Raw genomic sequence first — 57671 nt, forward strand, 5'->3', positions numbered from 1 at the left:
GGACGGATTCGAACCATCGAAGGCAGTGCCGGCAGATTTACAGTCTGCTCCCTTTGGCCACTCGGGAACCCCTCCAGAGGATTTTTATACTTAGTAAGATGTTTTCCCAACTCATCTCCCAAGTGCGGAGCGAATCATAGCAAACTCGCTCAGGCTGTAAAGCGTTTTTCTTACGTTTTTACGTTGAATGCTGTCTTTTTGGGCAAAGATGGTAGAAAGTCAGCGTTTTGTTTGTCCTTTGAACAGAAGAGAAGCGCGCTTTTTACTTGAATTTACACTACTTGACGTTAAACACCGTATCTACTGATAAACTGTAAGCAGTTTAATGACATAAGTTTATTCGTTTAGAAGTCAATATCATGAGCATGAAAGCCACGTTATCGTTATCTGTTTTAACGCTTTCTATATTACTGAGTTCTCCATCGGTTTGCGCTGCGATGCGAGGAGGCTCAGCGGTTACCGTTGTGACTGAACAAGTAGAAACGCACGAGATCAATCAATCCTTAACTCTTATCGGCAAATTAAAGGCAGCGGAGTCTGTGGTTGTCGCATCGGAAGTCGCCGGCAAAGTGAATCAAATCGCTGTTAAAGCGAATCAAAATGTTCAGCAAGACCAGTTATTAATTAAGTTAGATGACGATAAGGCTCAAGCCGCTTTGATTGAGGCAAAGGCGTATCTAAAAGATGAACAGCGTAAGTTAAAAGAGTTCCAACGTTTGGTTAAGCGGAATGCGATTACTCAAACTGAAATCGATGCACAAAAAGCCAGTGTTGAAATAGCACAAGCGAGGCTAGATGCTGCTCAAGCCAATTTAGCTGATCTCCATATTACTGCTCCATTTTCTGGCACTGTTGGTTTTATCGATTTTAGCCGCGGCAAAATGGTCAGTGCGGGTACTGAACTTTTGACGTTGGATGATCTTTCCGTCATGGAACTGGATTTACAAGTACCGGAGCGCTATTTATCGATGCTTTCTATTGGTATGGAAGTCATCGCTAAAACCAGTGCATGGGGTAGCCAGATCTTTACTGGTCAAGTCACAGGTATTGATACGCGTATCAGCGCCGAAACACTGAATCTTCGCGTGCGTATTGAGTTTGATAACCCAGAAAATCAATTGAAGCCGGGCATGTTGATGAACGCTTCACTAGCATTTCCTGCTATTAAGGCGCCAATCATTCCTGTTCAAGCGCTTGAATACTCCGGAACTAAACGTTTTGTATATGTAATTGATGAAAACAACAAAGCTACTCGTCAAGAAGTGTCGCTAGGTGCTCGTGTTGGTAACGAGGTGGTGATCGAATCTGGTGTTGATATTGGTGACAAGATTGTGGTTCAAGGCATTGTTAACATGCGTGATGGTGTCGAAGTGAAAGAAATTGTCGCGCCACTAAAAGCGAACACCACGGATGTGACACGCAATGACAGTGAATCGGATGAGGAAGAAAACTAATGTTACTGTCCGACGTTTCAGTTAAACGCCCTGTCGCGGCGTTGGTTCTGAGCATGCTGTTGTGTGTGTTTGGCTTTGTGTCATTCACCAAATTAGCCGTTCGTGAAATGCCTGATATAGAAAGCCCAGTCGTTTCTATCAGTACGCGTTATGAGGGTGCATCGGCGACTATTATTGAAAGCCAAATTACCTCCGTTTTGGAAGACCAGCTTTCTGGGATCAGTGGAGTTGATGAAATTAGCTCCACTACTCGTAACAGCATGTCGCGTATCACGATCACGTTTGAATTAGGTTACGATCTCAACACAGGTGTGAGCGACGTGCGTGATGCTGTGGCTCGTGCTCAGCGCTCGCTACCTGATGAAGCGGATGACCCTATTGTTTATAAGAACAATGGCTCGGGAGAGGCGTCGCTCTATATCAATCTCAGTTCTGCAGAGATGGACCGTACTCAATTAACCGATTATGCCGAACGTGTATTGATGGACCGCTTTAGCCTGATCTCTGGGGTTAGCTCCATTGATCTCTCCGGTGGTTTGTACAAGGTAATGTACGTGAAGCTTAAGCCAGAACTAATGGCTGGACGTTCAGTTACAGCTTCGGACATTACATCAGCTTTGCGAAGTGAGAACCTAGAAAGCCCAGGTGGTGAAGTTCGCAACGACTCAACGGTAATGTCCGTGCGTACGGCTCGTACTTATAACACGCCTGAAGATTTTCAATATCTTGTCATTAAACGCGCAAGCGACAATACACCTATCTATTTAAAAGATGTAGCAGATGTCTTCATTGGTGCAGAAAACGAAAACTCAACCTTCAAAAGTGATGGTGTAGTAAACATCAGTCTTGGTGTGGTACCGCAGTCAGACGCAAACCCGTTAGAGGTTGCGAAGCTGGTTAGGTCTGAAGTCGATAACATCCAGAAGTTCTTACCAGAAGGTACACGTCTTGCGATAGATTACGACGCGACAGTATTTATCGAGCGTTCAATCGAAGAGGTGTACAGCACGCTATTTATCACGGGCGGCTTGGTGATTTTGGTGTTGTACATTTTCATCGGCCAAGCTCGTGCAACCTTAATTCCTGCGGTTACGGTACCTGTTTCTCTGATTTCTTCGTTCATTGCCGCGTACTACTTTGGGTTTTCTATCAACTTGATCACCTTGATGGCGTTGATATTATCGATTGGTTTGGTGGTGGATGACGCAATTGTGGTTGTAGAGAATATCTTCCACCATATTGAACGCGGTGAATCGCCATTACTCGCCGCATATAAAGGCACAAGAGAGGTTGGTTTTGCTGTTATAGCAACAACATTAGTGCTGGTGATGGTGTTCTTACCGATCTCCTTTATGGATGGCATGGTAGGTCTACTATTTACAGAGTTTTCTGTATTGCTGGCTATGTCGGTCATATTCTCCTCTTTGATTGCCCTGACGCTGACTCCTGTATTAGGTAGTCAGATTTTGAAAGCGAATGTAAAACCAAATCGATTCAATGAAGCGGTTGATCGCTTGTTTAGCAAGCTTGAGAGTGGCTATCGCGCATTATTGAAAGGTGCATTGAAAGTACGTTGGGCTGCTCCGCTGGTGATTCTAGCTTGTTTGGGCGGTAGCTATTTCTTGATGAATCAGGTACCGGCTCAGCTGACCCCACAAGAAGATCGCGGTGTGATATTCGCGTTTGTGCGCGGTGCAGATGCTACGTCGTACAATCGTATGTCAGCCAATATGGATATTGTCGAAGACCGATTGATGCCATTACTAGGGCAAGGTTATCTGAAGTCATTCAGTATCCAAACGCCAGCGTTTGGTGGCCAGGCAGGAGACCAGACAGGCTTTGTGATCATGATTCTAGAAGATTGGAACGAACGTGATATCACGGCTCAGCAAGCCCTTAACAAAGTACGGAAAGAATTGGCGGGTATCCCAGATGTTCGAGTGTTCCCATTTATGCCAGGTTTCCAAGGTGGTTCGAGTGAGCCAGTTCAGTTCGTATTAGGCGGCTCTGATTACGATGAGCTCGTTGTTTGGGCTGAAATGCTAAAGAACAAAGCAGAAGAATCACCAATGATGGAAGGAGCAGAGATAGATTACTCGGAAAAAACGCCTGAGTTATTGGTTACAGTTGACCGACAGCGTGCCGCAGAGCTAGGAGTCAGTGTTAAAGACATTTCTGACACCCTAGAAATCATGCTCGGTGGTAAAAGCGAAACGACTTATGTTGAGCGTGGCGAAGAGTACGATGTGTATCTTCGCGGTGATGAAAATAGCTTTAATAATGCTGCAGATTTAAGTCAGATTTATCTGCGCACGAATAGCGGTCAGCTAGTGACGTTAGATGCGGTCACAAAAATTGAAGAAGTGGCGGCCTCTATTCGTCTTTCTCACTACAACAAACAGAAGTCCATCACTATTACTGCCAACCTGTCGGAAGGTTATACATTAGGAGATGCGCTGAGTTACCTAGACCAGGAAGCCATCGACAACTTACCGGGTGACATTTCGGTGAGTTATTCGGGGGAGTCGAAAGACTTTAAAGAGAACCAAGCGAGTGTTGCTGTTGTGTTTGCATTGGCACTACTAGTGGCGTATCTCGTGTTGGCGGCTCAGTTTGAAAGCTTCGTAAACCCGTTAGTGGTCATGTTTACGGTGCCGATGGGTGTATTTGGTGGCTTCCTTGGTTTGGTTATTATGGGCCAAGGTATGAACATTTATAGCCAGATTGGCATGATCATGTTGATTGGTATGGTGACGAAAAACGGTATTTTGATCGTAGAATTTGCCAATCAGCTACGTGATCGTGGCGTTGGGTTTGAAAAAGCGATCATTGATGCAGCTGCGCGACGTCTACGTCCAATCTTGATGACTGCGTTTACCACACTTGCTGGCGCAATTCCGTTGATAGTATCGACAGGGGCGGGTTATGAGAGCCGTATTGCCGTGGGTACGGTAATCTTTTTCGGGATGGGGTTTGCGACATTGGTGACCTTGTTTGTTATCCCGGCAATGTACCGATTGATTTCGGCGAAAACACAAGCACCAGGTCATGTAGAAGCAGAGTTAAACAAAGCAATTAGCCATGATACGAAGGGCCGTATAGCGCACCCTTAAATCAAACGTTAAAACATAAAAGCCGAGGTAATAACCTCGGCTTCTCTTTATCGGTTTAAAGTTAGCTCGGAAGCGTTCGATTAGAAGCGTTTCCCTAGGCTGATTTGTACACCTTCGTAGCTGTCGTAAAAATCTTCAAAACCCATATCCGCGACATTATAAATGTACTCTGCGCGTAACCAGATATCTTTGCTCATATCCCAATGGACACCAGCACCGATGTTGAATAGCACGCCTGAATCATCTGTGACTTTTTGTTCGTTTGGAACATACATTTCAGCTTGAGTGCCAAGCGCAGTTACGCGACCAAACAGTGACAGCGGCGTATCGCCTAAGTTATCACTTGTTACAACAGCAGACATACCTGCTTGGTAATAGTGAAGATCTAAGTCAGTTTTTAGAGCATCGTTCTTAAGTTCATTTTGTGAATAGCGCAGAACCCCTTCAAACGCGAGGTATTGGTTTACATGGTAACCCCAGCCCACTGTGATATGTGGTGTTGACCACTCATTGTCTCTATCCGAGCCGAAGTACGGTGTATCAAAACCAACGTTACCAGTACCCAGATAAAAATAAGATTGATGAGCTTGTTCTTGAGCAGCTAAAGTTGGCACGCTAATGGTCAAGGCAGACAATAATAGAATGGCGTTTTTCATAACTAGACGATAACCTTGGTAAAAGACCGTTGTAATGATTTGTTTAAATGTTAATTTAATCAATAGGATGGATGGTAATTATCATATCAGCTTTTATCAAAGGTAGTGATTTTAGAATGGGAATTGTTGCGCTAAAGCATACTTCTTACTCATGACTACCGACTAACTAGATATGGTGACGAAAGCTAGTTAAATAAGAGAGAAGGAAAGGAAAGTGGCTGAATTCAAATACAAAAACTTGACTCAAGAAGAACAAGATAAGTTAGACGCGGCGACATTTCGCCGTTTATTGGCGCATTTAGATGCCAACAAAGACGTACAAAACATCGACCTGATGATCCTTGCGGGCTTCTGTCGCAACTGCTTTAGCAAATGGTATAAATCTGAGGCTGAAAATCTCGGTTTGGATTTAGATATTGATGACGCTCGCGAACGTGTTTACGGCATGACTTACGATGAATGGAAACAAAATCATCAACCAGCGGCAACGCCAGAACAATTGGCTGCGTTTGAAGCGCGCCAGAAAAAGTAAAACCCAGCGATAAAAACAGCCCGCATGAAGTTGGGCTGTTTTTTAAAGTCCAGTTTGCACGTTAAGCGTTAGTTGAGCCGCAACAAGCTGGCTCAACGCAACCTTTTGCTTGAATGACTTCGAGTTGAGCTAAGTAAGGTTGAATATCGCCGATGTTCTCTTTTACCCATGTTAAGTCATAATACGTATCTAGGTAACGCTCTCCAGAATCACATAGAAGCGTCACGATAGAACCCTTCTCACCGCGTTGTTTCATCTCACAAGCCAATTGCAGCACACCGTAAAGATTGGTGCCTGTTGATGCGCCGACTTTACGCCCAATCAGCTGAGATACCCAATGGGCGGTTGCCACACTGGCTGCGTCTGGAATTTTGCGCATTTCATCAATGACACCAGCAATAAAGCTTGGTTCGACACGTGGTCGCCCGATACCTTCAATTTTGCTGCCAGTATCGCCTTTCAATGAGTGATTTCCTGACTGGAAAGCATCGTAAAACACTGAGTTTTCAGGGTCTACCACGCAAAGCTTAGTGTCGTATTTTTGGTAACGAATAAAACGGCCAATGGTTGCTGATGTGCCACCTGTTCCAGGACTCATCACTACCCAGCTAGGAATCGGGTGATCTTCTAACTCCATTTGGCTAAAGATAGAGTTCGCGATGTTGTTGTTACCGCGCCAGTCAGTCGCACGTTCAGCATAAGTAAACTGATCCATGTAGTGACCATTTAACTCTTGAGCCAAGCGTCGAGACTCGTCATAAATCTGATCTGATCGTTCAACAAGGTGCGCTTTACCACCGTAAAATTCAATTTGTTCGATCTTTTTACGTGCAGTGGTTTTCGGCATGACGGCAATGAACGGTAAGCCAAGTAAACGCGCAAAATACGCTTCCGAAACGGCAGTGCTGCCTGAGGACGCCTCGATTACAGTGGTTTCAGGACCAATCCATCCATTACAAATAGCGTAAAGAAATAATGAGCGCGCCAATCGGTGTTTCAGAGAGCCTGTTGGATGCGTGCTCTCATCTTTTAGGTAGATATCGATACCATCAAGAGAAGGCAGTTCAAGTTTAAATAAATGAGTATCAGCAGAACGTTGGAAGTCTGCTTCAATTTTACGCACTGCATTGTTGATCCAATTGTGGTCAGTACACATGGCGTCTCTCCTTGGGGAAATCGATAGATAAGTATTAGATAGGGATAATTTATCTATAATTTTCGAGAAAAACTTTGCTATTGTTACTCTTAATAAAGGTTTTTGTAGAAAAATTTTCTACATTTTATGGGTTTTATAGAAATGAGTTTAGATCGAATAGATAAGCAGCTGCTTGCTTTACTACAAACCGACAGCACCTTGTCATTAAATGACGTGGCTGAGCGAGTCAATCTTACTACAACACCATGCTGGAAGCGCTTGAAAAGGTTGGAAGAAGAGGGCTACATCGAAAAACGCGTGGCGTTGTTAAGTGCAGAAAAGCTCGAGCTATCTTTCATTGCATTTGTTCAGTTAAAAACGATTGATCATTCCGAAGGTTGGTATCACCATTTTGTTACAACTGTGAGTGACTTTCCTGAGGTAATGGAGTTTTATCGTATGGCTGGCGAGTATGACTACATGATGAAAGTACTAGTCAAAGATATGAAGTGTTTTGACGAATTCTATAAGCGGTTAGTTAATAGCGTAAAAGGGCTATCTAATGTGACTTCAACATTTGCTATGGAGTCCATTAAATACACAACAGAGTTACCAATCCTAAAATAACTCGCCCTATAAGAATTCTATCTAATGTTAATTCTACCTTTTAGTATTTTAAATGTTAAAAGGTAGTTTTATTATGCTTTTAAAACTATTTCCTACCAGATTTTTATAAATATAAACGATATTTATTCTCTCTTCTATTTTTCATTAACCATTTGTTTTTACAGTCCATTAATCCTATACATCATAATGAAAGAAAAAATAACGCAATTTTTTCTCTTTCTTTTTCATGTTTTATTTTATTGAATATTAATTTTTACTAAATTAATGGAAGAGTTTGATTTAAACGTTTGCTTTTTGTGTTTTCATGTAATTTGGTCGCTATTTTTGAGTATTTGTTTTTAGGATTAATACAGTAGCAATTACTTAAGTAATAAAGTACTCAAAAATGGGGATAGTGATTAATAAAACATCGTATTATTATCGCCCCATCTTGTATGTAACAAAGTATTACTAAAAATGAACAGAAATTACTATTTGCTTTTTCTCGCAGCTTTACTCGCTGGCTGTGGCGGTGGGGGAGACTCTAAGCCGAACAATACGAAGACACCAACTACGGTAACAAAGCAGAACCGTCCGCAATTAAAAGTGGAAGACACGGTGTTGAAGTTTGAAGGAGTGGGAACGGTTACTGAAGCAAAACTGAGCAATGTACATGGGTCGGTATCTTACCAAGTCATTGACTCTAATCCGCCAAATGTCGTGAAAATTAATGACTCAGGAATACTACAAATTCTGCGCCCAGGAACGGCGACGATTCTTGCTACAGATAGTAGCTCTGCTTATGAATCTTCTGAAGCAAGATTTTCTGTCACTGTAGAGCGAGGCATCAATACTGAACTTTCAGTGAGTGATCTGAATTTCAATGCGATTGAGTCAGAAGGAAAAGCGTTGATCGTCCGTGGCCAAAAAGGCGAACTGAGTTATGAGGTAGAAAGTGGTCATAACTTGATTCGTGTTGATGAGAACGGTTCGGTATATTCATTAGGTTCAGTTGGTCAGGCATCGGTGCTGATTACTGATTCAGGTAACGACTTTTACTTGCCGAAACAAGTTCGCGCTACGGTTAAACTGCATGCAGTAGCTCCGGGGCAATTACAGTTCGCTTTGCTTGAAGACGAGTATCGAGAAGGGTTGACGTTAGAACCAGTGCGTTTAGATAAAGCTCAAACGCAACGTATTTCTTACAAAATTATAAATAGCGTACCAGACAGCAAGGTGGCCGAGTTGCTAGACCCTGAAACGGGTTTGCTTCTTGTTCATAATGTTGGGCAATTAACGGTTGAAGCGACAGCAACTTACAGCGACGCGTTTCTGGATAAACAGCAAACAGCGCAATTTTTTGTGGATGTAAAACAAGGCAAGCGTCAAGAAATCAGCGCAGCGGATATCGTCACAACTTATGAGGAAGGTGGACGAATTTTCCCTAAGGTGACGAACGCCTACGGTGACTATGAGCTGAGAATCATTCGTGGTGAAGACGTTGTTGCTAAAACAGAAAATGGTGAAGCATTACTGATCAAAGGTGTTGGTGCTGCTGAAGTGGAAATTTACGAGCATGATATGCGTAATTATCCTGCAAGCAAAACTCGTTTTGATCTTGAAGTTAATCGCGCGCCTCATCCCGTTATAAAAGACATTGAAATGCCGCTTACCTATCAACCAAATCTTTCAATCCCTCTGGCGTTTAAAGGGCAAAAAGGTAACGTAAATCTAGTTAGCAGCTTACCTAATGGCTTACGAATGACTGACGGCAAGTTGGAGGTAGTGACTGCGGGTGAGTACGGCCTTAAGTTTGAAGACGATGGTGGGGAGTTCTACCAACCTATTCAATTTAATGTCGTCATTAAAGTTGCAAAGGCTGAAGGCCAACCGATGGCAACGCACGATTATGACGTTGTGTACAGCAACAAATACAGTTTTGATCTTCACCGTGATTTTGGTTTGAGTGCTGACGAGCAAATTGAGATTGTAGATAACACCGCACCAGATGTTGTCGGTGGTTTTAGTGAAGGACGTCTCCATGTGTATAAAGCGGGTAAAGCGACGCTAACTGTGCGCAGAAAAGAGAGCGCGAATTATACTGTTGGTCCTGATCAAAAAGTCTATGTGACAATTTTGAGTGCGCCGAGCCGAATTGAAGTTCAATCCGATGTGGAAGAGATTTGGAAGGTTGGCCAAACATTTGTTGCGCCGAAAATCTCTGGTACGGTTGGAGAAGTTACGTACCGATTTGCAGACAACGCTGCAACAGATGTGGTTTCCTTAAACAGCCAAACGGGTGCCATGCAAATTCTTAACGCGGGTAGCACAAAAATTATTGTTTCGGATGCGGGGGACGACAAAGTGGATCCGGGTGAAAGTAGTTTCTCGGTCACGATTAAACAAGGCACAAACCCTGTATCGGTTACTTACCCAACGGTAGAATTCTCCGCTGGTAGTGTTATCTCACCAGTGATGAGTGGTGGGACTGCGAAGGCAAGTTACCGTCTTATTAACCAAAAAGACCCTGTGGTCGAGCTAGTTTCTCCTGATACAGGGCGTTTGAAAATCCTGCATGCAGGCACGTACCAATTAGAGGTTACTCTTACTGGGCGCAACTACAAAGCTAAAACAATCGTCGTAAATGGCACTATTAACAAAGCGAATCACCCTGGTTTAAGTGCTTCTACAATGAAGGTGGAATTTGAACCATTTAAAAAGGTTAAGCTAGACTTTGGTACACCAATAGGAAACCGCAGCTATCAAATATCCAGCTCAACAATTAAAGGAGTCGCTTCATTAGATGTTGATAAGGAAGAGCTGACGTTACTTGACCTCCCACCAGTAAAAAGACGTTGGATTTCTCTCGACGTTTCGGAAGGAGAATCTCGAGATTACAAAGCGTTGGAAAGTAAGAAAGTCCAGCTGTATCTAAGCTTTGCAGATGAAGGTGTTGCGGATCAATATACATTGCTTGAAACTGAACAAACAGTATTGTTTAGCACGCTAAATGCACGTGAGTTTTCTAACTTAGAAGAAAGTGAGTTTGGTTTGATGAACGTTCGTTCAGTGCGAGAGCCAACGGACGAAGAATTGAAATTATACGGCAAAGGTAAGATTGCACTACTTGCATTCAAGCCGGTGGGTAACGATGACCAAACTCTAATAAAAGGAGCGTGGGTACACTTAGCTCGATTTGATGGATGTACATCAGAGCTGTTCGAAGATGATCTCAAGCCTTTTGAAGCAATTGACTATGATGACCCAGGGTACTGCACCAACGGCAGCACGATTCGTATGACTCGGTTCTTAATAATTGATGACTCGAAGATGGAAAAGGTAGAGTATGAGTTAGTAGCACCTGTGATTACTTACCGTCGTGGGGTTCGTGAATTTTTAGCAACGAATAAAGGTGGATTCTATGCCGACCCAAATGTCATTTACGGGAAAGGCGAATATGGTTACCCGAAATCACTTTACGAATGGTCGGTTATTAACATGAAGTATCAACCAAATTAATCATCGTTTGATACCCCTTAAAAAAGGAGTGCGGAACAGCACTCCTTTTTTCGTCTGGCGAACACGAGCTATTTCGTGTAGCGCATCACCCCTTCTTGCACGGCGGTCGCCACTAAGTGACCTTGCTGGTTGTATATTTCGCCACGGACCAACCCACGAGTATTGCTCGCCGTTGGGCTCTCTATCGCATATAGAAGCCATTCATCCATCTTAAACGGACGATGGAACCAGATAGAGTGGTCAATGGTGGCCACTTGAAAGTTAGGCGTCATTAATGAGACTTCATGTGGATGCATTGCTGTCACAAGGAATCCCCAATCGGATGCGTAGGCCAGAAGGTACTGGTGAATTAGCTGATTCTCTGGCATTTCACCATTAGCACGAATCCAAAGGTACTGTTTGGGTTCTGCTTTTTTGGGCTTCAAAGGGTTGATAACCGTAACGGGGCGAGTTTCGATTGGCTTTTCCCCGCAAAATGTTTTGCGTAAGCGTTTGGGTAGAAATTCTGCAATATGGCTTGCGAGCTCACTCTCTGAGGCAAAGTTTTCTGGACCAGGGATATCTGGCATTTCTTTTTGATGATCAAACCCAGGTTGATCGCCATGGTAGGATGCGGTTAGGTAAAAAATAGGGCGTCCATTTTGAATTGCTTTTACGCGTCTAGTGCTAAAGCTACGGCCATCTCTCAGATTTTCTACATCATAAATAATAGGTTTTTCTGGATCGCCAGGGTACAAAAAATAGCTATGGAAGGAGTGTACCGTGCGTGTTTCTTCAACGGTGTAGCGCGCAGCAGAAAGCGCTTGCCCAATTACTTGACCGCCATAAACTTGAGGCAAACCTAGGTTTTCACTTTGGCCACGAAACAAGCCTTCTTCTAATTTTTCGAGTTGTAGTAGGCTGAGCAATTCTCGTAGTGGTTTACTCATTGTGTCTCCTCACCGTTGTCTTTCATTCCAAGTTACCTCAACAGCCTCACTCTTGTGAAGTGGCATAGTTAAGAACTATTGAGTAACTTAGAAATAGTATTGTTCCAATTATGAAACAAAATCAATTGTTTGATAAATTCTAACTCAGTCAAACTATTGTCAAATAAAGTGACAGGAAGCAGACAGTTTTATATTCCACACCTATAATTGCCTCGGTTTAATGCTCTTTTCGAGGAATATATGAAAAAAACACTACTACTTGTTACTTCTCTACTCTTTGGGGCTGCGTTAGTGGGTTGCCAAACTTCTCAAAATACAGAAATGGAATCTACAGAAGCGTCAATGAAGACGATTACAGGTACAGTGGCTTATCGCGAGCGGATTGCCTTGCCACCAAACGCAGTGGTTACTATTGCGTTAGAAGATGTGTCCTTGGCGGATGCGCCAGCAAAAGTGTTGGCGAAACAGACATTCGAAACAGAAGGTAAGCAAGTTCCTCTTTCTTTTGAGTTGAGTTACGACAGCAATGAAATCAAACCAAACCATCGTTACAGCGTTCGTGCTCGCATTGAGGTAGATGGAAAGCTGCGTTTTATCAGCGACACACATAACGGTGTTATTACAGATGAAGCACAAACTCACCAATTAGATATTCGTCTAGTTGGAACACGTTAATACGACGTACTGAGAACAAAAAATGGCAGCTTAAGGCTGCCATTTGTATTTTTTAAGTGAAGTTTTGCCAACTTCCGATACTTCAATCCCTTCTGCTTCTAATTTCTTTTTTTGTCGCTCTAAGTCTCTGCCTTTTAAAGATATTTTTCCTTGGCTATTTACCACTCTAAACCAGGGGAGTTTACTGCCTTCTGGTAAGTTGCCCAGTGCTTTACCAACATGTCTCGCATAGCCCGGATAACCGGCCATTTTGGCAATTTCCCCATAGGTGGAGACTTTTCCTTTTGGAATTTGGTGAATTACAGCAAAGATTTGCGCTAAAAATTGGTCCATACTCAAAAGTGTCTATTTTGGGTTACTAAGGAATGGTAAACCATTGGACTTGTATATTGCTAACGGTTCTTAACCCTTGTGTTGCCAGCGACTCACTTTGAAGAATTACATTTTCTGTTCTTTAGTGTCGTTGGTTGATGAGCCTTAAACAGCATGAAGCAAACGCAAGCTAAGCTTGAATCTAGACCCTCTCAACGACTTTCAATCCCAGTTTTTGCCGTTGAGTTACCAAGTAGGTGGGGAAGCCAGGAGGCGCTATGATTTTATCGACACTTCAATTTTTCGTTACGACCTTACTCGCTGTTGTCTGTGTTCGGGCGATGAGTTTGAGCGAGGGTGACATTCCCGTTCTTGCACTTATGATCCCCGCGCTGTGGGTTCTGCCACAAGGTGGGTTCGCTGGCTTAGTATTGCTGGGCGCGATGATGGCTTTTGGTGCGACACTCTCAATGCAGCCAATTGCTTTGTCGGTTGGTGTTTTGATCCTTTTCCCACTTTTAATGGTGGTATTTTCTCGTAGAAGCTCTTTAGGTGTGTTGCTCACCGCTGGTCTTATTGTACTTACACTGCAAGTTGGTCTTATGGTCACACAGCAAGGCGGTAAGCTGGATGGTTCTGCTTGGGTTACAGTGGTTCAAACCATTGCGGTTATGGCGATGTGGTGGTCGGCTGCGCATTGGACGCCATCCAATAAACACAGCTGGTGGCCGTTGTTTTTGTTGCTCCCATTGTGGATTGCAGGCCTACCGTACGCCGTTCTTATGGCGTTAAGTTTGACGGGAATGTTAGCGTCAATGGAAGCACTTGCGAAGCTTCAACATACCATTCGTTGGAGCAAATTATTATGTTGGACATTGCCGACTGTGGGTTTTGCCGCTTTAGTCGTCAGCCCGACCACGGATGTGCCAAACCCTGTTTTCGTGGTTTGGATCTGTTTGTTAGGGACGGCTTGGATGACTGACTATATTTTACGTAGTAGCGATGAACAGGCTGAATTATGAGTTTTTAGTCAGGTAAAAAGTGACATGTGCGGCAGAGTATCGAATTGGTTGTGGAACAAAATGGAGATTAGTATATGTTCTTCATTTCATATTTACTACACTTCCAATAATAATAACCACAATATAAGTGGTTGATTTAAGATAAGTTTGTCATGACAACTTTTGCTCGAACACTGTTGCTTTTTGCATGTTGCCTCTTGAGTTTGAATGTAAAAGCCGAAGCCCCTTTAATTGCTCATTATAAAGTCGCGACTGAAGCGGATGATGTCGTCACTCGTGTTCTTTTCAATGCTGCTTCAAAGGAGTTTGGCTTTACCGTTCAATACGTGAACTACTCCAGCTTTGATGCCATTCTAAATTCAGTAGCGAATGGGGAAGCGGACTTTGCTGCGAATATCACTTACACACAAGAACGTGCTCAACGTTTTAGTTATTCCCGCCCAACAAATATCGAATATACCTACCTCTTTGGTTTAAAAGATTCGACGTTGAGTGACATTTCGCGTGTTGGCGTCCCCAAAGATACAGTTTATGCCCAATTACTTAAACAACACTACCCTGAGCTAGAACAGATCTCTTATCAAGGTCACGAACAAGCAGTAACACTGCTACGTTCAGGTGCTGTGGATGGCGTTGTCGATGCCATTAACCAGCTCAAGCCGATGCTGATGGAGGGGTTTGACGCCAAGATGCTCAATGATCAGATTTCGATAAAGCCCGTATCCATCATCAGTAAAAAAGATCATCATCTTGAAGAGTTGGACACGTTCGCTACGTTTATTCACGGGGAAGCGGTGCAAAAGCAGCTTCGCGAAGAAATTTCCCAGTATCAATTTGAATTAAGGCGAGCAGCGTTGCGTGATTCTATTCGTTTATTACCCCTTGATTTTAATGAACCAATACGGATTAAGCTCGAATCTATCTTTCCATATGTTGTATACAACGCAGATGGTAGTGTCGAAGGGATGACGGCTGATGTAGTCCTGAGAAGCTGTGAGATCTTGGCTTTAAACTGCTTGATCATTAGTGAGCCTGGTGAAAGCTGGGGTTCTATGTACCATGAGTTTATCCAAGGTAATTTCGAAATTTTGGCGCCGTTAACGGTCAGCCGTGAGCGGCGCGCATTTAGCTACTTTCCAAAGCCCCATTACGCGCCAGCATCGGTGATGGTCAAGCGTTTAGGTTACAAACCGAGCACATACTCTCATGTTTCACAGTTGATATCTGAGCGGATTGGCGTAGTTAAGGATGACTTTTTCGATCAAATGATGACGCAACTGTTACCGCTAAAAGAACTCAAACGTTATCGTACCCAACAAGAGCTCATTCAGGGGCTACTAAATGAAGAAGTCGATTACATTCCGATGGATACGGCGATGCTCAATCATTTTTTACGTCTCAGTGAATTGGTTCCGATAGAGCAGGATACCGCTATTGGCGAGTTTTATGAGTCACAACTCTCTGTTGGATTGGTCGCGAATGAAAAAGGAGCCATGCTTGCGCCTTTCTTCAGTCGAGCGATAGCGATGTTAGAAGTTGATAAGATCATTGCTCAGTACGATGTACGCCCAGATTGGCGTACCGCACTTGAATATGAGATTCGATTAGCGACGCAAACACAAGCTGTGTTTATCTTTGTATTATTGTTTGCTATTTGTGTTTCGCTTTATCTTTACCGTCAATCGAACACTGACAACTTAACAGGGTTAAGGAATCGTCGTGCGTTGCAAGTAAAGTATCGAAAAGGAGTAAACAAAGATCTATCCATACTTTACTTAGACATTAATCATTTCAAACGAATCAATGACACTTATGGTCATCGCGCTGGGGACGAAGTTTTACAACTACTGGCGCTAAAAATTCATTATGTCTGGTCGGGAAGATGTTATCGAATTGGAGGGGATGAGTTCATATTACTGGGTTATCCTACGCAAGCCGAGTTAACTAGAGCAATGAGAGAGCTCAGTAGAATCGATGTGAAAGGCAAATTATGTAGTGATTTGGAGTCTATAAGTATCTCTATTGGTTTCTCTGCAAAAAGGGAACGGCACATGAGCTTAGAGCAAGCGATGCATTTGGCTGATGAAGACATGTACATGAGTAAGCAGTCCTCACGGCACGACTCCTCTTATCGTGACTGCACGGTTTCATCATAAAGGAATGAATTGATCGAGTTTTGTTCAAACGGTAATGAAATGATGAAATTCAAGGTTTTTGCTCTTGCATTATGAGAGCTGATACTGAATAATCGCCCCATCGATTGAGGCAAGACCTCTCGAAAAGAATTATGGGGCTCTGGTCCTCTCGCAACAATAGCTCGTGAACTCGGTCAGGTCCGGAAGGAAGCAGCCGCAGCGTGTGACTTGTGTGCCGGGATGTGGCTGGGGTCCCACCCTTTGAAAGCCCTGCGTTATCGCAGGGCTTTTTTCGTTTTTGAGCCTCCTTTTATTTTGGCTACGCTTGGTGTTCAACGTCTTCTGATGATCAAGCTTCTTGAGGTTATTTAGGTATAATTTATAATCTCATCCGCTTGATACCGAACTGTCGTGAAGATTGTTTAGGGTACGCTCGCCGAATAACCATTTTCACCTGGGATACTTTAATGATTTCAAAAAACCAATTAAAACTGCTTCGTGCTTTAGGTCAAAAGAAACAGCGTAAAGCGCATGGCTTATTCCTAGTTCAGGGTGAAAAGAACGTACTAGAGCTAGCAAGTAGTTCATTGAAGGTGAAGCAGGTTTTTGCAACAGCGGCATTTCTCGAACAAAATGCTGGTACGCTAAATCGTTTTGATTGTGTTGAAGCATCGCTTGATGAATTGACCAAAGCGAGCACGCTTGTGAGCAATAATGCGGCCATTGCTGTGGTTGAAATTCCGAGTGTAAAAGAGCCTCAAGCGAAAGGCTTGATGATTGCGCTAGATGGTGTATCCGACCCTGGTAATCTAGGTACGATTATTCGTGTTGCAGACTGGTATGGCATCAAGCACATTATTGCGAGTACAGATTGTGCTGATCCTTATAATCCTAAAACGATCAGTGCGACCATGGGCAGCTTTGGCCGCGTACAAGTGAGTTTGGTGGATTTGCCAAGTTACTTGGAACACGCCAAATTGCCAGTATATGGCGCGTTTTTGGAAGGAGAGAGCGTTCATAAAACGGATTTCGCTGCTGAAGGTATTTTGTTGATGGGCAGCGAATCTCATGGTGTGCGCGAAGCCGCAGCAAAATTCGTGACAGATAAAATCACGATTCCGGCGTTTGGCGGTGCCGAATCACTGAATGTCGCGATGGCGACTGGCATTATTTTAGACAACATGCGCCGCCAACATAGCTAACGCAACAATTACTTAATAACAAAGCCAGTCAATTTGACTGGCTTTGTTGTATTTATTGCCTAGAAAAATCAGCCTGGCTGAATCTTGCGTTTAACGAAATACAGTGAATGTTGTTCGGTGAGTTAATTTTGTTTTAGTTCAATAGGCTGTGCCTATAAATAAAATTACTCCTTTCCATTTAGTAAAATCAGGAAATTAGGCGACACTTATCTAAAGGCCGCAATAAAATGCCCTTAAGGAGATAAGAATGCATTCATTAAAAGTAAAAGATTACATGACGTTGCAAGCGGTGACTTTCACGAAAGATATGTCACTTTCGGCAGCTTTAAACAAAGTAATGCAAAGTGTCACACTAGGTGGCCCTGTCATTGATGAAAATGAAAAAGTGGTTGGGTTTTTATCGGAGCAAGACTTATTAGATAAGTTGGTGAAAGCAAGTTATCACTGCCAAGATACACATACGGTACAAGAGTGTATGCATGATGATGTCTTATCTGTTTCTCCAGAAATGTCAGTAATTGAACTGGCTGACATGATGAAAGTTGGAAAGCCGAAAATGTATCCAGTGGTGGATGGCAAAGGTAAGTTGGTTGGTGTTATCACAAGAAGAGACGTGCTGCGTGCCATAGGAATGACATTAAATGAGTGCTTTAAGCATCCCGTTTAACCTCTCTGTTTAAACTTTACGGAATATTGCTTTTAAACTGGTTTGGAAAGACGCTTCGGCGTCTTTTTTATTTTCTATCGCCGAACTGTACAAATTTATCTTGACCTTGGAGCTTACTCTAAGGTTTATCCTTAGCAATAGGTAAATCACCGATACCAATAAGGAAAAAATTATGTGTACAAAACATCAAGGTTGCCAATCTAGCAAAATCAAAACTGCGGTGCCGCTTGGTGCAAGCGAGTCATGCTGTGCGCCAGTAAAATCTTCGCTCAATATCTCTCAGGCCAGTGTTGATGTTTCTGAAAGCTCTTGCTGTAGTGGAGGAGGCTGCAGCGTTGACACAGGCGAGGAAGACGATCCCACAAGGGAGAGTAATTCCTCCGTTCGGAACGCTTGGCTTGTGTCAGGTATGGATTGCCCATCTTGTGCGCAAAAGCTTGAGAAAGCCATTACGTCTTTACAAGGCGTCAGCCAAGCCAAGGTTTTGTTTGCAACAGAAAAACTGGTCGTCGATTTTGATGGTCTAGAGCTGATAGCTACGATAGAGCAGACAGCCCAAAAAACGGGTTTCCCGCTCTCTTCACTTGATGCTCCAAAACCAAGCACTACAAAGAAAGGCTGGCTTGGCGTCATAAGAGACAACATCCAAATTCTCTCGATTGCTGGTGCAATGGCTACTGCGGCAGTAATTTCTAAGATCGACCCTCAAATAAGCGCTTGGTTATTCACTTTGACGTGTTTACTTGGTTTATACCCAATCGCGCTCAAAGCATTTAAGTTGGCGCGTAGCGGTACGCCTTTTGCGATTGAAACGTTAATGAGTGTAGCGGCGCTCGGCGCTTTATATTTAGGTGAAACCGCCGAAGCCGCAATGGTGTTATTGCTTTTCCTTATTGGTGAAAAGTTAGAAGCATATGCATCATCTCGCGCGCGAAGCGGTGTCCAGGCGTTAATGGACTTAGTCCCAGAAAATTCAATTTTAATTATTGATGGAGAGCGTAAAGAAGTACCAGCTGCTCAGCTTAAACCAGGGGATATCATAGAAGTCGCACCTGGAGGTCGTTTGCCTGCCGACGGTGTTTTGCAAGATGCGCTTGCGAGTTTTGACGAAAGTGCGTTAACGGGAGAATCTGTTCCCGTTGAACATCAAACCGGTGGCAAAGTGATGGCCGGGGCTGTGGTTGTCGATAAAGTGGTTCGCTTACAGGTGACTTCCCGTCAGGGCGAGAATGCGATAGACCGAATTCTTCATTTGATTGAAGAAGCCGAATCTCGTAAGGCACCATTAGAACGCTTTCTTGATAAATTTAGCCGTTGGTATACGCCGCTAATGATGCTGGTGTCTCTGATGGTTATCGTTACGCCGCCATTACTATTTGCCCAACCGTGGGAAACGTGGATCTATCGAGGACTCGCCCTGCTGTTGATTGCTTGTCCATGTGCATTAGTCATTTCAACGCCTGCGGCGATCACTTCTGGCTTGGCGGCAGCTGCTAAGCGGGGCGCATTGATCAAAGGTGGTGCGGCGCTTGAGTTGCTTGGCAAGGTTGAGTCTGTCGCATTTGATAAAACTGGGACACTGACGCAAGGTAAACCAGAAGTGACTGATGTCTTTGCTTTTGATATGGATGAAGACAAGTTACTTAGCCTAACTGCGTCAATCGAGGTTGGTTCAAGTCATCCTCTAGCGGTTTCTTTAGTTACCAAAGTGCAAGAGCAGGGGCTTACTATTCCTGAAGCGTTGGATAAAACCGCGCAAGTAGGCTCTGGTGTCACAGGTTACGTCGATGGAAAAATGGTCCAAGTGGTCACGCCTTCAAAGGCAGACTTTCCACTTTCTCAAGAAGCCAAAGAGCAAGTGGTTACGTTGGAACAACAAGGTAAAACGGTTGTCATTGTGCGTTTCGATGACGAGGTCATTGGCGTGATCGCATGGCAAGATACATTGCGCTCAGATGCCCAGCAAGCCATCGCAATGTTGAAGGAACTTGGGGTCACGTCGGTGATGCTAACGGGTGACAACCCGAGAAGTGCAGAAGCAATGGCAAATAGAATAGGCTTGGATTATAAAGCGAGTTTGTTACCTGCAGACAAGGTGCATTACGTCGAGAAGCTATCACAACAACATACCGTTGCTATGGTGGGAGACGGTATCAATGATGCTCCAGCCATGAAAGCTTCGAGTATCGGCATTGCGATGGGAGGCGGTACGGATGTTGCGCTCGAGACTGCTGATGCGGCGTTAACACACAACCGTTTGATTGAGCTACCTGCCATGATAGAACTGTCGCGTGCGACGCTAAGTAACATTCGTCAGAATGTCGCGTTAGCGCTAGGTTTGAAAGGTGTATTCTTAGTGACAAGTTTACTTGGTGTTACTGGGTTGTGGGTTGCTGTATTAGCCGACAGTGGTGCAACAGCACTGGTGACATTGAATGCGTTGAGATTACTTCGTTTTGAGTCCAAGCAGATCAAATAACTGACCTAACCATTAATCCCACTCATTAATAGCCCGAGGCATTCGTGTACCGGGCTTTTTTTAACCGTATTCACCTGATGCGATCAGACGTTTTTCTCGTCCTTGAAATCACGCATTGCTATGCAACAAAATGATCTAACGCCCCTTAAAGTGTGATCAATACCAGTTTTGTTTGAAATTTCATTTTCATTACATTTTGTCATTGTGATTGTGATCACTCTATGTTGGTGAAAGGTTCGCTACAGTGCATCTGTACCCAATAACTGATTAATGAGCTTATTGTTCATAAAATAAGCCACAATAAGGAGCGACTTATGTCTCAAGCTGTATTCCATTTAGGTGTTACTGAAGCTGATCTTAATGGTGCGACTCTAGCGATCATTCCTGGTGACCCAGCGCGTGTTCAAAAAATCGCAGAACAAATGGAAAATCCAGTATTTCTAGCAAGCCATCGTGAATACACGCTATACCGTGCAGAGCTAGACGGTAAACCTGTTGTGGTTTGTTCTACAGGTATTGGTGGTCCTTCTACCTCTATCGCAGTTGAGGAATTGGCACAGCTTGGTGTTCGTACTTTCCTACGTGTTGGTACAACGGGTGCAATTCAACCACATGTAAACGTGGGTGACATGATCGTAACGACGGGGTCAGTTCGTCTTGACGGTGCGAGCCTACACTTTGCTCCTATGGAATTCCCAGCAGTTGCTGACTTTGAAGTAGCAACCGCAATGAAAGCAGCGGTAGAAGAGTCTGGCGCTACAGTTCACATGGGTGTGACTGCATCAAGCGACACGTTCTACCCTGGTCAAGAACGTTACGATACGTTCTCTGGTCGTGTTGTTAAGCGTTTCCAAGGCTCTATGCAAGAATGGCAAGACATGGGCGTACTTAACTTCGAGATGGAGTCTGCAACACTGCTAACAATGTGTGCGAGCTCTGGTTTAAAAGCGGGTTGTGTGGCTGGTGTTATCATCAACCGTACACAAAAAGAGATTCCAGATCATTCAACTCTGAAAGAAACGGAAGCGCGTTCAATTAAAGTGGTTGTAGAAGCAGCGCGTAAAATGCTTTAAGCCTCTATAGTTGGCATTTAAACAAACAGAAAAAACCAGAGGCTAACCTCTGGTTTTTTTCTACTTATAGAAATGCGTACAGCTAAAATTTAGGTATAAAAAAAGCAGCATTAATGCTGCTTTTTATCGTTGTGAATTTTAGCTTTTCTTAATGGCACTATATCTCGTCTGAACCGCCCGCGTCTTTAAACCAAGCCGTTAAGTGCGTTCTTAAATCTTTAAGCTCATCAGGGCCAATCAGGGCTAGCCCTAAGTCTTCAGCACGAGTAATGTCATTGTGACGAAGAGGACGGAAGCTCACCAACATTGCGCGCGCTTGCAAGCCACCTAATAGATCGCGAAGCGATTCTAACTTATATAAAGTATCGTCGCCGTCATCTCTCATGCCTTTGGTTTTGCACTCGATGATGTGCAGCTTGTTGTTTACAACTGTTGCGACATCTAACTCATTGCGTACTTCACTTTCACCAAGTTTACGATAAACCTGAACATTTAACGATCGATCTTGGATCGTCGGCATGGTGTCTTGGATTTGCTTCACGGTGCTGTGAACCAAAGTTTCTAACCACTCACCGTTTGAAAAGCGTCGAGCATCTTCATCTGCAAACGTTAAAACGCCATTCTCATAGGTGGCGATTTCTGCTTCTACTAAATCTGAAAGCAACATGTTGAGCTCACGGTAGCCCTGCTGTTTTTCGGAGAGCTCGACATCAAGCTTTTGTTCTTTGCGGCATGTGGTTGCAAGGTAGTTAAGTGTTGCTAGACCTGGCCCAAGCTCAAGCGCATTTGAGGCCCATCGTTCACCAAGTTCATACAATTTTTTATCAAGAAGAGGTGGTAAATCAACGTGGTGAAACTCGCCGCGTGCACCAAAGATAGTGAGGTAATCTGCAATCGTAATGTGATCTTCGACTTGGGTATCTTCTTTGCCATCAGGGTATAACCAACAAAGCTTATCGCTACTAGGCTCAACCACAAAAATTGGCCAGCGATAGGTACGGAAAACTTCGTACACCGACAACAAGCGATGACGAAGACCACAGCTCGCGTTCAATTTTACATCTTCGCCGCGTTCATGAAGGTCTTTTGCCAGTTTTTGAATTGCTTGTTTGATCAGAGATGTATTAACAGCGGATGGAATTTCAAAAAATTCAGAAGTAATTTCTCGTTGAGCTAAAACGGCACTCAGTCGGTCAAATATATCTAACTGGCTCTTGTCTCCGATGAAGACGATATGTGTGCTTAGCGTACGATTATCTAATAGAGGAGTGACCAATCTCACTGGGTCTTGGTCGATAATACCAACATGAACAGCCATAGATTTTCCTTTTTATGAGGCCGCTCGAAAAGAGTTGTGCAAGGGGATGAGCTGGCCTTATTAATCATATGTAGACATGGCCGACAAAAAACAAGGGCGACTTAACAAAAAGTCGCCCTTATACAGTTGATTGCACTAATTAATGCTCTTAATTATAAAGTATTTATAACTTAAAGCGGTGGACCAATTCATTTTGCTGATGAGCCAAGTGGGTCAGTGATTCACTGGTTTGTGCGATACTCGACATGGCTTGGAAACTTTCATCGGCGATGCTGTTGATATCTTCGATGCTGCGAGCAATGTCTGTTGATGTTTCACTTTGCTCTGCTGCTGCTTGTGAAATGTGCGTACTCATTTGGCTGATCTCAATGATTAGCGCCTGGATCTCTTCCATTGAGCTGTTCGCTTTTGACGCTTGCTCAACCGACATCTCCATATCGCTCATACAGCTTTGTATGACTTGGTTTGCCGATTGTGAGCTAGATTGCAGATTACTGATCATGGATTCAATTTCAGTGGTTGATTGAGTCGTTCTTGATGCGAGTACTCGTACTTCATCTGCCACTACCGCGAAGCCGCGACCTTGTTCACCAGCGCGAGCCGCTTCAATTGCCGCGTTCAATGCCAGTAGGTTGGTTTGCTCCGCAATGTTGCGGATCACATCAAGGATAGACCCAATTTGACCACTCATCTTTTGTAGCTCAGAAACTGCGGAGACCGATTCGTTCAAACGTGTTTCTAGTTGATTAATGGTTGAGATGTTACTGCTCATAACATTTCTGCCTTCTTCAGAGGCAGATTCGACGCGTTGCACCATTTCTAGCGAGCCTTGCGCACTTTGCGCGACTTCCTGCACTGAATGAGACATTTCTGTCATCGCGGTAGCGACGTTTGCCGTTTGTTCGCGTTGAGAGCTCAATTTAATTTGTGCTTGCGAAGAGGTGCGTTCGTTGGTTGTCGCGGTTGACGATAGGTTTTCTGACGCTTCGTTGAGTTTCACCAAGATCTCGTGAAGGTTGTCGGCGAGTGAGTTAATGTGTCCACTCACACGGCTGAATTCGTTGTTATAGCGAATATCGATACGCTGTGTCATATCACCTTCAGTCAGGCCTTCTAACACTTTTAGAATACGAGTCAACGGCTCGCGAACGCTTTGTGCGATGTGGTAGCCAATCGCTGTCGCGAGTAAAACGACAATGACGCCAATGATGATGGCTTTCGTTACACCGGCCGAATATATGTCACCTGCATCTGCCAATGATTCATTGAGCTTATCTGTTGCGGTTGTCGTAAATTGCTCAAGAATCGCCATGGTTGAATCCACTTTATTTGCTAGGTTGGCGATATTGTTATACAAAGCGGCGCGAGCATTGAGGTAATTATTATGTTGGTCTAGCACACCGCCACGCATACCGACGTCACGAGTAAATTGCTCTACAGATTCGCCAAATGCTTTTTCTAGCTCAGGAAGCTGAGTCACCAACCCGCGGAATGCGTAATTCAAGTGCGTTACTGCTTTGCGGTTTTTAGCTACGGCTTGCGTAACAAACTCAGGGTTGGAACTGGCGAGGGCATCAGAGGTAATTACTTCGGCATCTTTTAACTTGATAAAGTAGCTCTTTGCCATGACTTTGACAGAAATGCTGGTTTGATCTGCCACATATTCTTTAAGACCAACCGAAAGTTCGGTATTCAGTTTTTGGAAGCGGCGTGAGGATTTTTGCACTTCTTCTTGAGCCGCGAACATTGCTTCGTAGTTGTCCATGGCCTCTAGAGCTTCTGTAAAATAGCTCTGCTCTAACGTTTTTAACTGTGAAAACGGTTCGGCAAGAGAAGGGTAGATTTGGCTTGCGGTTTTCAGTTGAGCCAATGTGGATTCGAAGCGCTGTTGAGATCTAGCAAATTCCTGACGCATTTCATCCATGCGTTGTTTATTCTCTGTTGTCAGGAAGTCTTTAAATGATTTGTCGGCAGAAAGCAGCTCAACACTGGTTTGATTAGATAACGATACCAACGGTAGGGATGATTTAGATACCGTGCCAAATTTTCCGTGAATATCACTCATTCCTCCCATCATAATGGCAATTGTGACGGCAAATAGGATGATGATCAGTGCAAAGCCGGCATACATCCTTTTAATAACTGAACCTCGCATAAGTGAGTTTCCTCTCCCAAAAATAGACAAGCTACCCAAGCATTTTTGAGTTTACTTGGGTATAAAAATAATAATTGTCTTAAAAAAGTAACAAAATTCATTGGATTGTATTCAGTTTGTGACGCGCATTTTATGACGCACACGACAAAAAAAGCCTCGTTAATTAGCATTTGATTAATAATGTTAAGTGAACACTGTTTTTATTGAGCTCCGCTTTTGGTTGGCGCATACTAATTGGGGTCTAATTACGTTTATAAAATGGAGTCCTCATGGCGGAAGAAACGATCTTTAGTAAAATTATTCGCAAGGAAATCCCTGCCGATATCCTTTATCAAGATGATTTGGTGACTGCGTTTCGCGACATTAACCCTCGCACACCAAGCCATATTCTCATTATTCCGAATAAACTGATCCCAACAACGAATGATGTAGAAGCTGAAGATGAAGCAATGATGGGGCGTTTGTTCACTGTTGCTAGAAAGTTAGCGAAAGAAGAAGGTATTGCTGAAGACGGCTATCGCCTAATCGTTAATTGTAATCCACATGGTGGCCAAGAGGTTTACCATATTCACATGCACCTACTAGGCGGCCGCCCTCTAGGTCCAATGGTATTGAGCTAAGCTTTTAAAAGTGGGTGGCGATTCACCCACTTCTTTTTCCTGTCGAATGACACATTTGTGGAGATAAATGTGAAACTAGGTGTAAAGCTGTTAGGGCTGATGAGCTGGGCTTTAATGGCCTCTGGCTGCGCGAATTTATCTGCGGGCAATCTGTTTAGCCATTACAGCAACCAGAATCAAGAAGTTTATCAAGCCGTTGTTGCAGGGGAATATGCCAAAGCAAAACAACTTCAATCAAGTGAAGTGGGTGGCGAGATACTTGGCAATTTTGAAAAAGGTCGTATCTCTTTTCTTGCTGAAGATTACCCAACAAGTTTAAATGCGCTAGAAAGCAGCGATCGTGCTGTACGTGTTCAACAAGATCGTGCGACGATATCTGTGTCAGACACGGCAACGAGCGTCGGCTCTCTCGCAGTGAACGACAATCTCCAAGACTATCATCCCGCCGATTACGAACTTGGCTTTTTGCACCTGTATCTAGGACTAAATTACTTACAGAAAAACGATTTAGAAGGGGCACTAGTTGAAGTGCGTCGAGCTAATCAAGTTCAGGAAGCAGCAAGAAAGGCGCGTGAAAAAGAGCTAAAAGCAGCAGAGAAAGACCTTAACAAGCAAGGCATGTCTGCCAATTTAGGCAGTGTGTTAGCGAACTACCCTGATGCTGGTAAAAAACTAAGCGCGGTACAAAATGGTTATCTGTTCTATCTTTCTGGCTTGTTATATGAAGCGTCGCGAGACTTAAACAGTGCTTATGTTGATTACCGACGAGCACTCGCTGTAATGCCAGACAACAAGCAAGTTGTGGAAAGTACCTTATACGCTGCTAAGAAGCTGGGCATGCGTGAAGACTTGCGCATGCTAGAGAAGCGGTATGGCAAAGCACCTTCTGGATTAACTCAGTCACAAGGGCGAGTCATCGTTATTGATGAGCAGGGTGTTGTTGAGGCGATGAAAGGGTGGCGTATTGATTTACCGATTTACGACAGTCGCGATAATGGCGCGATTTATTCGTTGGCGCTTCCTTATTATCAGAACCGAGGTGCTCAACGTTTTAGCGATGTTGTTTTAAATGGTCAGGTATTGCCTTCCAGTACGCTGACTGATGTTAATGCGATGGCGCAAAACGATCTTAATGAACGTCTTACTACAATAGTGATCCGTCAAGCTCTTCGTGTTTGGGCAAAAGATCGAATCCGAAAAGAGGCGGCGAAAAAAGGCGATGATGTGGGCAACATACTTTTCAATGTATGGAACACATTGACCGAACAGCCAGATACAAGAAGTTGGCAAACATTGCCAGCGCAAGTGAAAACGGCTTCAAAAATCGTGAAACCGGGAACACAAAGTTTAAACTTGGGTGATCAAACCTATCAGTTTGAAGTGCCTGCACAGCAGACTACATTGGTATGGGTATCTCGTCAGGGAGCACACTCAACCGTGTGGCATAAACAGCTAGGGAGACTGTAATGAAAGCATGGCTTGTTTGTTTAGCAATGGCTATTGGTTTAGTTGGATGCGCCGAAAACACGGCTGGTATTCGAATTGATGGCCAAACGCAAAAAGTATTTTTTAATGATAACGTTTTAGGTAGTCGCTTATTAGTTGACAACATCACCACCACTTACGTTGATGATCGCCCACGAGGAGTCGTGCTGCTGAGTAGCAATTACAAAGGTGATCAGCACATTCTTTACCGATTTTATTGGTATGACAACAATGGTTTAGAAGTGAATACCAAACCTGGTCCGTGGCGAAAAATGATTGTGCGAGGATTTGAGCAAGTCACGTTATCTGAAGTTACTGTGAATCCAAATGGCACAAAATTCCGTGTGCAAATTAGAGAAGCACAAGACGATTAATCTTAACGGCTCTGCCGAAGCTGCCGCGCTAACGATGCGCTGGTATTGAAAAACTAAGGAACTCTCATGAAAAAAAGTATTATTGCTCTTTTAGGTCTTGCCGTCATTTTAGGTGGCTGTTCTAACAAAGTCTCTTACGGCGATGCGCAAGCAACAGAAACCACGACTATCGATTTTGGCTCAACAGATTTACAAAAAATCGCGGCTGAAATGGTGGATAGCATGATGATGTCGGGCTCTGTAGCAGCAATTACTCGTGACCAACGTCCTATCGTTTTTGTTGAGCGAATTAAGAACAAAACCAGTGAACATATTGACACTGAATCCATTACTGACACGATCTCTACTAAGATGTTGAACTCAGGTAAGTTCCGTTTTGTTGATATGGATCGTGTTGAGTCTGTGCGTGAACAACTTAACTTCCAAAACACGGATGAGCTTGTTAACCAAAGCACAGCTATCCAATTTGGTAAAATGGTTGGTGCTCAATACATGCTTTACGGCAACCTATCTAGCATTGTGAAAAATGCAGGTAGCGATAAAGATGTATACTACAAGATGACCATGCGCCTAATGGACCTAGAAACAGGTTTGATTGAGTGGGCGGATGAAACTGAAATTCGTAAAGCGCAATCTAAGAGCCTATTCGGTCTTTAATCGAACAGGGTGGAGAAGTCATCAATGGCATGGTTTTCTTGGCAACAAGCAAAACAGTTAGATCCGAGTCTTAATGCTCTCGATGGCTTCTTTACGGAGCCTCCGGTAAAAGTACAAACTGTTACCGGGGGGCTAACCAACCGCTGTTGGCGGTTGGAATCTTCTCAAGGCCTTGCATACATCTGGCGACCGACCAGTCATGTCTGCAAGGCTTTTTCAATTTCTCGTCACAGTGAATATCAAGTGCTGAATGCAGTCTCTTCATTGGAAATTGGCCCCAAGCCAGTTTTTATTCATGAGCAAGGGTTGCTGGTGGAATGGATAGAAGGAGAGGCTCTGACGGAGTCAGGCTTAGCACTAAGCAATTTATTATCCATTGCGGCGAAGATTCATCAATATCCGATAAGCGCAATTCCTTTGGTTCCATTTTCATATATTTCTCGCATCGATCATTATTGGCTTGAGCTTGATGGTCAGTATGTGGGTACGGAGTTTGAGGCTTTGTACATGAAGTGGCGTACGGAACCGAACGTTGCACCTGTTCCGCTTGCCCTATGTCACTTCGATCTGGGGTGTTACAACCTAGTGCGAGGGGAGAGTGGGGTGAAAGTCATTGATTGGGAGTATGCCGGGATTGCTGACCCTAGGCTAGATTTGACCTTAACTATTCAGGTCGCGAATGCGCCTGTGGAAGAAGCGGTAAAGCAGTATTGCCAAATTCGAGGTATCGAAGATGTGTCTCTTTGGCTGAGAGGTGTACACGCTTGGCAACCAAGAACCTTGGTGATGGCGATGCTCTGGTATCTACTTGCCTATAAATTGTGGGGAACTGAACAATACTTAAACAGTGCGTATGAGTTGAAAGGCTCATTGTGTATGGAAGATCACTGTTTTGAGAACTCGTGATATTTTCCCCTTTAACAGTAAGGAAATAGTGGTAGTTTTAATAAAAGTACCAGATACACACAGGGAGAGGTACACATGATTATTTACTTACACGGCTTTGACAGTACAAGCCCGGGTAACCACGAAAAAGTTCTTCAACTGCAATTTATCGACGACGACGTTCGTTTTATCAATTACAGCACCCTTCACCCAAAGCACGACATGCAACACTTGTTAAAAGAAGTGTCTAAAGTTATCGATCAATCTGATGACCCAAACCCGTTAATCTGTGGGGTTGGTTTAGGTGGTTACTGGTCTGAGCGAATTGGTTTTCTATGCGGTATCAAGCAAGTGATGTTCAACCCGAACTTGCACCCAGAAAAAACGATGGCTGGTCGAATCGATCGCCCAGAAGAGTACGAAGATATCGCAACAAAATGTGTTGATCAGTTCCGAGCGAAAAATCAAGCTCACTGCTTAGTGATTCTCTCTAAAGATGATGAAGTGCATGACAACTCGAAAACGGCAGCTGAGCTAGAAAAACACTATCAAATCATTTGGGATGAAACTCAGTCTCATAAGTTCAAAAAAATCTCTCATCATTTACAAGCGATAAAGGCATTTAAAAATACTTATTAATGTTGAGTGTAGACAGTAAAGCGGCGTTTTTATCGGCTGCTTTGCTGCGATTCCTTCTCTTGAGTATGCCGAGCCACTGTCTCTTTGAAAGGCACATTTTCTTGGTTTAACGCTTTGAATATTGTGTTCTCCTTACCGTTTTCTTACTTCCCTCCTATGTAGCACGAACACCTTGTTGTAGAGTAGTCGAAAAGTAGTCAATCCGTACTCGTTACACGGATTTTGGTTGCCTTCAAAGTTGGTCTCTATATAATGAACCGGACTAAAATAATTTGATAAATATCAAAAAAAATTGAGAGCGAGTAATAAACTTGCCCAAAAATTCTGGCGTCGTATGCGTACCAGATAAACGTGCCAAACCCTGACAAGTCATTGATAGATAAAGAATCAAAGTGAGTGGCAGTTTTTTAATCCAAGTAATTGAGACACCTCTAAGAACCAAGAATTCATCGGTTGGATGGATGCCGCAAATGTTTGTGAGTCATGCATCGAGCTGAACCCCATATATTCATTTTTGTAGAGGAAAATCATTGTGACACGCATTATCGTTGTAGGCGGCGGTGCAGGTGGTCTTGAGTTGGCAACTAAGCTTGGTCGAACTCTAGGTCGCAAAAACCGTGCGCAAATTACGCTAGTCGATCGAAAAGCGAGCCACTTGTGGAAGCCATTATTGCATGAGGTTGCTACAGGTTCTTTGGACGAAGGAGTAGATGCACTGAGCTACCGAGCTCATGCAAAAAACCACAGCTTCGACTTCCAAATGGGTAGCCTTCAAGACATCGACCGTGAACGTAAAGTTATCATCTTAAGTGAGCTTAAAGACGAACACGGTGAACTTCTTATGCCAAGCCGTGAGCTAGAATACGACATTCTAGTGATGGCGATTGGCTCGACATCAAACGACTTCAACACGCCTGGCGTTCGTGAAAACTGTATTTTCCTAGACAGCCCTGAGCAAGCACACCGTTTCCGTACAGAAATGAACAACGAGTTCCTAAAGCTGCACGCGAAAAACGGTAACGGTACGGTCGATATTGCGATTGTTGGTGCTGGTGCAACTGGCGTTGAACTATCAGCTGAGTTACATAATGCTGTTAAAGAGCTGCGCACTTATGGCTTCGGTGATCTTGATTCTAGCAAGTTGAACGTCAATCTGATTGAAGCAGGTGAGCGTATTTTACCAGCGTTACCTCCACGTATTTCTTCTGCTGCTCATCAAGAGTTGGTGAAGTTGGGCGTAAACGTGCGCACCGCCACTATGGTGACTAAAGCTGAAAAAGATGGCCTTACTACAAAAGATGGTGAGAAAATCCCAGCTCAAATCATGGTTTGGGCTGCAGGTATCAAAGCTCCAGACTTTATTAAAGATATCGCTGGCTTAGAAACGAACCGTATCAATCAGCTTGTAGTGAAAAACACACTACAGACAACACGAGATGATGACATCTTTGTTATTGGTGACTTAGCACAATGCACCCAGTCTGACGGTTCGTTCGTGCCGCCACGCGCTCAAGCTGCACACCAAATGGCAAGCCAGGCATTTAGTAACATCGTCGCGAAGATCAACGGGCGCGAGTTGAAAGACTATGTATATAAAGATCACGGTTCATTAGTGTCTCTAAGTCGCTTCTCAACCGTTGGTAGTCTGATGGGGAACCTAACTAAAGGGTCGATGATGGTAGAAGGCCGTATTGCTCGTGTCGTTTACATCTCATTGTATCGCATGCACCTAATGGCGTTGCATGGTGTATTCAAAACCGGTCTGATGATGCTCGTCGGCCGCATTAATCGCGTGCTGCGTCCAAACCTTAAGCTGCACTAAGGTTTTAAATCCACTCTGTGTGGATGTGTTGTATCTTAAAAAATGCAGAAGCCACCGCAAGTCGGTGGCTTTTTGTTTATGTTAGATCTGTCGGTAAAAGTGAGAACACAACGCCATCTTTAGGCTTACCCTGAAAAATAAACCGGTTTCTGGCGATGGCTTCTTTTTGTGCACCGACGGACTCAATTAAGGCTTGGCTAGCTTCGTTGTCGGGGTCACAAACAATCTCTAGTCGAGTTAAACTTAGCTTTGCGAAGCAGAATTCTGCTAAGGCTTTAACGGCTTCTTGGGCATAGCCTTGCCGTTGATAGCGGTCGGCAACCCAGTAACCAATACTCGCCATATTAAACGTATGATATAACTCATTAACCGCTGCCATTCCAACCAAAGTGTTACTTTGCCGCTCATAGATACCGAAACCAAAAGCCTCAGTTTTGACCCAGTTAAGACGGGTTGCCAACAGAAAGTCCTGCGCGGTTTTCAATGTGACGTTTTTATCACACCAGTCAAGCCATTGGTGCAGCGAAGGGGATTCTGCAAGTAATCGTTGTAGTGAATGTGCTTCTTCAGCAGGGATGAGCTTGAGCGCTAAGCGGGGCGCAATGATTTCAAAGTCTGGACTCATGAACTAATACGACTTCCATGTTGAGTGTAAGTAAATTGAAAGCTGTCTATTTATACTTGAACGCAGCTATTTTCCTTGCTCTGCGTTGGTTAGGAATAACTGAGGTATAGCAGATAAAAACAAAGCGCAGCTTTGCTGCGCTTTGTCGAACCGCTCGTGCTTATCGAACCCGACGAACTTGAATGATCATACCCATCAACGGGTTATCTAGGTAATGAGTCTCGCTGCTACGCATACGACGTTTTTGATCCATTCGATAACTCTTCAGGAATTTCTCTTCGGTTACTGTCGGCGATATTTCTGCCAAGTTACCGACTTGGACGTTACCATCTACTTCACCTAAGTCATCCGCCAATTGCTCAGTTGAGGTTGGTTCAAAACGCACCTCTCTAACACTTGGTTCGCGCAGATCTAGTGTTGTTTCGGCGAAGAGGTAATGCTGTACGTATATTTGGAATCGACCATCTAGTTCATATAAAGGACCATTGACCGTCTCTTCACTGTAACCGTCGCTGGAAAATGTTTGATTACTATTGCCATTGATTGGGCGGCCATCTGCTTGATAAGAATCAGAGAAATCTCGCCCGCCAACGATGCGGAAAATTGGGGCGCTAGATTTACCTCGGTCACCTTGACGCCAGGCTACGTGTTTAAGCACTTTAAAGCCGGCATGATTATTTAGTGCCGCTTCTTGCGCGTTGAGACGGAAAGAAGAACTTGGCAAAAGTGTCACGCCTTTAGAGCGGCGGTAGGATTCACTCTCTAGGCTACCGACATTTTCCATATCGATTTTTGGCAGTTGATTCGGCCAAGATTCTGTTGTGCTTTCAGCGTCGACTGCTCGCTTGAAAATGATCACTTCAATATCAAATTGGCGCTGTGCCCAAGAGGGCATTGAGACACATAGAAGCAATAACGGGATCAGTATTCTCATTCGACTATTAGCTCGTTGGTAATAAATTCTGTTTAAAATCATTCAGTAAGTCTTGAACAAACTGAATGCGTTTACGTCGGTCCACCAATGGTACGCTAAACTTGAACTTAGTTGGACCTTCCATTGCAAATTTTTGCGGCTGTGATTGCAGCAGTTTAACTAAATACGCTGGATTTATGTCAGCATCAGGGTAAAACTCGATAAATCCACCTTTATCATGGGCTTCTATCTTTTTCGCTTTTAAACTACCAGCCGAAATTTTCAATTCTGAGACGGCAAGTAAGTTCTTTGTTGCGTCTGGAAGCAGACCAAAGCGATCAATCAGTTCCACTTTTAGCTCTGATAGTTCATCACTGCTTGTGACACTCGCAATGCGTTTGTACATCGACAGTCGTGTGTTTACATCTGGAATGTAATCATCTGGTAAGAGCGCTGGGATTCGCATTTCCACTTCAGTTTGCTCACGAAGCAGCTCATCCAAAGATGGCTCCTTGCCTTCTTTTAATGCTTGCACTGCTTGTTCCAGCATTTCCATATAAAGTGTAAAACCAACGGATTGAATTTGCCCACTTTGCTCATCACCAAGCAGCTCACCAGCACCACGGATTTCTAAATCGTGGGTTGCTAACGTAAAGCCAGCACCTAAGTCTTCCAGTGAAGCAATCGCATCAAGACGCTTGATGGCATCTTTGGTCATGGCTTTTGGATGTGGCGTTAATAAGTAAGCATAGGCCTGATGGTGCGAACGTCCAACACGGCCACGCAATTGATGCAACTGCGCCAAGCCAAGATTGTCCGCACGATCCATGATTATGGTATTTGCCGTTGGTACGTCGATACCGGTTTCGATGATGGTTGTACACACCAACACATTAAAGCGCTGATGGTAGAAGTCATTCATGATTTGCTCAAGTTCGCGCTCGCGCATTTGACCATGAGCCACGGTAATGCGTGCCTCTGGGATGAGCTTCTGTAAGTCTTCTGCCGTTTTTTCAATGGTTTCAACCTGATTGTGCAGGAAGTAAACCTGACCACCACGCATAATTTCACGCAGTACCGCTTCACGGACCACTGGCTCTTCTTTTTGTCGAACAAAGGTTTTAATGGCTAAACGGCGTGCAGGAGGTGTCGCGATGATCGACAGGTCTCGCATGCCACTCATTGCCATATTCAGTGTGCGTGGAATTGGTGTTGCGGTGAGGGTAAGAATGTCCACATCCGCACGCATTGCTTTGACCTTTTCTTTTTGACGAACCCCGAAGCGGTGTTCCTCATCAACGATCAACAAACCTAAATCTTTGAATTTAATGTCGCTCGAAAGCAGCTTATGCGTACCAACGACAATATCTACTTTACCATCGGCAACGTCTTGCAGAATGACTTTTTGTTCTTTGGCAGATTTAAAACGAGACAGTACTTCAACTCGGATTGGTAAGTTGGCAAAACGGTCACGGAAGTTTTCGAAATGCTGCTGAGCAAGCAAGGTTGTTGGTACGAGTACAGCGACCTGTTTACTGTTATCCGTTGCGACAAATGCTGCGCGCATAGCGACTTCCGTTTTACCAAAGCCCACGTCACCACACACTAGGCGATCCATCGCTTTTGCTTGGCACATGTCTGACAAGACGGCATTGATGGCCATCGCTTGGTCATCTGTTTCTTCAAACGGGAATGTTGCTTTAAATGTTGCGTATTGCCCACGATCTAGCTCAAATTTAAAGCCAGGTTTTAATTCTCGTTTAGCATACACATCCAGCAATTCTGCCGCGACATCACGCACTTTTTCTGCCGCTTTACGACGTGCTTTTGCCCACGCTTCACCACCTAATTTATGCAGTGGCGCACTCTCTTCAGCGCCGCCAGAATAACGGCTGATAAGATTCAGTGATGAAACTGGCACGTAGAGCTTGGCATCGTTTTGATACTCAAGGGTGACGTATTCCGTTTTCATGCCACCGGCTTCAAGTGTTTGTAAACCGATGTAGCGGCCAATACCGTGATCAATATGAACCACAGGTTGACCGGGTTTTAGTTCCGCAAGATGGCGAATAACGGTGTCACTGTTGACGGCTTTTTTATCTTTGCGGCGTCGCTGGATAACACGGTCACCGAGTAGATCACTTTCACAGATCAGAGCGAAGTTCAGCTCTTCGTGAATGAAACCATGCTCTGCTGCGCCTAAGATCAAGCTGAATCGATCACCCGAGTCTAGAGCTTGGTAAAGTGAGCCATGTACGACTGGCCGAACTTTGATGCCTTGCAACAGCTCCGTTAGTGCTTCACGACGACCTTCTGACTCTACCGAGAAAACGATTTTGCCGCTGAATTGCTCACTAAACTGACGAAGGCGCGAGAGCGGCTCTTTATTTTGTTGTTGAACGCCAAGCTCGGCTAACGATTGTACTGGTAGGTTTTGACGACCGGCACGCTTAACCACTTTATCTAGGCTCAATTGAGCGATAGGGAGCTGTTTTAGTTGACTGAAAAGTTCGTCTTTTTTCAACCAAAGCTGTTCAGGAGTCAAAAGAGGACGCAACGGATCAACTTTTTTCTGGTCGTATCGATATTCGACATCGGTTAAGAAAGTATCGACCGCAGATTCGATATCACCATATGTGATGACTTGAGAGTCTTCTGGCAAATATTCAAATAAAGTCTCGGTATGGTCAAAAAACAGCGGCTGCCAATACTCAATACCAGCGGGCCACGTGCCTTTGGTCACTTGCATGTAGATTGATTCAGGCTCGCGGCGTGCGTCGAACTGGGTGCGCCAACGTGTACGGAAATCTTCAATCGCTTCTTTAGTGGTTGGGAACTCATGTGCAGGCAGCAATTGGATTTGCTGAATATCGTCGATAGAGCGTTGGTTCTCTGGATCAAACGTGCGAATGGTATCTATTTCATCATCAAAGAAGTCGATGCGGTACGGGTCATTGCTGCCCATAGGAAAGAGATCCAGAATAGACCCACGACTTGCATATTCACCTGGTCCAAATACTTGATCTACATGGCGGTAGCCAGAATTTTCAAGTTGTACACGTAACTTCTCTAGCGAGAGCCGATCACCAGTTTTCACCATTAAAGTGTGTTGCAACAGAAAATCACGTGGCGATTGGCGTTGCAATACTGTACTGACCGGGACGATGGTTATGCCATCACGTTGACTTGGCAGTTGGTATAGGCGTGCGATACGTTCAGAGATGATTTCTTGATGCGGAGAAAAGTTATCGTAAGGCAGCGTTTCCCAGTCGGGGAACAGGCTTACCGTTTGGTCGGTGAATTGCTCAATCTCTGCCTGAAGCTTTAAAGCGATTTGCGGGTCAGGCACAACGAGTAGCGAGTGACTCGAATGCTGCTTGGCTAGCTCTGCAATGGCTAGAGGTAGAGCTGCGCCCGGCAAATTACCTAGCTGTTTTTTGTCGCCACGCTCTGAAGGGTTGGTGACGGAAAGAATCGTTGCTTTTGTCATAGGAATTATTTTTTATCTCGCTCCATCGAGCGCTGACGTAAAAGTTTTTGTTGTTGATACAGTGCCGCCTTTATCAGTAAATCTTGATCAGATTCTCGGAGCATCTTGTATCTAAGCGTGATAATGAAATCTTGCTCTGAAGCATCACATTCTTCTACTTGAGCGTAACAGTAAATCGCCGCAGCAGGGTGATCGAGGAACAGTTTAACACGAACGAGTTGTTGAGTAGTTAACGCTGTATCTGAGCGGAAACTGAGTTGACTAGCACCAAACTGCGTCGTTTGATATCGAATGGAGGCGTCATCTTGTTGTGAAAGCATAAAGCTCAACAAGAGGTTAAGTTTCGCGTTTTGCGTATCAAGCAAGTTGATCACATGCTTTAACTCTTTGTTTTTCAGCTCTAGACGCGCGTTGTCTGCCAACATATCTAAGTGACTAAATTCACTGGCGACAATAAATGGTGCTGGAATTTCGGAGGCAAATGTTTCTTCATCTGGCAAAGCAAAGTCCGCACTCAACGTTTCGACGTTGATGGTGAGGTTATGATGGACGGTAAAGTATTCTTGCTCTGTCATATAGTCGATCCTTTTGCCAGTGAGCGCTCCCTGTTCACTCAACAAACAAAGAGAAATAGGGCACTGATTATCGCTAACTGAATGAAGTTATCAAGTTTAGCTGATTTGTCCTTGAACTTTTTGCCCTAAATACAGACTTATTGCATGTCGTTGACAAATTTAGCGATTCTCTTGTCTTCTTAATGAGAAGAGTAAGGTAAGATAATCCGCTAAAGCTTTATATCAAAACAACCAGTTGGTTTGTCTTATATGTATCATCCTATCTCATTGTTTATTGGCTTAAGGTATCTTCGGGGACGCTCTGGAGATAGGTTCAGCCGATTTGTTTCTTATATGTCGACGGCGGGTATTACGATCGGTGTAATGGCGTTGGTGACGGTTCTTTCTGTGATGAACGGGTTTGAATCGCAGTTAAAAGAACGCATTTTAGGTGTGCTACCTCATGCCGTTGTTTCGCAACACGATGGAAAAACGCCTATGACCGAGTCTGCCCCTCCATTTGTTCAAGCGATGTCGAGTGAATCTCAGCCGGAGCCTATCGTTAGAGGAGAGGCTGTTATTCAGAGTTCTGCACAGCTGACGGCTGGTTACCTCATCGGTATTGAACCTAAGAAAGGCGATCCGATTAGCAACCATTTGATTGCCGGACGATTATCGTCACTTCAAGCAGGTGACTACAATGTATTTTTGGGTCACAGTTTGGCGCGTTCACTAAAGGTCTCAATCGGGGATAAAGTGCGCTTGATGGTGACCAACGCAACGCAGTTTACCCCACTTGGCCGTATTCCTAGCCAGCGAAACTTTACTGTCTCAGGCATTTTCAATACGGGATCGGACGTTGATGGTCAATTAATGATTGTGAACATGACGGATGCATCTAAGCTGATGCGTTTCCCTAAAGACACGGTTTCTGGTTGGCGTGTCTTTTTCTCTGACCCATTTATGGTGACGGATTTTGCTGACCAACCCATGCCTGATGGATGGGAATGGAGTGATTGGCGCGAACAGCGTGGTGAGCTTTTCCAAGCGGTGAAAATGGAAAAGAACATGATGGGACTTATGCTAGGTCTAATTGTGGGTGTCGCTGCATTCAATATTATCTCCGCTTTAATCATGGTGGTAATGGAGAAGCAATCAGAAGTCGCAATATTGAAAACTCAAGGCATGACTCAATCTCAAGTGATGACCATTTTCATGGTGCAAGGTGCAAGCAGTGGTGTAATTGGCGCGATTGTTGGTGGCGCTGCGGGCGTGATCTTGTCACTTAATCTAAATGCGATTCTTGAATCTGCTGGTGTGGCGCTATTCAGCTTTGGTGGTCATCTACCCATCTTGATTGATTCACTGCAAATTCTTTTAGTGGTGGTATTGGCGATTGCTCTTAGCCTTGCTGCTACGCTTTATCCTTCTTATCGAGCATCTTCTGTTAAACCTGCTGAGGCACTTCGCTATGAATAAGCTATTAGAATGTCGTGATATTCGTAAAGTCTACCGAGAGGGTTCGTTAGATACGGAAGTGTTGAAAGGCGTAAGTTTCGATATCGACAAAGGGGAGTTGGTTTCTATTGTTGGCTCTTCTGGTTCGGGAAAAAGTACCTTATTGCATATTTTAGGTGCGTTAGATGACGCAACTCATGGTGAAGTTGATTTTCTAGGGCAAAACCTATCAGCTTTGAGCTCGAACAAACAGGCGGCATTACGCAACAAGCACCTTGGTTTTGTATACCAGTTTCATCACTTGTTGGCTGACTTTACTGCGCTTGAAAATGTGGCGATGCCACTGATGATTGGCGGTGCTAAAGTAGCGGATGCAAAACAGGCGGCTAAAGCGCTGTTAGATAAAGTTGGTTTGAGTCATCGGATGCAACATAGACCCTCCGAGTTATCGGGCGGTGAGCGTCAGCGTGTTGCGATTGCGCGTGCATTGGTGAATAAACCTGATCTGGTCTTGGCTGATGAACCTACGGGGAACTTAGATCACAATACGGCACTGTCTATCTATGATTTGATGCGCGAGCTCAATAAAGAGTCAAACATTGCATTTTTGGTTGTCACGCATGACAAAGAGCTGGCAGCAAAAATGGATCGTCAAATGCACATGCAAGATGGTTTGCTCGTAGATCGTTTTGTGACTGATACAGCACCTGCGGAGGGCTAGTTTTGTTTACCTCTTTAGCTTTGATGATTGGTGGTCGCTTCAGTCGAGCGAAAAAGCGCAACAAGATGGTGTCTTTCATATCGCTTTCTTCGACCATTGGTATTGCGGTTGGCGTTGCTGTGATCATTATCGGTTTGTCTGCAATGAATGGCTTTGAGCGCGAGCTGCAATCGCGTGTGTTGTCTGTGATCCCACACGGCGAGTTAGAAGGTGTTAATGGACCACTTCATGACTACACCAAAACGATGAATCAAGCTCTAAAACATGAACATGTTGTTGCGGCAGCACCGTACGTTCGTTTTACGGGCTTGGCAGAAAAAGGCAGTAAGCTAAAAGCGATAGAAGTTCGTGGTGTAGAGCCTACTTTCGAGCAAGCGGTGTCGAGCTTATCGAATTTTATTGACCAAGAAGCTTGGCAAAACTTTTATGCCGGTCAGCAGCAAGTGATCTTAGGCCGAGGTGTAGCAAACGAGCTAAATGTCGCCGTGGGGGATTACGTTACGTTGATGATTCCGCAAACAGGCGGCGCAAATAAAGTGCAGGCTCCTAAGCGTGTGCGCGTGAAGGTGTCAGGGTTCTTAACGTTGAATGGCCAAATCGACCACTCTCTAGCGTTAGTACCATTAGCGGATGCTCAGCAATACGCGAGGTTAGGGGAAGGGGTCACTGGCATCTCACTAAAAACGGACGATGTTCTCAATGCGCCTTCTATTGTTCGCGAGGTTGGTAGCATGGTTGATGTTTACGTGTATTTGAAAAGCTGGCAGCAAAAGTTTGGTTTTTTGTATCGCGATATTCAGCTCGTGCGCACCATTATGTACTTGGTGATGGTACTGGTGATTGGCGTGGCATGTTTTAATATTGTGTCTACGTTGATGATGGCAGTGAAAGACCGAGCGGCGGAAATTGCAATTTTGCGAACAATGGGAGCAAAAGATAGCCTAATCAAACGGATCTTTGTTTGGCAAGGTGTATTCTCTGGTGTATTTGGTAGTCTCGTCGGCAGTGTTATCGGTGTCTTAGTAGCGTTAAACCTGACTCCGTTAATTAAAGGGCTAGAGAGCTTAATCGGTCATCAGTTTTTATCGGGTGATATTTACTTTGTTGACTTCTTACCATCACAACTACACTGGCCAGATGTCGCATTGGTGTCAGTGACGGCGATAGTGCTTAGTTTACTTGCGACGTGGTATCCTGCTTCTCGTGCCGCAAGGTTGAATCCGGCGGCTGTACTGAGTTCTAAATAGCTGATTATTTTACAATATGCGAAAAACAAAAAGGACCGAATTCGGTCCTTTTTTGTATTTATCCGACTTGAGTAACATCGCGTTTCATTCTAACTGTTAGATGCCCCTCAACTGATAGCTCAAATGCTGATTTTTACGCAGTAAGGTCTTATCTTATTTTGCGTTTTTGCCAGCTCCGTACCACCGAGTAGCGCCAAAGCCCTCGAATTCCGAAGTAGCCAATAATCGCGGATACAACCCCACAAATTGCGCAGCCCAATAGAAATGGAGGTCCAATGGTGCTCATTTGCTGCATGATGAATTCCCACGATAGTTCAAAGTGAAAAGGTTGCGGGGGAAGACGCATCACTAGAGCACCTAGCTTGTACGCAAAGTAAAATAGCACAGGCATAGTGATAGGATTGCTGATCCATACCAAAGCGACGGAGAGGGGCAGATTGACACCCAACATAATGGCCAAACCAGCGGCCATGATCATTTGGCTCGGCAGCGGAACAAAAGCCATAAATAACCCGACAGCAAAAGCCCCTGATGCCGAGCGGCGGTTTAAGCACCACAAGTTTGGGTTGTACAACACATTGCCGAAGACCTTCAATGCTTTTTGGCGTTTGATCAATTCATGATCTGGCATGAAGCGTTTTATCAGCTTTCTAGGCATAGGACAGCATGACTCTCTCAGAAAAAAGTTGGACCTTGGCGTTATTTGTAGCGAGCGTAATCTCGTCAGCTTGGTGGCCGACAATACCAGATTGGCGTTGGTTGCTGCTGGGAATAATAACCACTGGCTCAATAATCAAATTACGTCGTGGCTTAATTAGCATAGGCGCAATTGCGGGCTTTATGGTTGTCATCGTCCACGGCAATGTATTGGAGTCTCAGAGACAAGCCCTTTTTCAAGCAGGGGAGAATATTACCATAATTGGTAAAGTTGACAGCCCTTTTACGCAAATAAGTCACGGTTATGAAGGTATTGTCGCTATAGAAGCGGTAAATTCTCAAACTCTGTTACCTTTTCTTAAACCTAAAATCCGTCTTATTACGCCTTTTCCACTCGATGTTAACAGTGAGTTTACGACATCCATCTCGTTAAAGCCGATTACAGGTCTACGCAACGAAGCTGGCTTTGATGCTGAAAAGCACGCGATGGGTAAAAATATTATCGCCCGAGCGGTTGTTAACAAAGATGCTAAGTGGATTGTTCGTTCTAATGTATCTCTGCGTCAATCCATTATTGCCGATGTCGCTGATGATGTGTCTTCCCTTCATCATTTCTCGTTAATAAGTGCGTTAGTTTTTGCTGACCGTTCTTGGTTGTCTAAGGAAGATTGGCAAGCGCTCAGGGACAGTGGTTTACTGCATTTGGTCTCCATTTCTGGTTTACATATTGGTATGGCGTTTACTTTTGGGCTAGTCGTGGGCGGTACCGTTCGTTATCTATTACCCCAATACCAGTTGTTACCTAGCTTATATGGGCTGATCTTCGCTGTTGCCTACGCTTGGTTAGCGGATTTCTCTCTGCCTACTACGCGAGCAGTGTCGGTATGCGTTGTTTACGTTCTCCTGAAGTATACTCTGGTGCACTGGACTTCTTGGCGAGTTCTTTTGCTTGCAGTATCTCTACAACTGCTTGTCCAACCTTTTGCATCCTACAGTATGAGCTTTTGGTTATCGTACCTCTCCGTTTGTGCGGTATTGTTCGCAATTAATTTGATTCGACATCAAAGGGGAGGTTGGAAAGCGCGATTAAAAGCGTTATTGCTTACTCAATTGATGTTGAGCGCTTTAATCGTACCTGTTAGTGGCCATTTCTTCTCCGGTTTTAGTTTGTCCTCAATAGCCTACAACTTGGTATTTATTCCTTGGTTCGGATTTATCGTTGTACCTTTGATGTTTCTAGCCCTGTTCTCATCTTTGTTTCTTGAAATGATAGCGAAGCCTCTGTGGCATTTGGTGGACTGGTCATTACAGCCATTGAGCACGTCAATACAGTACGCAGTAGGTTCTTGGCAACCCATTAGCATGGAAATGACAATGCTGGTTATGGTGATAGTGGTTTGCTTAATATTTCAACGGTTCATGTCTCAGTACGCGTGGTATTTGTTACTCGGCATCGTTATTAGTATCAAGTTTGCAGCGGAGTATGAACCGCATTGGCGTATCGATGTATTAGATGTAGGTCATGGCCTTGCAGTGGTTGTAGAAAAAGACGACAAGGTGTTGCTGTATGACACTGGTAAAGCATGGCAAAGTGGCAGTATCGCAGAGCAGGTCGTCACTCCGGTTTTGCATCAACGAGGTTATGAAAGCATAGATACACTGATTCTAAGCCATTCCGATAATGATCACGCAGGCGGCCGCTTTTTCATTGAAGATGCCTTTTCTCCACAGCGTAAACTTAGTAGTCAATTCTTTATCGGATATGAACCTTGCACTAGAGGCGACCAATGGAAATGGCAAGGATTAAAGATGGAAGTGCTCTGGCCTCCTGCACTTGTTCAACGTGCGTATAATCCGCACTCCTGTGTATTACGACTTACTGACCCTATTTCTAACTTTAGTATGCTTTTTACTGGTGATATTGAGGCCATTAGCGAGTGGATTTTGCTTAGAGAACCCGGAAAGTTACAAAGCGATGTGATGCTAGTCCCTCACCACGGGAGTAAAAGTTCATCGAATCCTCGATTTATCGAGGCGGTGAGCCCGAGTGTGGCGGTTGCTTCTTTAGCAAAAAACAATCGATGGGGAATGCCAGCGGAAAATGTCGTTGCTTCATACCGAAAGCTTGGCATTACTTGGCTTGATACTGGTGAGGGTGGTCAGGTAAGCTTCTTTATTCACCGTGATAATTGGCGCTCAGAAACCAAACGTAGCGATACATTTGAGCCTTGGTATAGGCAGATGCTGCGTAAGGGAGTAGAATGAGAGTCTTAATGTAAGAAAATAAAGCACTTCTATGTCGATAAATACTGATGAAACGACTTGGCAGACGTTTAAGCGTCTATGGCAATTTATTCGCCTTTATAAGTCAGGTCTTGTCGTTGCAGTCATTGCATTAGTTATTAATGCCATATCAGATACCTATATGATTTCCCTGCTAAAACCACTACTCGATGAAGGTTTTGGGAACGCTGAATCTGATTTTTTACGCACGCTTCCATTGATTATTTTTGCCATGATGTTCATCCGTGGCATAAGTGGATTTGTCTCCACCTACTGTTTGAGCTGGGTATCTGGCAACGTAGTTATGCAAGTCCGTCGCATGGTGTTCAATCACTTTATGCATATGCCAGTGTCTTACTTTGATAAGGAAAAGACGGGCAATTTATTGTCGCGTATAACCTACGACTCAGAGCAAGTGTCAGCGGCAACTAGCCAAGCGTTGGTGAGCATTGTCCGTGAAGGCGCAAGTATCATTGGTCTGTTAGTTTTGATGTTTTACAACAGCTGGCAGTTGTCGCTAGTGCTGTTTGCTGTTGCTCCCGTTGTAGCATGGGGTATTGGTGTTGTTTCTAAACGTTTTAGAAAAATATCCAAAAATATGCAGACCATGATGGGTAACGTAACTGCATCAGCAGAGCAGATGCTGAAAGGCCATAAAGTTGTGTTGAGCTATGGCGGCCAAGACATCGAACGTAAACGATTTGAAAAAGTCAGCAACCAAATGCGTCAACAAAGCATGAAGTTGGTGACGGCTCAAGCGGCGGCTAACCCTATCATCCAAATGATTGCATCACTTGCAATTGTTGCCGTTCTTTATTTAGCAAGTATTGATTCGATTAAAGAGCAACTGACTCCAGGTACATTTACTGTTGTCTTCTCTGCAATGTTTGGTCTGATGCGCCCACTTAAAGCGCTGACTAACGTTACTTCTCAGTTCCAACGTGGTATGGCCGCGAGCCAAACGCTCTTCGCGTTAATTGACCTCGAGCCTGAGAAAAACGAAGGTAAGTTGACAGTTGAACGCGCAAATGGCGATGTTTCAGTTAAAAACGTAAGCTTTACTTACACTGGTGCAGAAAAACCAGCATTGGAAAATGTCAGCTTCGATATTCCAAGAGGAAAAACGGTGGCGCTAGTTGGCCGTTCTGGCTCAGGTAAAAGTACCATCGCGAACTTGTTCAACCGCTTCTATGATGTTGACAGTGGATCTATCACATTAGATGGGCATGATATTCGTGATTACGAGCTAAAGAATTTACGCCAGCAATTTGCACTAGTATCGCAAAATGTTCATTTGTTTAATGACACGATAGCAAACAATATTGCGTACGCAACGGATGGCCAATATGAGCGCAGTGATATCGAGAAAGCGGCAACACTCGCGCATGCGATGGAGTTCATCAGCAAAATGGATGATGGACTTGATACCATGATTGGTGAAAATGGTGCTAGCTTGTCTGGTGGTCAACGCCAACGTGTTGCGATTGCGCGAGCTCTATTGCGTGATGCTCCAGTGCTGATTCTTGATGAGGCAACTTCGGCTTTGGATACCGAATCCGAGCGAGCTATTCAAGCTGCACTTGATGAGCTGCAAAAAGATAAAACGGTACTTGTAATAGCGCACCGCTTATCCACAATCGAGAAAGCCGATGAAATTCTTGTGGTTGATGATGGTGCCATCATTGAACGTGGCAACCACGCTGAGCTTATTAAGAAAAATGGTGCGTATGCACAATTGCACCGTATTCAGTTTGGTGAATAAGCGCGGTGGTTGAAAAAATCTGGTTTGAAAACCATCCAATAAAATACCTCTTGTGGCCGCTTTTGTGGCCACTGAGTTTATTATTTGGAACGATAAGCAAGTCAAAGCGAAAGCAATACCAAACTGGCCGCAAGCAAGCTTATAATGCGCCAATACCTGTTGTTGTGGTTGGCAATATCACTGCTGGTGGCAATGGTAAAACACCAGTTGTTGTGTGGCTTGTTGAGCAACTACAGCAAATGGGCTTTAAGCCGGGGGTTGTTTCTCGTGGTTATGGGGCAAAGGCTCCTGCCTATCCGTTAGTGCTAAAAGAAGATACGCCAGCGAAGCATTGTGGCGATGAACCTAAGTTGATTCATCGCCGTACAGGAGCACCTGTTGCGGTAGATCCTGTGCGTTCAAATGCAGTGAAAGCACTGCTAGATTTGGATGTGGATATCATAATTACGGATGATGGATTACAACATTATGCGTTAGGCCGTGATATTGAGTTAGTGATTGTGGATGGGAATCGCCGGTTTGGGAATGAAAGCCTGATTCCATTAGGTCCTTTACGTGAAGGTATTGAGCGACTTAAAGAAGTCGACTTTATCATCACCAATGGCGGTCAAGCGCATACGGGCGAAATCGCAATGGCTTTAGCACCCTCTAAAGCTATTAATCTTAAGACTAAGCAACATGTGGATGTCTCGGAGTTGAAAGATCTCGTCGCATTTGCGGGCATTGGGCATCCTCCGCGGTTTTTTCATACACTAAACTCGATGAACGCAGATGTTAAAGTCACAAAAGGTTTTGCTGACCATCAAGACTTTGATCAACAAGAATTAGAAGCATTGGCTCAACAAGGGACCAATGTGGTTATGACCGAGAAAGATGCCGTCAAGTGCAGCCATTATGCGCAAGATAATTGGTGGTATCTGCCTGTATCTGCCCAGTTTGAATCAAACGATGCAGAGCAAATTTTAAATAGAATAAAAGAGGTTAAAGCGGCTTATGGATCACCGTCTACTTGAGATTGTAGCTTGCCCTGTTTGCAAAGGTAAGCTGACGTACGATAAAGATAATCAAGAGTTGATCTGCAAATTGGATCGCCTTGCTTACCCGATCAAAGAGGGTATTCCAGTTCTGCTAGAGCCTGAAGCTCGCACTATGAGCATGGATGAGGGACGCTAATGTCTTTTACGGTTGTCATCCCTTCGCGCTACGCATCGAGCCGTTTGCCTGGTAAACCGCTAGCGGATATTGGTGGTAAGCCTATGGTTCAGTGGGTTTATGAACAAGCGCTACAAGCGGGTGCGGAAGATGTCATCGTTGCAACTGATGACGAGCGTGTTGCGAAAGCGGTTTCGTCATTTGGTGGTAAAGTTTGTATGACCTCTCCCCACCACGAATCAGGTACGGAGCGTCTTGCCGAAGTTGTTGAAAAGATGGCTATTCCGTCAGACCACATTATTGTTAATGTGCAAGGGGATGAGCCTTTGATTCCGCCGTCCATCATTCGTCAGGTTGCTGATAACTTATCTGGGTGTGAAGCCCCGATGGCGACGTTAGCTGTAGAAATAGACTCGGAAGAGGAAGTGTTCAACCCGAACGCTGTTAAAGTTGTCGCAGATGAGCAAGGCTATGCGATGTACTTTAGTCGAGCAACCATCCCCTGGGATCGCGATAACTTTGCTAAACAAGACAAAACCATTGCCAACCCATTAATGCGTCATATTGGTATTTATGCTTATCGAGCTGGTTTCATTAATACGTATGTCAACTGGGCACCAAGTGCATTAGAGCAGATTGAGTGTCTTGAGCAACTGCGAGTGCTTTGGTACGGTGAAAAAATTCATGTGGCGGTAGCGAAAGAAGCACCAGCAGCAGGCGTTGATACGCCCGAAGATCTAGAAGCCGTGCGCGCGATTGTTGCAAAGCAAGCGTAACAAATGCTCATATAGATTTAAGAATAAACAAGGCTCCTGAATTAGGAGCCTTTTTGTTTTACTTGTATCGCGGTATTAGTTAAATGTTAGTGTCGTATTGGTTCCGTTTAGGGCAGGTCGCTAACACCTCTCGGTGACCGGTGTCTTTCACTTCTTGGAGAATGACATCAAAGCCCCATAATCGATACACGTGCTTTAGAACTTCTTCGTAACTATCATCAAGTGGGATGCGGTTGTGAGGAACGTACTGCAACGTAAGCGAGCGATCACCACGGACATCGACATTAAACACCTGAATGTTTGGCTCAAGATTAGATAAGTTATACTGAGCGGCTAGGGTTTCTCTAATGCGTTTATAACCCATCTCATCGTGTATCGCAGCGACTTCAATAAAGTTCTTATGATCATCATCGTTGATCGCAAACAACTTGAAATCACGCATTAATTTCGGAGAAAGGTATTGGCTAATAAAGCTTTCATCTTTGAAATTATGCATCGCGAAATGCACTGCATCTAACCAGTCGGTTCCTGCCAAGTCTGGAAACCACTCCTTGTCCTCATCAGTTGGTTCTTCACAGATACGCTTAATATCTCGGAACATGGCAAAGCCTAACGCGTAGGGGTTAATGCCATTAAAGTAAGGACTGTTATAAGGCGGCTGAGCCACGACACTGGTGTGGCTATGTAAGAACTCTAGAATGAACTTTTCAGACACCAAGCCCTCATCATAAAGATGGTTGAGTATGGTGTAGTGCCAGAACGTTGCCCAGCCCTCATTCATGACTTGCGTTTGTTTTTGCGGATAAAAATACTGACTGATCTTACGGACGATCCGAACAACTTCACGTTGCCATGGCTCTAACAACGGAGCATGTTTTTCGAAGAAGTAGAGCAAATTTTCCTGAGGCTCGCTTGGGAATCGCTCTTTAATGTCTTCCTCTTTCGTCTTGGCTGTTGGTACCGTGCGCCAAAGCTCATTAACTTGAGATTGTAGGTATGCTTCGCGTTCTTCTTGTCTTGCTTTTTCCTCTGTAATTGAGATTTTCTCTGGACGCTTGTAGCGGTCTACACCAAAGTTCATTAACGCGTGACAAGAGTCGAGAAGCTTTTCCACTTCTTTTACGCCATATCGTTCTTCACATTCGGCTAAGTACTTTTTGGCGAACAGCAGATAGTCGATAATAGAACTGGCGTCAGTCCACGTTTGGAATAGGTAATTACCTTTGAAAAAAGAGTTATGGCCGTAACACGCGTGCGCTATAACGAGTGCTTGCATTGTTACCGTATTTTCTTCCATCAAATAAGCAATACAAGGGTCGGAGTTAATCACAATCTCGTAGGCTAGCCCCATTTGACCATGTTTATAGTTCTGCTCTGTTTGGATGAATTTTTTACCAAATGACCAGTGATTGTAATTGATTGGCATGCCGATACTTGAGTAGGCATCCATCATCTGTTCTGAAGTAATCACTTCTATTTGGTTAGGGTAAGTGTCTAGGCGATAATGCTCCGCGACACGCTTAATTTCTTTGTGGTATCGCTCTAACAGCTCAAATGTCCAATCTGGTCCATCTGGCAACACTTTACTGTTACGCTTCTTAGGCGCCTCTCCTGAGAGGTTTCTCGTTGCGGTATTCATCGCTAGCCTCCTTACGCCGTTTCTTTTTGGAATAGTTCACGAAAGACTGGGAAAATATCCTCCACAGAGCGAATGTTTTTCATTGCGAAATTAGGAAACTCTTCAGTGAGTTTTTCGTACTCATGCCATAGAGTTTGGTGCGAGCGCCGTGTGATCTCTATGTAAGAGTAGTACTGACAGTTTGGAAGTAATTTGTTCACTAATAGATCCCGGCACCTTGGCGAATCATCTGCCCAGTTGTCACCGTCGGATGCTTGAGCTGCATATATGTTCCACTGACCAATCGGGTATCGCTCTTTTACTATTTCATCCATTAACTTGAGTGCGCTAGATACAATGGTGCCCCCGGTTTCTTGTGAGTAGAAAAATTCGTGCTCGTCCACTTCCTTCGCTTGGGTATGGTGGCGGATAAAGACGACTTCGACATTCTCGTAGGTACGAGTTAAGAACAAGTACAAAAGAACATAGAAGCGTTTTGCGATGTCTTTCGTTGCCTGATCCATCGAACCGGATACGTCCATTAGACAGAACATGACCGCTTGGCTCGATGGTACCGGGCGTTTCTCATAGTTCTTGAAGCGTAAGTCGAAGGTATCGATGAACGGCACGCTTTCGATTTTCTTGCGCAGTTCTTCAATTTCAGCCTTCAAGCGGTTCTCTTCAAACTGCTGAGCAGGTTCAATATTTTTGATGCGAGCAAGTTCGTCTTCTAACTCTTTAAGAAGTCGTTTCTTACCGGCAGTCATTGCAGTACGGCGCGCAAGAGATTGTTGCAGAGAACGTACTACGGCGATATTGGAAGGGATACCGGCAGTTTGAAAGCCTGCACGGTGTGTTTTCCATTCAGTGATTTTGGCAATTTGGTTTTTTTCTAGATTAGGCAGCTCGAGATCTTCGAACAAAATATCGAGGTACTCATCTTTTGATATTTGGAATACAAATTCGTCTTGGCCTTCTCCATCTGGACTGGCGTTCCCTTCTCCTGAGCCGCTACCCTGACCGCCACCTTTGGGACGCTCAATTTTATCACCAGCAATAAATTGATCGTTACCGGGATGAACTCGTTCGCGAACACCACCTTTGCCTTGATGAAATATAGGCTCATTGATGTCTTTGTGAGGGATAGAGACGTCTTCGCCCGTTTCCGTATTCGTAATCGAGCGTCGATTCACTGCGTCTGCTACCGACTCTTTTATTTGCTCTTTGTGGCGCTTCAAGAAGCGCTGTCGATTAACAGCGCTCTTGTTCTTGCCATTGAGCCTTCGGTCTATAAATTGCGCCATGAAATAGCCCTCTTCATGTTTCACAAGCGACCTAACTCAATACTGGGTTAGGATGACTTACGTACTCGTAGGTACCACTCAGAAAGTAGGCGAACCTGTTTCTCGGTATAGCCTTTTTCCATCATGCGAGCGACAAAGTCGTCGTGCTTCTTCTGATCTTCAGAAGAGGTTTTCGCATTAAATGAGATAACCGGAAGTAGCTCTTCGGTATTGGAGAACATTTTCTTCTCGATTACTGTGCGCAGTTTTTCGTAGCTGGTCCAAACCGGGTTTTGACCATTGTTATTCGCTTTCGCACGAAGCACAAAGTTAACGATTTCGTTTCGGAAATCTTTCGGGTTAGAAATACCAGCTGTTTTTTCGATCTTCTCTAGCTCAGCATTCAGTGAAGAGCGATCAAATAGCTGACCAGTTTCTGGATCTCGGTACTCTTGGTCTTGAATCCAGAAGTCTGCATAGGTGACATATCGGTCGAAGATGTTTTGGCCGTATTCAGAGTAAGACTCAAGATAAGCGGTCTGAATCTCTTTACCGATAAATTCAACGTATCGAGGTACTAGGTAGCCTTTCAAGAACTCGAGATATTTCTCTGCTGTTTCAGCAGGGAACTGTTCGCGCTCAACCTGTTGTTCAATCACATAGAATAGATGTACAGGGTTGGCTGCCACTTCGGTTTGGTCGAAGTTAAATACGCGTGACAAAATCTTAAAGGCAAAACGTGTTGAGAGACCGTTCATGCCTTCATCGACACCAGCATAATCACGATACTCTTGATAGCTTTTTGCCTTTGGATCCGTATCTTTCAGCGTTTCACCGTCGTATACGCGCATCTTAGAGAAGATGGACGAGTTCTCAGGCTCTTTAAGTCGAGAAAGAATACTGAATTGTGCCAGAGTCTCGAGTGTGCTTGGTGAACAAGGGGCTTGAGATAACTCACTGTTTTCGAGAAGTTTTTGGTAGATTTTGACTTCTTCTGAAACACGTAGACAGTAAGGTACTTTCACAATATAAACACGGTCCAAGAACGCTTCATTGTTCTTGTTGTTACGGAAGGTCTGCCACTCAGATTCGTTTGAGTGAGCCAGAATCATACCGTCGAATGGAATCGCAGAAAGGCCTTCTGTACCGTTGAAGTTGCCTTCTTGCGTTGCTGTTAGCAGCGGGTGAAGCACTTTGATTGGTGCTTTGAACATCTCAACGAATTCCATTAAACCTTGGTTTGCTTTACACAGCGCACCGGAGTAGCTGTAAGCGTCTGGATCGTCTTGCGAATAGTGTTCAAGCTTACGAATATCGACTTTACCAACCAATGATGAGATATCTTGGTTGTTTTCATCGCCTGGTTCAGTTTTGGCAATACCGATTTGGTCAAGGATAGAAGGGCGTACTTTCACTACTTTAAATTTGGTGATATCACCACCAAACTCGTGAAGACGTTTAGCGGCCCAAGGAGACATGATCGAGCGAAGATAACGGTGCTCGATGCCATACTCTTTTTTCAAAATATCGCCATCTTCTGTGGCTTTGAATAGGCAGAATGGATGGTCATTCACTGGGCTGCGTTCGCCGTTAGCAGTAAGAACATAAATAGGCATCTGTTCCATCAGAGCCTTAAGCTTTTCTGCAAGCGAAGACTTACCGCCACCTACAGGGCCGAGTAGGTAAAGAATCTGCTTACGCTCTTCTAGGCCTTGCGCCGCATGTTTTAGGTAAGACACAATTTGTTCTATAGCATCTTCCATGCCATAAAAGTCTTTAAAGGTTTCATAACGAGAGATAACACGATTCGAGAAGATTCGGCTTAGTCTCGGATCCTTTGCCGTATCGATTATCTCTGGTTCACCAATCGCCATCAGTAGGCGTTCTGCTGCATTAGCATAAGCGCTTTTGTCATCTTTACACAGGGCTAAAAACTCCTGTAACGACATCTCTTCATCTTTTGCAGCTTCATATCTTGATTGATAGTGGTCGAAAATACTCATGTCGCTTTCCCCTTTAATAGTCAGTCTACCGACGAACGTTGATTCAGGCTTTCCACCAACAGTTATGCTCGTTGTTGTTTGAATATACGTCCTGTTATCACATTTGGTTCGTACAGAATGTAAGATTGGCGACACCAAAGACTTTGCTTTATGGACGGTTTTTTCGTTACAACGGTGAGCGGTGGATATGAATTTTTCAATCACAGCCTTTCTCTACTTAAGCCTAGTCGGGGATTTGCAATTTTGCTTAACAATTATGAATTTATTGTAAAAGTGACATTTGAATCACTCTTTTATTAAGGACGAATTTATGTCGTGAATAGGTGCAATAGAAATCAAATATTTGGCAAAGACGGAAGAGTCTCAGTGATTCGTTGTTCTACATTGAGCAAGGCAAGTGAAAGAGGTAGGAAGAGAGCAAAGTCTTAGATAAGTTTGTGACAGGGTAAATAACAAGGAGAGCGGGCGCTCTCCTCATTCTTAGACGACCATTTTATGCGCTGAAGATTTGCGCTAGTTCGTTTTCACATAAATGATACTGACGAGGGCAGTTACGCCAAGTTTGCAGCATACGGCGGTATTTATCTAGCATCGGCATTTGGCTGTTAAAGTGATGATCTGCCTTGTCAAACTGAGGGTACAAACCTTCAGAATCGATGAGAAAACGTACGTAATGTACTTGTTGCGCTTCTGAAGCGATATCAAATCCCAAGAACTTCAAGCGACGTTGATCCACGTTGCTACGATCTTCATCGTCTAGCATGTTGTAAGACTCTTGCATCGCATGATACATCTCCATAACGTCGATGATCTCACGACACTCTGCTTCTGAGAGGCAGCCGAAATCTTTGTTCAACTCTCGCATTTGTAGTTCATAACCACGTTCAACGATCGTTTGTAAGCGTTTGTATTTGGCCGCATTACTTGGATCAAGTTGAGACATAAGGTTGTATTGGTTTGATAGAATCAAACGTTGAGCGTTTGACATTTCCATGGTGACCTCACTAGATATCTAATACATTTTTAATGTGCTTAGGTTAACGCTTAAGACATGAGTGAAACATGATCTCAACACATATTTAATACTAAAAAATGGCAAGAACTGTCACTTTTGACCAGTTTGAAAACACTTATTTATGGTAATGATTGTATATGTAGTCTCGGTCTGAAAATACTCTCAGCCACTCTGGCTTGAATACGGTTAAAACCGCCAGTGCCATACCATTTAATAGACCTTCTGGAAAGGCGAGCAACGGCACAAAAACAAAGTAGTTATGTTGAATGGTTTCCCAATCGTAGTGACCAACTGATAGGTGATAAAAAGAGTTAATGATGAGGTGCAGACTTCCTGTTATCGCGCCATTGAAAAATCCAGCAACGAAGATGAAAACAAAAATGTTTCGTGGTAAGTAGTGGTAACTCAGAAGAAACACTAAGTAACTAATGAAAATCGGAATTAGGGCAGATAGAACTAACGACGTGGGTAAGAGTAGCAAGGACACATCATGTAGTAGGTGGTTGACCAGCATTGCAGGGATACTGATTAGAAATGCCATGCGCCAACCATACATCATCGTCAGTGTTGTTAGTGCAAGAAAATGAATCTGTAATCCTTCTTTTACACCTGCTTGAGCTGTCCATAAAATACTGAAAAAGAAGAGCGTTGCAAAAACGAGGTGCTGAAATCCTTTTTCTTTTTCCAGTTTGGGCCAAACGACTTTTTTCCAATCTGGTAGGCAGTAGACTACTACTATCCAAATTGAGACAACAAGAGAGCCTAAGTTAAACAAATCCATGTTACTTCCTTCCTATGCGAACATGACGCAATCATTTCTATCGTTCTTTTTATACCTAAATGACCGCAGAGAAACTCACTGATAAGGCTTAGATATAATCAAAAAAATACCAGCAATAAGCTGGTATTTTAAAGAGGTTAGTCTTGCGGTTCACTTAGTATTTTACGTTATCGTTGTATTGAGCAAGAATGGATTGAATTTCATCCATGGTTTCTTTCGGTGGCGGGTTTACTCCTTCGAGTGGGTATTCTAAGCCTAACGCTTCCCACTTATGAGCCCCTAATTTGTGGTAAGGAAGTAACTCGACCTTTTCGATGTTATCCATGTCTTTAATAAATTCACCAAGCATGTGTGCTGCTTCTGGGTCATCTGTGTAACCAGGCACGACGACATAGCGAATCCATGTTTTCTTTCCGATTTTTTGCAAGTAACGAGCAAAGTCCAATGTGCGTCGGTTGGATACACCAATGAGATCTTGGTGCACTTCGTCTTTCATGTGTTTGATGTCAAGCATGACTAAGTCTGTTGCATCCAGTACTTCATCGATAACATCAGTGTGCTTACGAACATAACCGTTAGTATCTAGACATGTATGAATGCCTTCGGCTTTAGCAGCGCGGAAAAAATCACGTACGAATTCCGGTTGAAGCATCGCTTCGCCGCCAGAACAAGTAACGCCACCGCCTGATGCATTCATGAAGTGGCGGTAACTTTTCGCTTCGGAAATGATTTCTTCAACCGTGACTTCTTTGCCATCATGCGTGTCCCAAGTATCGCGGTTATGGCAATACTTACAGCGCATTAAACAACCTTGCAAGAAGACGATAAATCGAATACCAGGTCCGTCTACGGTACCACATGACTCAAATGAGTGAATACGACCAGCTGTTGACATCTTTTGCTCTCATTACTAGTAAATTCTAGCTGTTATTTTATTACAAAAAGCAGGGTTAAAACAGCTTTGTCGGTACTAAAGGCAAGGTTATTTGAAGAAAGAAAATAGATGGAGCCAATCTACATAAACGCTTGAACACGAGGTGGTTAATACCTACCCCGAGAACTTGCCGTGTATCTAGATTGACTTCGATGCTGGGATAATCCAGTTTTTAGAAAAAGGCGAACACGGAGAACGAGCCTGTCCCATAAACATCGGTTTGGGCTTCTTCATAATCCGGTGTTTTAATTGTAAAGGTGATGCTTGCACCGTAATTTTGGTTGTACCAAGATACCCCCGCGACGGCACTTGCTTGCCAATTTTGCAGAGTGACGTCGTATGGCGCTGATGGTTCAGGAATGCCAGGACGATCTCCTTCGATAGTCATGTCATTAAAGCGGTAACGACCTTCAAACCCGGTGAACAAGAACCAACTCGACGTGTTCTGAGCGATCATACTTGCTGAAAAAGGGCTTTCGACACTGATATTGGCGGCTCCGATGCTATTCGCTAGGTTTGTACCCCAACGAAACATGACGCCTTGAGAGACATCACTACGGAAGTTACCCGCATTGATGTCGTTAATGTTGGTGATCTCCCATTGTGTTTTTTGTTCTTCGCTGCGCATCAATTTGTTAAATACGCGGTAACCAAGGCTGAACGCAACTTTATCTTCAATCTGGTAATCCCAACCTTGAGGGTCCGTCGATCCTGTTATGCCGTGAACGATTTCTTGCGCCTTTTCTGATAGCGAACTTTCACCCGTAGCTCCTATGGTGAAATTGTACCGTACAGCTTTGTCACTCGTTAGGGAAAGGTAGTTGATTTCGGTGTGTAGGTAACCGGCATATGGGCGATCATTGATTAGTGGATAATCGGCTTCAATGTCGCTTGGAGTCCACATTTTGTGGCCAAGAACCAACTCTATTTTATCGATATTGGCGTGCTCTGAGTTAGCTAGACTCAGCCATTTCCATTGGCTTTCTTGTATCAGTTGGTCTGTCGCGTACGAAAGGAAAACACCATTCGTATAGTCTTGATCGACGCCAAAAATACCATCGTTGTCGATGGTAAAAGAAACCGTAGACTTAGTGGATGCTATTGCAACTGGAGAAAGAAGGGTAAGAATAATTAATTTACTAAATCTCATAGACTTTATTTGCTAACTTTTTTCGCATCATACGTAAGAATGCGGGCAAAAGTCTTTCGCGATATCACAACTTTCATTCAAGAAATAAAAAAAGGCTGATGCTACTTAGCATCAGCCTTTGTTGTATTACTAGAACGTTATTTCGCTATAGTCTTATAGAGACTCAGTGAATGTACGTGCGATTACGTCAGCTTGTTGCTCTGCAGTTAGAGAGTTGAAGCGAACAGCGTAACCAGATACACGGATTGTTAGCTGAGGGTATTTCTCTGGGTGCTTAACTGCGTCTTCTAGAGTTTCACGGTTAAGAACGTTCACGTTTAGGTGTTGGCCACCTTCGATACCCGCTTCGTGGTGGAAGTAACCATCCATCAGACCAGCAAGGTTAGCGCGTTGTGAACCCTCATCTTTACCTAGTGCGTTAGGTACGATAGAGAATGTGTAAGAGATACCATCTTGTGCGTCAGCAAACGGCAGTTTAGCAACTGAAGTTAGTGATGCTACAGCACCTTTCTCGTCACGACCGTGCATTGGGTTTGCACCTGGAGCAAATGGAGCACCAGCACGACGACCATCAGGCGTGTTACCAGTTTTCTTACCGTAAACCACGTTTGAAGTGATAGTAAGAATTGACTGAGTAGGGATTGCGTCACGGTAAGTCTTAAGCTTACGGATTTTGCCCATAAATACAGAAACAAGTTCACATGCAATGTCATCAACGCGTGGGTCGTTGTTACCGAATTTAGGGTAATCGCCTTCGATTTCGAAGTCGATTGCTAGACCGTCTTCGTCACGAATTGGCTTAACTTTTGCGTATTTAATTGCAGATAGTGAGTCAGCTGCAACAGATAGACCAGCAATACCACAAGCCATAGTACGTTTAACGTCACGGTCGTGTAGAGCCATTAGTGCCGCTTCGTAGCTGTACTTATCGTGCATGAAGTGGATAGCGTTTAGTGCAGTCACATATTGTTTCGCTAGCCAATCCATGAAGTGGTCCATTTTCTCCCACAGTTCATCGTAGTTAAGAACATCGCCTTCGATCTTAGGCATTTGCGGGCCAACTTGGATTTTTAGCTTCTCATCCACACCACCGTTGATGGTGTAAAGCATTGTTTTTGCAAGGTTCGCACGAGCACCGAAGAACTGCATTTGCTTACCAACAACCATTGGAGATACACAACATGCGATCGCGTAGTCGTCAGAGTTCATGTCTGGACGCATTAGGTCGTCATTTTCGTACTGAATAGAAGAAGTATCGATAGATACTTTCGCACAGAACTTCTTGAAGCCTTCAGGTAGTTGCTCAGACCAAAGAACAGTGATGTTTGGCTCTGGAGAAGGACCCATAGTGTATAGTGAGTTTAGGAAACGGAAGTTTGTACGAGTAACTAGCGTACGACCGTCAAGACCCATACCACCCATAGACTCAGTTGCCCAGATAGGGTCGCCAGAGAATAGATCATCGTACTCAGGAGTACGTAGGAAACGAACCATACGTAGTTTCATTACGAAGTGGTCGATCATTTCCTGAGCTTGTTCTTCAGTTAGCTTACCAGCCGCGATATCACGTTCGATGAAGATGTCTAGGAACGTAGAAGTACGACCTAGAGACATAGCCGCACCGTTTTGAGATTTAACAGCAGCTAGGTAACCGAAGTAAGTCCACTGAATAGCTTCTTGCGCAGTTTCAGCAGGACGAGAAATATCACAACCGTATTTTGCAGCCATTTCTTTGATTTGACCTAGAGCACGGTGTTGCTCTGCGATCTCTTCACGAAGCTGCAT

At 44.1% G+C, this 57671-nt stretch carries 46 protein-coding genes, 1 tRNA gene and 1 other RNA gene (1 of these 48 running past the window's edge); 28 read left to right on the forward strand and 20 right to left on the reverse strand.

Translation table 11 applies throughout. The features are described from left to right. Positions 1-67, reverse strand: a tRNA-Tyr gene (locus tag R8N49_RS19610). A gap of 292 nt (positions 68-359) precedes the next feature. On the opposite strand from R8N49_RS19610, the gene R8N49_RS19615 reads away from it, so the two are divergent. Together R8N49_RS19615 and vmeF are read left to right on the forward strand one after the other, a co-directional pair. Further along, positions 360-1454 carry an efflux RND transporter periplasmic adaptor subunit gene (locus R8N49_RS19615; protein WP_042522142.1) on the forward strand — a complete coding sequence of 365 codons (1095 nt, stop codon included), beginning with the start codon at positions 360-362 and terminating at the stop codon, positions 1452-1454. Next, a complete protein-coding gene (vmeF, locus tag R8N49_RS19620) occupies positions 1454-4567 on the forward strand; it encodes a multidrug efflux RND transporter permease subunit VmeF (RefSeq protein WP_042522140.1) in 3114 nt (1037 codons plus the stop codon). The genes R8N49_RS19615 and vmeF overlap by 1 nt, the downstream gene beginning before the upstream one ends. A gap of 80 nt (positions 4568-4647) precedes the next feature. Here the strand turns inward: vmeF and R8N49_RS19625 are convergent, their stop codons facing one another. Further along, a complete protein-coding gene (locus R8N49_RS19625) occupies positions 4648-5223 on the reverse strand; it encodes a porin family protein (protein WP_318190057.1) in 576 nt (191 codons plus the stop codon). 214 nt (positions 5224-5437) lie between these two features. Between R8N49_RS19625 and R8N49_RS19630 the strand changes: the two genes are divergently transcribed. Next, complete coding sequence (locus tag R8N49_RS19630; protein ID WP_005378586.1) at positions 5438-5755, forward strand: DUF1244 domain-containing protein; 318 nt, start codon at positions 5438-5440, stop codon at positions 5753-5755. 61 nt (positions 5756-5816) lie between these two features. Here R8N49_RS19630 and R8N49_RS19635 read toward each other — a convergent pair whose 3' ends face one another. Further along, positions 5817-6911 (reverse strand): PLP-dependent cysteine synthase family protein, encoded by a 1095-nt coding sequence (locus tag R8N49_RS19635; protein WP_005389952.1) that lies wholly within the window; start codon positions 6909-6911, stop codon positions 5817-5819. Between the two features lie 141 nt (positions 6912-7052). Between R8N49_RS19635 and R8N49_RS19640 the strand changes: the two genes are divergently transcribed. Together R8N49_RS19640 and R8N49_RS19645 are read left to right on the forward strand one after the other, a co-directional pair. After that, a complete protein-coding gene (locus tag R8N49_RS19640) occupies positions 7053-7517 on the forward strand; it encodes an Lrp/AsnC family transcriptional regulator (protein ID WP_025998626.1) in 465 nt (154 codons plus the stop codon). A gap of 456 nt (positions 7518-7973) precedes the next feature. Beyond that, positions 7974-11015 (forward strand): cadherin repeat domain-containing protein, encoded by a 3042-nt coding sequence (locus R8N49_RS19645; protein WP_186584404.1) that lies wholly within the window; start codon positions 7974-7976, stop codon positions 11013-11015. 68 nt (positions 11016-11083) lie between these two features. On the opposite strand, the gene tesB is transcribed toward R8N49_RS19645, so the two are convergent. Continuing rightward, complete coding sequence (tesB, locus tag R8N49_RS19650; protein ID WP_005378575.1) at positions 11084-11944, reverse strand: acyl-CoA thioesterase II; 861 nt, start codon at positions 11942-11944, stop codon at positions 11084-11086. A 240-nt stretch (positions 11945-12184) separates the two neighbouring features. Here tesB and R8N49_RS19655 point away from each other — a divergent pair, with 240 nt between their 5' ends. Next, complete coding sequence (locus R8N49_RS19655) at positions 12185-12619, forward strand: YbaY family lipoprotein (protein ID WP_005378572.1); 435 nt, start codon at positions 12185-12187, stop codon at positions 12617-12619. A 30-nt stretch (positions 12620-12649) separates the two neighbouring features. Here the strand turns inward: R8N49_RS19655 and R8N49_RS19660 are convergent, their stop codons facing one another. Beyond that, on the reverse strand, positions 12650-12952 hold the full coding sequence (locus tag R8N49_RS19660; RefSeq protein WP_005378570.1) for a DNA base-flipping protein: 303 nt from the start codon (positions 12950-12952) through the stop codon (positions 12650-12652). A gap of 257 nt (positions 12953-13209) precedes the next feature. On the opposite strand from R8N49_RS19660, the gene R8N49_RS19665 reads away from it, so the two are divergent. The 7 genes from R8N49_RS19665 (at position 13210) to udp (ending at position 21509) form a co-directional block, all read left to right on the forward strand. Next, positions 13210-13953 carry a hypothetical protein gene (locus R8N49_RS19665; RefSeq protein ID WP_005389942.1) on the forward strand — a complete coding sequence of 248 codons (744 nt, stop codon included), beginning with the start codon at positions 13210-13212 and terminating at the stop codon, positions 13951-13953. A 152-nt stretch (positions 13954-14105) separates the two neighbouring features. Beyond that, positions 14106-16109, forward strand: coding sequence for a GGDEF domain-containing protein (locus R8N49_RS19670; RefSeq protein WP_017634751.1), 2004 nt, complete (start codon positions 14106-14108; stop codon positions 16107-16109). Between the two features lie 137 nt (positions 16110-16246). Continuing rightward, an RNA gene (gene ffs, locus R8N49_RS19675) (signal recognition particle sRNA small type) lies at positions 16247-16343 on the forward strand. A gap of 212 nt (positions 16344-16555) precedes the next feature. After that, positions 16556-17290, forward strand: a complete 735-nt coding sequence (locus R8N49_RS19680; RefSeq protein WP_005378485.1) for an RNA methyltransferase — start codon at positions 16556-16558, stop codon at positions 17288-17290. A gap of 247 nt (positions 17291-17537) precedes the next feature. Next, positions 17538-17957 carry a CBS domain-containing protein gene (locus R8N49_RS19685; RefSeq protein ID WP_005378483.1) on the forward strand — a complete coding sequence of 140 codons (420 nt, stop codon included), beginning with the start codon at positions 17538-17540 and terminating at the stop codon, positions 17955-17957. A 172-nt stretch (positions 17958-18129) separates the two neighbouring features. Next, positions 18130-20436 (forward strand): zinc/cadmium/mercury/lead-transporting ATPase, encoded by a 2307-nt coding sequence (locus R8N49_RS19690; RefSeq protein WP_186584403.1) that lies wholly within the window; start codon positions 18130-18132, stop codon positions 20434-20436. Between the two features lie 314 nt (positions 20437-20750). Continuing rightward, complete coding sequence (gene udp, locus R8N49_RS19695; RefSeq protein WP_005378479.1) at positions 20751-21509, forward strand: uridine phosphorylase; 759 nt, start codon at positions 20751-20753, stop codon at positions 21507-21509. 157 nt (positions 21510-21666) lie between these two features. Here the strand turns inward: udp and R8N49_RS19700 are convergent, their stop codons facing one another. Together R8N49_RS19700 and R8N49_RS19705 are read right to left on the reverse strand one after the other, a co-directional pair. Continuing rightward, positions 21667-22827: a DUF1887 family protein gene (locus R8N49_RS19700; RefSeq protein ID WP_064353735.1), complete on the reverse strand. Its 1161-nt coding sequence runs from the start codon at positions 22825-22827 to the stop codon at positions 21667-21669. Between the two features lie 163 nt (positions 22828-22990). After that, positions 22991-24982 carry a methyl-accepting chemotaxis protein gene (locus R8N49_RS19705; protein ID WP_086046599.1) on the reverse strand — a complete coding sequence of 664 codons (1992 nt, stop codon included), beginning with the start codon at positions 24980-24982 and terminating at the stop codon, positions 22991-22993. Positions 24983-25251: 269 nt separating this feature from the next. Between R8N49_RS19705 and hinT the strand changes: the two genes are divergently transcribed. From hinT to R8N49_RS19740, 7 genes are all read left to right on the forward strand, one after another. Continuing rightward, positions 25252-25602: a purine nucleoside phosphoramidase gene (hinT, locus tag R8N49_RS19710; protein WP_005378473.1), complete on the forward strand. Its 351-nt coding sequence runs from the start codon at positions 25252-25254 to the stop codon at positions 25600-25602. Between the two features lie 69 nt (positions 25603-25671). Beyond that, positions 25672-27069 (forward strand): COG3014 family protein, encoded by a 1398-nt coding sequence (locus R8N49_RS19715; protein ID WP_025766940.1) that lies wholly within the window; start codon positions 25672-25674, stop codon positions 27067-27069. Further along, on the forward strand, positions 27069-27461 hold the full coding sequence (locus R8N49_RS19720; RefSeq protein ID WP_064353738.1) for a YcfL family protein: 393 nt from the start codon (positions 27069-27071) through the stop codon (positions 27459-27461). The genes R8N49_RS19715 and R8N49_RS19720 overlap by 1 nt, the downstream gene beginning before the upstream one ends. 66 nt (positions 27462-27527) lie before the next feature. After that, a complete protein-coding gene (gene lpoB, locus R8N49_RS19725) occupies positions 27528-28118 on the forward strand; it encodes a penicillin-binding protein activator LpoB (RefSeq protein WP_005378467.1) in 591 nt (196 codons plus the stop codon). Positions 28119-28142: 24 nt separating this feature from the next. Continuing rightward, positions 28143-29024 (forward strand): thiamine kinase, encoded by an 882-nt coding sequence (thiK, locus tag R8N49_RS19730; RefSeq protein WP_186584402.1) that lies wholly within the window; start codon positions 28143-28145, stop codon positions 29022-29024. A 75-nt stretch (positions 29025-29099) separates the two neighbouring features. Continuing rightward, on the forward strand, positions 29100-29642 hold the full coding sequence (ycfP, locus tag R8N49_RS19735) for an alpha/beta hydrolase YcfP (protein WP_005378464.1): 543 nt from the start codon (positions 29100-29102) through the stop codon (positions 29640-29642). 532 nt (positions 29643-30174) lie between these two features. Continuing rightward, a complete protein-coding gene (locus tag R8N49_RS19740) occupies positions 30175-31464 on the forward strand; it encodes an NAD(P)/FAD-dependent oxidoreductase (protein WP_005378463.1) in 1290 nt (429 codons plus the stop codon). A 76-nt stretch (positions 31465-31540) separates the two neighbouring features. On the opposite strand, the gene R8N49_RS19745 is transcribed toward R8N49_RS19740, so the two are convergent. From R8N49_RS19745 to R8N49_RS19760, 4 genes are all read right to left on the reverse strand, one after another. After that, on the reverse strand, positions 31541-32089 hold the full coding sequence (locus R8N49_RS19745) for a GNAT family N-acetyltransferase (RefSeq protein WP_005387823.1): 549 nt from the start codon (positions 32087-32089) through the stop codon (positions 31541-31543). A 160-nt stretch (positions 32090-32249) separates the two neighbouring features. Then, a complete protein-coding gene (locus R8N49_RS19750; RefSeq protein WP_005387825.1) occupies positions 32250-33023 on the reverse strand; it encodes a peptidoglycan binding protein CsiV in 774 nt (257 codons plus the stop codon). Positions 33024-33030: 7 nt separating this feature from the next. After that, entirely contained in the window at positions 33031-36492 is a 3462-nt protein-coding gene (mfd, locus tag R8N49_RS19755) for a transcription-repair coupling factor (protein WP_258489991.1), read from the reverse strand. A 5-nt stretch (positions 36493-36497) separates the two neighbouring features. Continuing rightward, positions 36498-37067, reverse strand: a complete 570-nt coding sequence (locus R8N49_RS19760) for a hypothetical protein (protein ID WP_017634743.1) — start codon at positions 37065-37067, stop codon at positions 36498-36500. Positions 37068-37316: 249 nt separating this feature from the next. On the opposite strand from R8N49_RS19760, the gene lolC reads away from it, so the two are divergent. The 3 genes from lolC to lolE are packed head-to-tail and all read left to right on the forward strand — an operon-like array spanning position 37317 to position 40472. Further along, entirely contained in the window at positions 37317-38525 is a 1209-nt protein-coding gene (gene lolC / locus R8N49_RS19765) for a lipoprotein-releasing ABC transporter permease subunit LolC (RefSeq protein ID WP_031778997.1), read from the forward strand. Then, positions 38518-39225 (forward strand): lipoprotein-releasing ABC transporter ATP-binding protein LolD, encoded by a 708-nt coding sequence (lolD, locus tag R8N49_RS19770; RefSeq protein WP_104975985.1) that lies wholly within the window; start codon positions 38518-38520, stop codon positions 39223-39225. The genes lolC and lolD overlap by 8 nt, the downstream gene beginning before the upstream one ends. Positions 39226-39227: 2 nt before the next feature. Next, the gene (lolE, locus tag R8N49_RS19775) at positions 39228-40472 is read left to right on the forward strand and encodes a lipoprotein-releasing ABC transporter permease subunit LolE (RefSeq protein ID WP_025766930.1); all 1245 of its coding nucleotides are present in this window, start codon (positions 39228-39230) and stop codon (positions 40470-40472) included. 148 nt (positions 40473-40620) lie between these two features. Here the strand turns inward: lolE and R8N49_RS19780 are convergent, their stop codons facing one another. After that, positions 40621-41130 carry a DUF2062 domain-containing protein gene (locus R8N49_RS19780; RefSeq protein ID WP_005387834.1) on the reverse strand — a complete coding sequence of 170 codons (510 nt, stop codon included), beginning with the start codon at positions 41128-41130 and terminating at the stop codon, positions 40621-40623. 8 nt (positions 41131-41138) lie between these two features. On the opposite strand from R8N49_RS19780, the gene R8N49_RS19785 reads away from it, so the two are divergent. Genes R8N49_RS19785 through kdsB form a run of 5 tightly spaced genes read left to right on the forward strand, consistent with a single transcriptional unit; the run spans position 41139 to position 47102 of the window. Next, positions 41139-43394: a DNA internalization-related competence protein ComEC/Rec2 gene (locus R8N49_RS19785; protein ID WP_258489989.1), complete on the forward strand. Its 2256-nt coding sequence runs from the start codon at positions 41139-41141 to the stop codon at positions 43392-43394. 31 nt (positions 43395-43425) lie between these two features. Further along, positions 43426-45174: a lipid A ABC transporter ATP-binding protein/permease MsbA gene (gene msbA, locus R8N49_RS19790; protein ID WP_186584398.1), complete on the forward strand. Its 1749-nt coding sequence runs from the start codon at positions 43426-43428 to the stop codon at positions 45172-45174. Positions 45175-45179: 5 nt separating this feature from the next. Then, positions 45180-46187 (forward strand): tetraacyldisaccharide 4'-kinase, encoded by a 1008-nt coding sequence (gene lpxK, locus R8N49_RS19795; RefSeq protein WP_186584397.1) that lies wholly within the window; start codon positions 45180-45182, stop codon positions 46185-46187. Further along, positions 46168-46347 (forward strand): Trm112 family protein, encoded by a 180-nt coding sequence (locus R8N49_RS19800; protein WP_005378451.1) that lies wholly within the window; start codon positions 46168-46170, stop codon positions 46345-46347. The genes lpxK and R8N49_RS19800 overlap by 20 nt, the downstream gene beginning before the upstream one ends. Then, positions 46347-47102, forward strand: coding sequence for a 3-deoxy-manno-octulosonate cytidylyltransferase (kdsB, locus tag R8N49_RS19805; protein WP_053349434.1), 756 nt, complete (start codon positions 46347-46349; stop codon positions 47100-47102). The genes R8N49_RS19800 and kdsB overlap by 1 nt, the downstream gene beginning before the upstream one ends. A gap of 79 nt (positions 47103-47181) precedes the next feature. On the opposite strand, the gene R8N49_RS19810 is transcribed toward kdsB, so the two are convergent. The 8 genes from R8N49_RS19810 to pflB form a co-directional block, all read right to left on the reverse strand. Continuing rightward, positions 47182-48741 carry a SpoVR family protein gene (locus R8N49_RS19810; protein WP_005378449.1) on the reverse strand — a complete coding sequence of 520 codons (1560 nt, stop codon included), beginning with the start codon at positions 48739-48741 and terminating at the stop codon, positions 47182-47184. Positions 48742-48752: 11 nt separating this feature from the next. Further along, positions 48753-50024, reverse strand: a complete 1272-nt coding sequence (locus R8N49_RS19815) for a YeaH/YhbH family protein (protein WP_186584396.1) — start codon at positions 50022-50024, stop codon at positions 48753-48755. 47 nt (positions 50025-50071) lie between these two features. Next, on the reverse strand, positions 50072-52006 hold the full coding sequence (locus R8N49_RS19820) for a PrkA family serine protein kinase (RefSeq protein WP_005378447.1): 1935 nt from the start codon (positions 52004-52006) through the stop codon (positions 50072-50074). Between the two features lie 493 nt (positions 52007-52499). Continuing rightward, positions 52500-53000 carry a YfbU family protein gene (locus tag R8N49_RS19825; RefSeq protein WP_005378446.1) on the reverse strand — a complete coding sequence of 167 codons (501 nt, stop codon included), beginning with the start codon at positions 52998-53000 and terminating at the stop codon, positions 52500-52502. A gap of 136 nt (positions 53001-53136) precedes the next feature. Next, on the reverse strand, positions 53137-53802 hold the full coding sequence (locus R8N49_RS19830; RefSeq protein WP_054575461.1) for an energy-coupling factor ABC transporter permease: 666 nt from the start codon (positions 53800-53802) through the stop codon (positions 53137-53139). A 154-nt stretch (positions 53803-53956) separates the two neighbouring features. Then, the gene (pflA, locus tag R8N49_RS19835) at positions 53957-54697 is read right to left on the reverse strand and encodes a pyruvate formate lyase 1-activating protein (protein WP_005378444.1); all 741 of its coding nucleotides are present in this window, start codon (positions 54695-54697) and stop codon (positions 53957-53959) included. A 211-nt stretch (positions 54698-54908) separates the two neighbouring features. Then, positions 54909-55886: a lipid A deacylase LpxR family protein gene (locus R8N49_RS19840; protein ID WP_053303245.1), complete on the reverse strand. Its 978-nt coding sequence runs from the start codon at positions 55884-55886 to the stop codon at positions 54909-54911. A 153-nt stretch (positions 55887-56039) separates the two neighbouring features. Next, positions 56040-57671, reverse strand: partial view of a formate C-acetyltransferase gene (gene pflB / locus R8N49_RS19845; RefSeq protein ID WP_005378442.1) — the 3' portion only. It continues 645 nt past the right edge of the window; the window shows 1632 of its 2277 coding nt (coding positions 646-2277); the start codon falls outside the window, past its right edge; the stop codon is at positions 56040-56042.

Source organism: Vibrio sp. 1978 (genome assembly GCF_033344345.1).

Bases quoted from the DNA above. Each gene is read 5' to 3' on its own strand.
- R8N49_RS19615 (WP_042522142.1), top strand. From the start codon at position 360: ATGAGCATGAAAGCCACGTTATCGTTATCTGTTTTAACGCTTTCTATA.
- vmeF (WP_042522140.1), top strand. From the start codon at position 1,454: ATGTTACTGTCCGACGTTTCAGTTAAACGCCCTGTCGCGGCGTTGGTT.
- R8N49_RS19625 (WP_318190057.1), bottom strand. From the start codon at position 5,223: ATGAAAAACGCCATTCTATTATTGTCTGCCTTGACCATTAGCGTGCCA.
- R8N49_RS19635 (WP_005389952.1), bottom strand. From the start codon at position 6,911: ATGTGTACTGACCACAATTGGATCAACAATGCAGTGCGTAAAATTGAA.
- R8N49_RS19640 (WP_025998626.1), top strand. From the start codon at position 7,053: ATGAGTTTAGATCGAATAGATAAGCAGCTGCTTGCTTTACTACAAACC.
- R8N49_RS19645 (WP_186584404.1), top strand. From the start codon at position 7,974: ATGAACAGAAATTACTATTTGCTTTTTCTCGCAGCTTTACTCGCTGGC.
- tesB (WP_005378575.1), bottom strand. From the start codon at position 11,944: ATGAGTAAACCACTACGAGAATTGCTCAGCCTACTACAACTCGAAAAA.
- R8N49_RS19655 (WP_005378572.1), top strand. From the start codon at position 12,185: ATGAAAAAAACACTACTACTTGTTACTTCTCTACTCTTTGGGGCTGCG.
- R8N49_RS19660 (WP_005378570.1), bottom strand. From the start codon at position 12,952: ATGGACCAATTTTTAGCGCAAATCTTTGCTGTAATTCACCAAATTCCA.
- R8N49_RS19665 (WP_005389942.1), top strand. From the start codon at position 13,210: ATGATTTTATCGACACTTCAATTTTTCGTTACGACCTTACTCGCTGTT.
- R8N49_RS19670 (WP_017634751.1), top strand. From the start codon at position 14,106: ATGACAACTTTTGCTCGAACACTGTTGCTTTTTGCATGTTGCCTCTTG.
- R8N49_RS19680 (WP_005378485.1), top strand. From the start codon at position 16,556: ATGATTTCAAAAAACCAATTAAAACTGCTTCGTGCTTTAGGTCAAAAG.
- R8N49_RS19685 (WP_005378483.1), top strand. From the start codon at position 17,538: ATGCATTCATTAAAAGTAAAAGATTACATGACGTTGCAAGCGGTGACT.
- R8N49_RS19690 (WP_186584403.1), top strand. From the start codon at position 18,130: ATGTGTACAAAACATCAAGGTTGCCAATCTAGCAAAATCAAAACTGCG.
- udp (WP_005378479.1), top strand. From the start codon at position 20,751: ATGTCTCAAGCTGTATTCCATTTAGGTGTTACTGAAGCTGATCTTAAT.
- R8N49_RS19700 (WP_064353735.1), bottom strand. From the start codon at position 22,827: ATGGCTGTTCATGTTGGTATTATCGACCAAGACCCAGTGAGATTGGTC.
- R8N49_RS19705 (WP_086046599.1), bottom strand. From the start codon at position 24,982: ATGCGAGGTTCAGTTATTAAAAGGATGTATGCCGGCTTTGCACTGATC.
- hinT (WP_005378473.1), top strand. From the start codon at position 25,252: ATGGCGGAAGAAACGATCTTTAGTAAAATTATTCGCAAGGAAATCCCT.
- R8N49_RS19720 (WP_064353738.1), top strand. From the start codon at position 27,069: ATGAAAGCATGGCTTGTTTGTTTAGCAATGGCTATTGGTTTAGTTGGA.
- lpoB (WP_005378467.1), top strand. From the start codon at position 27,528: ATGAAAAAAAGTATTATTGCTCTTTTAGGTCTTGCCGTCATTTTAGGT.
- thiK (WP_186584402.1), top strand. From the start codon at position 28,143: ATGGCATGGTTTTCTTGGCAACAAGCAAAACAGTTAGATCCGAGTCTT.
- ycfP (WP_005378464.1), top strand. From the start codon at position 29,100: ATGATTATTTACTTACACGGCTTTGACAGTACAAGCCCGGGTAACCAC.
- R8N49_RS19745 (WP_005387823.1), bottom strand. From the start codon at position 32,089: ATGAGTCCAGACTTTGAAATCATTGCGCCCCGCTTAGCGCTCAAGCTC.
- R8N49_RS19750 (WP_005387825.1), bottom strand. From the start codon at position 33,023: ATGAGAATACTGATCCCGTTATTGCTTCTATGTGTCTCAATGCCCTCT.
- mfd (WP_258489991.1), bottom strand. From the start codon at position 36,492: ATGACAAAAGCAACGATTCTTTCCGTCACCAACCCTTCAGAGCGTGGC.
- R8N49_RS19760 (WP_017634743.1), bottom strand. From the start codon at position 37,067: ATGACAGAGCAAGAATACTTTACCGTCCATCATAACCTCACCATCAAC.
- lolC (WP_031778997.1), top strand. From the start codon at position 37,317: ATGTATCATCCTATCTCATTGTTTATTGGCTTAAGGTATCTTCGGGGA.
- lolD (WP_104975985.1), top strand. From the start codon at position 38,518: ATGAATAAGCTATTAGAATGTCGTGATATTCGTAAAGTCTACCGAGAG.
- R8N49_RS19780 (WP_005387834.1), bottom strand. From the start codon at position 41,130: ATGCCTAGAAAGCTGATAAAACGCTTCATGCCAGATCATGAATTGATC.
- R8N49_RS19785 (WP_258489989.1), top strand. From the start codon at position 41,139: ATGACTCTCTCAGAAAAAAGTTGGACCTTGGCGTTATTTGTAGCGAGC.
- msbA (WP_186584398.1), top strand. From the start codon at position 43,426: ATGTCGATAAATACTGATGAAACGACTTGGCAGACGTTTAAGCGTCTA.
- R8N49_RS19800 (WP_005378451.1), top strand. From the start codon at position 46,168: ATGGATCACCGTCTACTTGAGATTGTAGCTTGCCCTGTTTGCAAAGGT.
- kdsB (WP_053349434.1), top strand. From the start codon at position 46,347: ATGTCTTTTACGGTTGTCATCCCTTCGCGCTACGCATCGAGCCGTTTG.
- R8N49_RS19810 (WP_005378449.1), bottom strand. From the start codon at position 48,741: ATGAATACCGCAACGAGAAACCTCTCAGGAGAGGCGCCTAAGAAGCGT.
- R8N49_RS19815 (WP_186584396.1), bottom strand. From the start codon at position 50,024: ATGGCGCAATTTATAGACCGAAGGCTCAATGGCAAGAACAAGAGCGCT.
- R8N49_RS19820 (WP_005378447.1), bottom strand. From the start codon at position 52,006: ATGAGTATTTTCGACCACTATCAATCAAGATATGAAGCTGCAAAAGAT.
- R8N49_RS19825 (WP_005378446.1), bottom strand. From the start codon at position 53,000: ATGGAAATGTCAAACGCTCAACGTTTGATTCTATCAAACCAATACAAC.
- R8N49_RS19830 (WP_054575461.1), bottom strand. From the start codon at position 53,802: ATGGATTTGTTTAACTTAGGCTCTCTTGTTGTCTCAATTTGGATAGTA.
- pflA (WP_005378444.1), bottom strand. From the start codon at position 54,697: ATGTCAACAGCTGGTCGTATTCACTCATTTGAGTCATGTGGTACCGTA.
- R8N49_RS19840 (WP_053303245.1), bottom strand. From the start codon at position 55,886: ATGAGATTTAGTAAATTAATTATTCTTACCCTTCTTTCTCCAGTTGCA.